This is a genomic window from Candidatus Alistipes pullistercoris (genome assembly GCF_027665465.1).
Taxonomy (GTDB): Bacteria; Bacteroidota; Bacteroidia; order Bacteroidales; family Rikenellaceae; genus Alistipes_A; species Alistipes_A hominis.
The window spans coordinates 34,181-91,851 of sequence record NZ_JAQDED010000010.1 but is presented as its reverse complement, the minus strand read 5'-3'; the positions used below and the strand labels follow the sequence as shown (position 1 = coordinate 91,851).

At 55.0% G+C, this 57,671-nt stretch carries 50 protein-coding genes (1 of these 50 cut by a window edge); 34 read left to right on the top strand and 16 right to left on the bottom strand.

Annotated features, from left to right (window positions below):
* The 4 genes from PGR91_RS12030 to PGR91_RS12015 all read left to right on the top strand — a co-directional run.
* On the top strand, positions 1-544 hold the 3' portion of the coding sequence (locus PGR91_RS12030; RefSeq protein ID WP_118657072.1) for a 3-methyl-2-oxobutanoate dehydrogenase subunit VorB. 542 nt of this gene lie to the left of the window's left edge; the window shows 544 of its 1,086 coding nt (coding positions 543-1,086); the start codon falls outside the window, past its left edge; it ends in the stop codon at positions 542-544.
* A 6-nt stretch (positions 545-550) separates the two neighbouring features.
* The gene (locus PGR91_RS12025) at positions 551-1,312 is read left to right on the top strand and encodes a thiamine pyrophosphate-dependent enzyme (RefSeq protein WP_055206208.1); all 762 of its coding nucleotides are present in this window, start codon (positions 551-553) and stop codon (positions 1,310-1,312) included.
* Between the two features lie 35 nt (positions 1,313-1,347).
* Positions 1,348-1,905 (top strand): 2-oxoacid:acceptor oxidoreductase family protein, encoded by a 558-nt coding sequence (locus PGR91_RS12020; RefSeq protein ID WP_055206205.1) that lies wholly within the window; start codon positions 1,348-1,350, stop codon positions 1,903-1,905.
* Positions 1,906-2,048: 143 nt separating this feature from the next.
* Positions 2,049-3,119 carry a M23 family metallopeptidase gene (locus PGR91_RS12015; protein ID WP_101573410.1) on the top strand — a complete coding sequence of 357 codons (1,071 nt, stop codon included), beginning with the start codon at positions 2,049-2,051 and terminating at the stop codon, positions 3,117-3,119.
* 34 nt (positions 3,120-3,153) lie between these two features.
* Here the strand turns inward: PGR91_RS12015 and PGR91_RS12010 are convergent, their stop codons facing one another.
* From PGR91_RS12010 to panC, 3 genes are all read right to left on the bottom strand, one after another.
* A complete protein-coding gene (locus PGR91_RS12010) occupies positions 3,154-3,819 on the bottom strand; it encodes a YggS family pyridoxal phosphate-dependent enzyme (RefSeq protein ID WP_101573408.1) in 666 nt (221 codons plus the stop codon).
* Positions 3,820-3,964: 145 nt separating this feature from the next.
* The gene (gene panD, locus PGR91_RS12005) at positions 3,965-4,318 is read right to left on the bottom strand and encodes an aspartate 1-decarboxylase (RefSeq protein ID WP_055206200.1); all 354 of its coding nucleotides are present in this window, start codon (positions 4,316-4,318) and stop codon (positions 3,965-3,967) included.
* Between the two features lie 176 nt (positions 4,319-4,494).
* Positions 4,495-5,328 carry a pantoate--beta-alanine ligase gene (gene panC / locus PGR91_RS12000; protein ID WP_101573406.1) on the bottom strand — a complete coding sequence of 278 codons (834 nt, stop codon included), beginning with the start codon at positions 5,326-5,328 and terminating at the stop codon, positions 4,495-4,497.
* Positions 5,329-5,455: 127 nt separating this feature from the next.
* Here panC and PGR91_RS11995 point away from each other — a divergent pair, with 127 nt between their 5' ends.
* From PGR91_RS11995 to PGR91_RS11985, 3 genes are all read left to right on the top strand, one after another.
* Positions 5,456-7,489: a dipeptidyl-peptidase 3 family protein gene (locus PGR91_RS11995; RefSeq protein ID WP_409049103.1), complete on the top strand. Its 2,034-nt coding sequence runs from the start codon at positions 5,456-5,458 to the stop codon at positions 7,487-7,489.
* Between the two features lie 6 nt (positions 7,490-7,495).
* On the top strand, positions 7,496-9,172 hold the full coding sequence (locus PGR91_RS11990; protein ID WP_118657052.1) for a hypothetical protein: 1,677 nt from the start codon (positions 7,496-7,498) through the stop codon (positions 9,170-9,172).
* A gap of 156 nt (positions 9,173-9,328) precedes the next feature.
* Positions 9,329-9,976: an NAD(P)-dependent oxidoreductase gene (locus tag PGR91_RS11985; protein ID WP_118657070.1), complete on the top strand. Its 648-nt coding sequence runs from the start codon at positions 9,329-9,331 to the stop codon at positions 9,974-9,976.
* 70 nt (positions 9,977-10,046) lie between these two features.
* Here PGR91_RS11985 and PGR91_RS11980 read toward each other — a convergent pair whose 3' ends face one another.
* Entirely contained in the window at positions 10,047-12,878 is a 2,832-nt protein-coding gene (locus PGR91_RS11980) for a M16 family metallopeptidase (protein WP_118657050.1), read from the bottom strand.
* A 167-nt stretch (positions 12,879-13,045) separates the two neighbouring features.
* On the opposite strand from PGR91_RS11980, the gene prmC reads away from it, so the two are divergent.
* The 6 genes from prmC to PGR91_RS11950 all read left to right on the top strand — a co-directional run bounded on the left by prmC (position 13,046) and on the right by PGR91_RS11950 (position 18,258).
* A complete protein-coding gene (gene prmC / locus PGR91_RS11975; RefSeq protein ID WP_118657048.1) occupies positions 13,046-13,885 on the top strand; it encodes a peptide chain release factor N(5)-glutamine methyltransferase in 840 nt (279 codons plus the stop codon).
* Positions 13,876-14,358 (top strand): regulatory protein RecX, encoded by a 483-nt coding sequence (locus PGR91_RS11970; protein ID WP_118657046.1) that lies wholly within the window; start codon positions 13,876-13,878, stop codon positions 14,356-14,358. Before prmC ends, PGR91_RS11970 begins: the two co-directional genes overlap by 10 nt.
* A gap of 336 nt (positions 14,359-14,694) precedes the next feature.
* Entirely contained in the window at positions 14,695-15,792 is a 1,098-nt protein-coding gene (locus PGR91_RS11965; RefSeq protein WP_147387412.1) for a tight junction protein ZO-3, read from the top strand.
* A gap of 40 nt (positions 15,793-15,832) precedes the next feature.
* On the top strand, positions 15,833-17,560 hold the full coding sequence (locus PGR91_RS11960) for a M23 family metallopeptidase (RefSeq protein ID WP_182424263.1): 1,728 nt from the start codon (positions 15,833-15,835) through the stop codon (positions 17,558-17,560).
* Positions 17,561-17,564: 4 nt separating this feature from the next.
* Entirely contained in the window at positions 17,565-17,951 is a 387-nt protein-coding gene (locus PGR91_RS11955) for an HAD family hydrolase (protein WP_259336742.1), read from the top strand.
* 7 nt (positions 17,952-17,958) lie between these two features.
* Positions 17,959-18,258 carry an HAD family hydrolase gene (locus PGR91_RS11950; protein ID WP_259336741.1) on the top strand — a complete coding sequence of 100 codons (300 nt, stop codon included), beginning with the start codon at positions 17,959-17,961 and terminating at the stop codon, positions 18,256-18,258.
* A gap of 48 nt (positions 18,259-18,306) precedes the next feature.
* Here PGR91_RS11950 and PGR91_RS11945 read toward each other — a convergent pair whose 3' ends face one another.
* Genes PGR91_RS11945 through PGR91_RS11920 form a run of 6 tightly spaced genes read right to left on the bottom strand, consistent with a single transcriptional unit; the run spans position 18,307 to position 24,028 of the window.
* Positions 18,307-19,317, bottom strand: coding sequence for a glycosyltransferase family 2 protein (locus PGR91_RS11945; protein ID WP_118457158.1), 1,011 nt, complete (start codon positions 19,315-19,317; stop codon positions 18,307-18,309).
* A 7-nt stretch (positions 19,318-19,324) separates the two neighbouring features.
* On the bottom strand, positions 19,325-20,254 hold the full coding sequence (locus PGR91_RS11940; RefSeq protein ID WP_055206178.1) for a lysophospholipid acyltransferase family protein: 930 nt from the start codon (positions 20,252-20,254) through the stop codon (positions 19,325-19,327).
* Positions 20,251-21,039, bottom strand: coding sequence for an inositol monophosphatase family protein (locus PGR91_RS11935; RefSeq protein WP_228385779.1), 789 nt, complete (start codon positions 21,037-21,039; stop codon positions 20,251-20,253). The genes PGR91_RS11940 and PGR91_RS11935 overlap by 4 nt, the downstream gene beginning before the upstream one ends.
* Position 21,040: 1 nt before the next feature.
* Complete coding sequence (locus PGR91_RS11930) at positions 21,041-22,399, bottom strand: TIGR00341 family protein (RefSeq protein ID WP_101573389.1); 1,359 nt, start codon at positions 22,397-22,399, stop codon at positions 21,041-21,043.
* Positions 22,400-22,418: 19 nt separating this feature from the next.
* On the bottom strand, positions 22,419-23,132 hold the full coding sequence (gene rsmI, locus PGR91_RS11925) for a 16S rRNA (cytidine(1402)-2'-O)-methyltransferase (protein WP_118657068.1): 714 nt from the start codon (positions 23,130-23,132) through the stop codon (positions 22,419-22,421).
* Positions 23,133-23,137: 5 nt separating this feature from the next.
* Positions 23,138-24,028, bottom strand: coding sequence for a hypothetical protein (locus PGR91_RS11920; protein WP_118657040.1), 891 nt, complete (start codon positions 24,026-24,028; stop codon positions 23,138-23,140).
* A 326-nt stretch (positions 24,029-24,354) separates the two neighbouring features.
* Between PGR91_RS11920 and PGR91_RS11915 the strand changes: the two genes are divergently transcribed.
* Both PGR91_RS11915 and PGR91_RS11910 read left to right on the top strand, forming a co-directional pair.
* Positions 24,355-25,284 (top strand): NYN domain-containing protein, encoded by a 930-nt coding sequence (locus PGR91_RS11915; RefSeq protein ID WP_055206171.1) that lies wholly within the window; start codon positions 24,355-24,357, stop codon positions 25,282-25,284.
* A gap of 30 nt (positions 25,285-25,314) precedes the next feature.
* A complete protein-coding gene (locus PGR91_RS11910; RefSeq protein ID WP_118657038.1) occupies positions 25,315-27,648 on the top strand; it encodes an alpha-L-rhamnosidase C-terminal domain-containing protein in 2,334 nt (777 codons plus the stop codon).
* Positions 27,649-27,834: 186 nt separating this feature from the next.
* Here the strand turns inward: PGR91_RS11910 and PGR91_RS11905 are convergent, their stop codons facing one another.
* Entirely contained in the window at positions 27,835-28,974 is a 1,140-nt protein-coding gene (locus PGR91_RS11905; RefSeq protein WP_118657036.1) for a hybrid sensor histidine kinase/response regulator, read from the bottom strand.
* A gap of 33 nt (positions 28,975-29,007) precedes the next feature.
* Positions 29,008-29,955, bottom strand: a complete 948-nt coding sequence (locus tag PGR91_RS11900; protein ID WP_055206167.1) for a UDP-glucuronic acid decarboxylase family protein — start codon at positions 29,953-29,955, stop codon at positions 29,008-29,010.
* Between the two features lie 356 nt (positions 29,956-30,311).
* Here PGR91_RS11900 and PGR91_RS11895 point away from each other — a divergent pair, with 356 nt between their 5' ends.
* From PGR91_RS11895 to PGR91_RS11825, 15 genes are all read left to right on the top strand, one after another.
* Positions 30,312-32,921 carry an ATP-binding protein gene (locus tag PGR91_RS11895; protein ID WP_182424262.1) on the top strand — a complete coding sequence of 870 codons (2,610 nt, stop codon included), beginning with the start codon at positions 30,312-30,314 and terminating at the stop codon, positions 32,919-32,921.
* 26 nt (positions 32,922-32,947) lie between these two features.
* Complete coding sequence (locus tag PGR91_RS11890; RefSeq protein ID WP_118657032.1) at positions 32,948-35,743, top strand: ATP-binding protein; 2,796 nt, start codon at positions 32,948-32,950, stop codon at positions 35,741-35,743.
* Positions 35,744-35,818: 75 nt separating this feature from the next.
* A complete protein-coding gene (locus PGR91_RS11885) occupies positions 35,819-36,190 on the top strand; it encodes a response regulator (protein ID WP_055206159.1) in 372 nt (123 codons plus the stop codon).
* The gene (locus tag PGR91_RS11880; protein WP_118657030.1) at positions 36,183-37,391 is read left to right on the top strand and encodes a sugar transferase; all 1,209 of its coding nucleotides are present in this window, start codon (positions 36,183-36,185) and stop codon (positions 37,389-37,391) included. Before PGR91_RS11885 ends, PGR91_RS11880 begins: the two co-directional genes overlap by 8 nt.
* A gap of 1 nt (position 37,392) precedes the next feature.
* Positions 37,393-38,199, top strand: coding sequence for a TolC family protein (locus PGR91_RS11875; RefSeq protein WP_172970812.1), 807 nt, complete (start codon positions 37,393-37,395; stop codon positions 38,197-38,199).
* A gap of 3 nt (positions 38,200-38,202) precedes the next feature.
* The gene (locus tag PGR91_RS11870) at positions 38,203-40,374 is read left to right on the top strand and encodes a GumC family protein (protein ID WP_118657028.1); all 2,172 of its coding nucleotides are present in this window, start codon (positions 38,203-38,205) and stop codon (positions 40,372-40,374) included.
* Positions 40,375-40,389: 15 nt separating this feature from the next.
* The gene (locus PGR91_RS11865; RefSeq protein ID WP_118657026.1) at positions 40,390-41,853 is read left to right on the top strand and encodes an O-antigen ligase family protein; all 1,464 of its coding nucleotides are present in this window, start codon (positions 40,390-40,392) and stop codon (positions 41,851-41,853) included.
* Entirely contained in the window at positions 41,837-42,733 is an 897-nt protein-coding gene (locus tag PGR91_RS11860; protein ID WP_118657024.1) for a glycosyltransferase family 2 protein, read from the top strand. The genes PGR91_RS11865 and PGR91_RS11860 overlap by 17 nt, the downstream gene beginning before the upstream one ends.
* Positions 42,734-42,742: 9 nt before the next feature.
* On the top strand, positions 42,743-43,933 hold the full coding sequence (locus PGR91_RS11855) for a glycosyltransferase (RefSeq protein WP_118657022.1): 1,191 nt from the start codon (positions 42,743-42,745) through the stop codon (positions 43,931-43,933).
* A 5-nt stretch (positions 43,934-43,938) separates the two neighbouring features.
* A complete protein-coding gene (locus PGR91_RS11850) occupies positions 43,939-44,550 on the top strand; it encodes an acyltransferase (protein WP_118457180.1) in 612 nt (203 codons plus the stop codon).
* A 26-nt stretch (positions 44,551-44,576) separates the two neighbouring features.
* The gene (locus tag PGR91_RS11845; protein ID WP_147387411.1) at positions 44,577-45,509 is read left to right on the top strand and encodes a glycosyltransferase family 2 protein; all 933 of its coding nucleotides are present in this window, start codon (positions 44,577-44,579) and stop codon (positions 45,507-45,509) included.
* A gap of 12 nt (positions 45,510-45,521) precedes the next feature.
* Positions 45,522-46,970, top strand: coding sequence for a lipopolysaccharide biosynthesis protein (locus PGR91_RS11840; protein WP_118657020.1), 1,449 nt, complete (start codon positions 45,522-45,524; stop codon positions 46,968-46,970).
* The gene (locus PGR91_RS11835) at positions 46,967-48,097 is read left to right on the top strand and encodes a glycosyltransferase family 4 protein (RefSeq protein WP_118657018.1); all 1,131 of its coding nucleotides are present in this window, start codon (positions 46,967-46,969) and stop codon (positions 48,095-48,097) included. Before PGR91_RS11840 ends, PGR91_RS11835 begins: the two co-directional genes overlap by 4 nt.
* The gene (locus PGR91_RS11830; RefSeq protein ID WP_118657016.1) at positions 48,098-49,249 is read left to right on the top strand and encodes a glycosyltransferase family 4 protein; all 1,152 of its coding nucleotides are present in this window, start codon (positions 48,098-48,100) and stop codon (positions 49,247-49,249) included.
* A gap of 17 nt (positions 49,250-49,266) precedes the next feature.
* The gene (locus PGR91_RS11825) at positions 49,267-50,115 is read left to right on the top strand and encodes a glycosyltransferase family 2 protein (protein WP_118657014.1); all 849 of its coding nucleotides are present in this window, start codon (positions 49,267-49,269) and stop codon (positions 50,113-50,115) included.
* Between the two features lie 175 nt (positions 50,116-50,290).
* On the opposite strand, the gene PGR91_RS11820 is transcribed toward PGR91_RS11825, so the two are convergent.
* Positions 50,291-51,358, bottom strand: a complete 1,068-nt coding sequence (locus tag PGR91_RS11820; protein WP_118457186.1) for an endonuclease/exonuclease/phosphatase family protein — start codon at positions 51,356-51,358, stop codon at positions 50,291-50,293.
* A 275-nt stretch (positions 51,359-51,633) separates the two neighbouring features.
* Here PGR91_RS11820 and PGR91_RS11815 point away from each other — a divergent pair, with 275 nt between their 5' ends.
* The 3 genes from PGR91_RS11815 to PGR91_RS11805 are packed head-to-tail and all read left to right on the top strand — an operon-like array spanning position 51,634 to position 55,116.
* On the top strand, positions 51,634-52,809 hold the full coding sequence (locus PGR91_RS11815) for an acyltransferase family protein (protein ID WP_118657012.1): 1,176 nt from the start codon (positions 51,634-51,636) through the stop codon (positions 52,807-52,809).
* Between the two features lie 13 nt (positions 52,810-52,822).
* Positions 52,823-53,941: a glycosyltransferase family 4 protein gene (locus PGR91_RS11810; protein ID WP_055206132.1), complete on the top strand. Its 1,119-nt coding sequence runs from the start codon at positions 52,823-52,825 to the stop codon at positions 53,939-53,941.
* Entirely contained in the window at positions 53,938-55,116 is a 1,179-nt protein-coding gene (locus PGR91_RS11805) for a glycosyltransferase family 2 protein (RefSeq protein WP_101573349.1), read from the top strand. The genes PGR91_RS11810 and PGR91_RS11805 overlap by 4 nt, the downstream gene beginning before the upstream one ends.
* Before the next feature lie 35 nt (positions 55,117-55,151).
* Here PGR91_RS11805 and PGR91_RS11800 read toward each other — a convergent pair whose 3' ends face one another.
* The 3 genes from PGR91_RS11800 to PGR91_RS11790 all read right to left on the bottom strand — a co-directional run bounded on the left by PGR91_RS11800 (position 55,152) and on the right by PGR91_RS11790 (position 57,445).
* Positions 55,152-55,517, bottom strand: coding sequence for a response regulator (locus PGR91_RS11800; RefSeq protein ID WP_118657010.1), 366 nt, complete (start codon positions 55,515-55,517; stop codon positions 55,152-55,154).
* Positions 55,518-55,645: 128 nt separating this feature from the next.
* The gene (locus tag PGR91_RS11795; protein ID WP_101573346.1) at positions 55,646-56,554 is read right to left on the bottom strand and encodes a GNAT family N-acetyltransferase; all 909 of its coding nucleotides are present in this window, start codon (positions 56,552-56,554) and stop codon (positions 55,646-55,648) included.
* A gap of 54 nt (positions 56,555-56,608) precedes the next feature.
* Positions 56,609-57,445 (bottom strand): 1-acyl-sn-glycerol-3-phosphate acyltransferase, encoded by an 837-nt coding sequence (locus PGR91_RS11790; protein WP_118657066.1) that lies wholly within the window; start codon positions 57,443-57,445, stop codon positions 56,609-56,611.
* 102 nt (positions 57,446-57,547) lie between these two features.
* On the opposite strand from PGR91_RS11790, the gene mraW reads away from it, so the two are divergent.
* On the top strand, positions 57,548-57,671 hold a 124-nt coding region (mraW, locus tag PGR91_RS11785; protein ID WP_270399357.1), incomplete at its 3' end, for a 16S rRNA (cytosine(1402)-N(4))-methyltransferase.

The following is a 57,671-nucleotide window of genomic DNA, read 5'->3' as shown; positions in this document are numbered from 1 at the left end:
AGTGATGCTGACCGAACCCCAGCCGCGCTGGAGCGACGCCTATATTGCCGAACACTGGGGCGGCTGGGCTACGACCGGCAAGCCGGCCGACCGCAAACGGAACATCGTTACGTCCGTCGAACTCGATCCGCTGCGCCAGGAGCGGTTCAACCTGAAACTGTCCGAAAAGTACCGGACGATCCGCGAAAACGAGGTGCGCTACGAGGCCGTGCAGTGCGACGATGCCGATTACGTATTGGTCGCTTACGGGTCTTCCGCGCGTATTTCCCAGAAAGCGGTCGAGCTGGCTCGCGAGGAGGGACTGAAAGTCGGACTGCTACGGCCGGTTACGCTCTATCCGTTCCCGACCGGAGCGATCGACGAACTGTCGCAGCGCGTCAAAGGTTTCCTGTCGGTCGAAATGAGCACCGGGCAGATGATCGAGGACGTGCAGTTGGCCGCCCGGTGTCGCGTTCCGGTATTCCATTTCGGGCGCACGGGCGGCGTGGTGCATTCGCCGAGCGAGGTGCTGGAGGCGCTGAAAAAGAATTTTTCGTTAAAGTAGAAGTTTATGGCTGAATCTGAAATAAAATTGATCCCGGAAAACCGGGTCTATGCGAAGCCCCGGCTGCTGACCGATGCCGTGATGCACTTCTGTCCGGGGTGCAGCCACGGAACGATCCACAAACTGGTCGCCGAAGTGATCGACGAAATGCAGGTCGAGCACGACGCGATCGGCATTACGCCGGTAGGCTGCGCGGTGCTGGCGTACGACTACGTCGATATCGATTGGGTGCAAGCGGCGCACGGGCGCGCGGCGGCGGTAGCTACGGCGATCAAACGGCTGAATCCGTCGAAGCTGGTCTTTACGTACCAGGGCGACGGCGACCTGGCCGCGATCGGAACCGGCGAGACGATCCACGCGTGCAACCGCGGCGAGAACATCACGATCATCTATGTCAACAATGCGATCTACGGCATGACCGGCGGGCAGATGGCTCCGACGACGCTGCTTGGCATGAAGACCGTGACGACTCCCGAAGGACGCGATCCACAGTTGCACGGTTACCCGTTCAAGGTGGCCGATATGTTGGCGCATCTCGACGGGGTGTGCTACTTGACGCGGCAGAGCGTCCACACCCCCGGTGCCGTCCGTAAAGCGAAAAAGGCGTTGCGTAAGGCCTTCGAGAATTCGATGCAGCGGAAAGGGCTGTCGTTCGTCGAATTCGTAGCGACCTGCAATTCGGGCTGGAAAATGTCGCCGACCGAGGCGAACCGGTGGATGGAGCAGAACATGCTGCCGCTGTATCCGCTGGGGGATATCAAAGGATAATAATTTGTTTACCGAACGCGTTTAATCGTAGAGATATGTTTAAAGAAGAGATTATCATAGCCGGTTTCGGCGGACAGGGCGTGCTGTCGATGGGCAAAATTCTCGCCTACTCGGGCGTGATGCAGGGACTCGAAGTGAGCTGGATGCCGTCTTACGGCCCGGAAATGCGCGGCGGAACTGCCAATGTGACGGTGATCCTGAGCGACCGGCAGATCAGTTCGCCGATCGTACACGATTACGATACGGCGATCATCCTGAACCAGCAGAGCATGGATAAGTTCGAACCGCGCGTCAAGCCGGGCGGCGTGCTGATTTACGATCCGAACGGGGTGGTGCGCCCACCGCAGCGCAAGGATATCCGGGTGTATGCGATTCCGGCGACCGAAGAGGCTGCCCGGCTGGGCAACATACGCGTTTTCAATACGATGATCCTGGGCGGCTACCTGAAAGTGAAGCCGGTCGTATCGCTCGACAACGTTTTCCGGGGACTGGCCAAATCGCTGCCGGAACGGATGGCGTCGCTGATCCCCGCTAACGAAGCGGCCATACAGAAGGGCATGGAGATTATCCGGGTGCCCGAAATGGTGGCCTGAACTGCCGGGAGCTGACCTTTTGTTCCGGAGTCCGCTGAGGGAGAGGAACGGCTTTCTCGTGCACGGAGGGTATCAGCCTTTCGAAAAATGCCGAATTGTCGGAAATTATTGTTAGTTTTGTAACGATATAATTCCGAACGAGCATGAATTTCAGATATCTGATAACGGTATCCCTGTTATTTGTTTTGACCGCAACCACGCTCCACGGCCAATCGCGCAGGCGCCGTCCGGTCGTTCCGGCGACGTTGCACATCGAAGATCTGCCGCAGCAGCCGTTGGATACGCTGGCGACCGACGATCCCGAAACCCGGATCATTATTTTCAGCAATAATACCTGGCGTTACTACCGTCCCGCGCTGAAAGTGCGGGATTCGCTGCCGGTCTATATGCAGCATTGGGATACCTCGCAGGTTTTCGCTTATAAAAGCATCGCTTACGAGGATCTACCGTCGGTGGTGGATCTGAATCTGGTAAAGGATCTGTCCGGATTCAAAGCTCCGGTAGTCGGCTCGGTGCTGTCGAAATACGGCCCGCGCGGCCGCCGCAACCACAACGGCGTGGATATTCCGCTGAAGATCGGCGAACCGATTTACGCCGCGTTCGACGGCAAAATTCGTTATGCGAAGTACAATACGGGCGGTTTCGGGAATCTGGTGATCGTCCGGCATGAAAATGGCCTGGAAACCTGGCATGCTCATCTTTCGAAGCTCAATGTCAAGGTGAACGATTACGTTAAATGCGGGCAGGTAATCGGATTCTGCGGTTCGACCGGGCGCAGCCGGGGACCGCATCTGCATTTCGAAATGCGTTACTGCGATCAGACCTTCGATCCCGAATTTATCGTCGATTTCCAGACGGGGCAGTTGAAATACCAGACTTTCGCCCTCGAAAAACAGTTCTTCAACATTCATTCCCGCGCTTCGGAAATTCTGGAAGAGGACGACGACGACTTTCCGTTGCTGGCTTCTGCGGAAGGGGATACTGCCTCCGGCGACATTCTGGAACGGATCGCCGCCGCCCAGAAAAAGGAGGAGCAACAGACTAAAACGGCGACCGTCAGTTCCAGCAACGCCGTTTACCATACGATCAAACAGGGCGATATTCTCGGTCGGCTGGCGCTTAAATACGGCGTTTCGGTCAGTCAGATATGCCGCCTGAATAACATCACTCCGAAAACCGTGCTGAAGCTCGGCCGGCGTCTGCGGATCAAGTAGCTTTGAATCCGGATGTTTTTATGACATTTTTGTCTTATAGGTAGTTGCGCGCTCCGAAGATGTAGCTTCCGATACGCACCATCGTGCTGCCGCATGAGACGGCGATCGGATAATCGGAGGTCATGCCCATCGAAAGCGTATCGAAATCGCGGTCGAAATACTCGTTTCCCAACCTGACGAACAATTCGTGCAGACGGGTGAATTCGGCGCGGATCGTCTCTTGATCCTCGGTATGGGTCGCGACGCCCATAAGTCCCCGGAAACGAACGGAGTTCAGGTTCCGGTAGGCGCCCGTTTGCAGGTAGTCGACCAGGTCTTTCTCGCTCCATCCGTGTTTCGACGCTTCCCGTGCGATGCGTATTTCGAGCAGGACGTCGATCGTTCGGTCGTTTTTGACCGCTTCTTTCTGGATCACGTCCAGCAGTTTCGCCGATTCCACCGAATGGATCATCGCGACGAATGGGGCGATGTATTTGACTTTATTGGATTGCAGGCCGCCGATCTGATGCCATCGGATGTCCTTCGGCAGGGCATGGTACTTCTCGACGAGTTCCTGCGGGCGGTTTTCTCCGAAAGCGCGTTGCCCGGCCCGGTAGGCTTCCAGAACGGCTGACGGCGGATAGGTTTTCGATACGGCGATCAGTTCCACGTGTTGCGGCAGCGCCGCGCGGAGCCCGGTGATTTTTTCGGCAATCGACATGATATTTCCTGTAACGTTTCAGTATCCAAAGTTAACGAAAAAACGGCAAACAAAAACCGACGATACTCCTTTTCTGCACACGAAATTCATGCAGACGGCGTATGTCGGAATCGGTCTGTGCCGAACAGGCGTTTTCGCCGGAAACCTATTTGATCAGCCTGTTGGTCTCCGTGTCGGGAAAAACGACCCACGGCTTGAACGTTTTGGCTTCTTCGAAGTCCATCAGCGCGTACGAGATGATGATCACTACGTCGCCGACTACGCAACGGCGCGCCGCCGGCCCGTTCAGGCACACGGCTCCGCTGCCGCGCTCCCCTTTGATGATATAAGTTTCGAGACGTTCCCCGTTGTTGACGTTCACGATCTGAACTTTCTCCCCGGCGATCATATTGGCAGCATCCAGCAAATCCTCGTCGATGGTGATACTCCCCACATAACTGAGGTTGGCCTCGGTTATGGTCACCCGGTGTATCTTGGACTTGAATACCTCTATCTGCATTGCTTTGTTCCCCAATTAGTTAGTGCGGCGTAGGCCGCAGTTCTCCTGATAAAAACATGTTACCGATCGGCAAATTTAACAAATATATTTAAATCCCCAATCTTTTATCGGCCTCGTGCGATTTTCTTAGGCCACAGTCGTTTGCGTGTTGTTATAAGCGTTTATATACCATCCTGTTACAAGATCGCGATATTGTCGATCAGCCGCACGTTGCCGGCCTGGACGGCGATGCAGCCGCGCATCGGGAACGTGTCGCTCCACCGGTCGATCCCTTCCAGCGTATCGGCGTTGACCACTTCGAAATATTCGACTTGCAGCAGCGGGTCGGCGTCGATCCGTTCGACGACCCGGCGTTTCATTTCGTCCACCGACATGCTGCGCGCGCTTTCGACCCCTTCCTTCAGAGCTTTGTAGATCAGCGGCGCGGCGGCCCGGTGTGCGGGTGTCAGCAGCGCGTTGCGCGAACTGAGCGCCAGTCCGTCGGTGTCGCGGACAATCGGACATGCGACGATTTGCAGCGGGTAGTCGCACTGACGTACCAATTCCCGAATCACGGCGATCTGCTGGAAATCCTTTTCACCGAAATAGGCCTTGTCGCAGCGGACGATGTCGAACAGGCGGCTCACCACTTGGGCTACGCCGTTGAAATGCCCCGGCCGGTGCGCGCCTTCCATCACCTTGTCCAGCAGCCCGAAATCGAATACTCGCGTATCTTTTTCCGGATAAATGTCTTCTACCGAAGGGGTCAGCGCGAAGTCGGCGCCTGCTTTTTCGAGCAGTGCCAGATCGGCTTCCACGGTTCGCGGGTAGTTTTTCAAATCGTTCGGGTCGTTGAACTGGGTCGGATTGACGAAAATGCTGACGACGACCGTGTCGCATTCCCGCCGGCACTGTTCGACCAGCGACAAGTGCCCGTTGTGCAACGCTCCCATCGTCGGGACGAAACCGCACGTGCCCGGGTGCCGTTTCAGTTCGTCGGAAAGCGCTGCGTTCCTTGTGAAAACTTTCATCGAAATCGTTTTTTCAGGCGATATTACCGCCTTTATTTTAACGGCACAAAGGTAGAAAATTGCTTATAATAATCTAATTTTTTCGGGAAAAAGGTTGTAACTTTGCGAAGAACCTAAGTTTTCTTTTATGAAAAGAATCTTTACTGTTTTACTTATGACGATACTTGCTGCGGGCGTCGGGGGATGCCGGAAAAAGATAACCGAAGAAAAATTCAATTGGGTGGCGGACCGCTTCGACGACATCCGGGTGCTGAAATACCGGGTTCCTGGGTTCGATACGCTTGCCCTGAACGAGAAGTTGCTGATCTATTACCTGAGTCAGGCCGCTCTGAGCGGGCGCGACATTTTGTTCGACCAGAACGGGCGTTACAACCTGCGGATCCGCCGTACGCTGGAAGCCATCTATCAGGGATATGCCGGCGATCGGAAAGATCCGCGTTTCAAGCAGTTCGAGAAATACCTCAAGAAAGTGTGGTTCGCCAACGGCATCCACCATCATTATTCGACCGACAAGTTTCGGCCGGAATTTACCGAGGCCTATTTCGACGAGTTGGTAGCCGGTACGCCGAAAACGGATTTTCCGATGGATTTCGGTTCCGTGGAACGGGTGATAGCCGAGATCAAACCGGTCGTTTTCGACCCGGAGGTGATGCCCAAACGGGTGAACCTCGCTGCCGGAGAAGATATTATCCGGGCGTCGGCCAACAATTATTACGAAGGGGTCTCCCAGCAAGAGGTCGAGGAGTTTTATGCCGCCCGGATGGACCCGAACGACCGGACGCCGGTTTCCTACGGATTGAACAGCAAGTTGGTCAAAGGCGGCGACGGACGGTTAGTGGAGCAGGTTTGGAAAGTGGGAGGCATGTATTCTCCGGCGATCGAAAAGATCGTTTACTGGTTGCAGAAGGCTTCGGAGGTGGCTGTGGGCCGTCAGAAGGAAACGATCGATGCGCTGATCGCTTTTTATAAGAGCGGCGATCTGAAGCAATTCGATAAGTACAGCATCTTGTGGGTCGGGGATACGGCCTCTAAAGTCGATTTCGTGAACGGTTTTATCGAGAGTTACGGCGATCCGCTGGGGTATCGCGGTTCGTGGGAGAGCATGGTGAACTTCCGGGACGAGGATGCGACCGAACGGACGAAGATCATCTGCGAAGCCGCCCAGTGGTTCGAGGATCATTCCCCGGTCGACGAACAGTTCCGGAAAAAAGAGGTGAAAGGCGTTTCGGCAAAGGTAATTACCGCCGCCATACTTGGCGGCGACTGTTATCCGGCCACGCCGATCGGCGTCAACCTGCCGAATGCAGACTGGATCCGCCGCGATCACGGTTCCAAATCGGTGACCGTCGGCAACATCACGTCCGCTTATGCGGAGGCTGCCAAGGGTAACGGTTTCGACGAAGAGTTCATATTCGATTCGGAGACGATCGAACTGCATAAAAAGTACGGCTCGCTGGCCGACGACTTGCATACCGATCTGCACGAGTGCCTCGGACACGGTTCGGGACAACTGGTGCCGGGCGTGAAGGGCGACGAACTGAAAAATTACTCTTCGACGCTGGAAGAGGCGCGCGCCGACCTGTTCGCGCTGTACTATCTGGGCGATCCGAAAATGGTCGAACTGGGACTCGTTCCGTCGTTCGACGTGGCCAAGACGGAGTATGCCGTTTACATGATGAACGGGATGATGACCCAGTTCGCGCGGATCGAGCCGGGCAAGACGGTCGAGGAGGCGCACATGCGCAATCGGAAGCTGATCGCCGAGTGGTGCTATGAGAGAGGCAAAGACGAGCGGGTCGTCGAAAAAGTGGTGAAAGACGGGAAAACCTATATCGTGGTGAACGATTATCAGAAATTGCGGGGGCTTTTCGGCGAACTGCTGAAGGAGATTCAGCGGATCAAGAGCACCGGCGATTTCGAGAGCGGCCGGGAGTTGGTCGAAACCTACGCTGTGCAGATCGATCCCGAGTTGCACAAAGAAGTGCTCGACCGTTATCAAAAGCTCGGTCTGGCGCCTTACAGCGGCTTTGTCAATCCGGTTTACCAACCGGTCATGGAAAACGGGGAGATCGTCGACGTCAATGTCGAATATACCGACGACTATGCCGGTCAGATGATGGAGTATTCGCGCGAATATTCGTTCCTGCCTTCGGTAAACTGACCGGAAATGCGAACCGTCTCCGCTACGAAAAATCGTATCTTGCTTTACGGCCTGGACTGGTTTACCGAGCAGCATGACGCCGGTATGGTTTGCGTGAAGGGAAATGTCCGTTACCGGGATGCCGTTTACGAAGGGGCCGCTTTCTGTAGACTGGTCGCTTCCGCGGCTGCGGATGCCGGCGCCTTCGGGGAGTTCGTTCGGGAGTTGAACGGCTGTTTTGCCATCGTCCTACAGCGGGACGGCGCATTGTGTGCGGCGACCGACCGACTTCGTTCTTTTCCGTTGTGCCGGACCCGGTTCCGGGACGCATGGCTGGTGACGGACGACCTGCTGCGGGCGATGGAAGATACCGGAATGCAACCGGAAATCGATTCCGGGGCAATGGAGCAGTTTCTTCTGTCGGGTTTCGTCATTGGACAGCGGACGGTGTTCCGGGACATTTTTGCCGTGCAGGCTGCCGAGATAGTCCGCCTGCGGGATGCGGAGACGGAATCCGAACGCTATTTCCTTTACGATCCGAAAATGAACGTGACGCCCGACCCGGCGGAAGGGGTACGGACAGCGGATACGCTTTTCGCGCAGGCGATCCGGCGGATGACCGAGAGCGCCCCCGACGTGCGAAACTGGATCGTCCCGTTGAGCGGGGGACATGACTCCCGATTGATTGTCAATTATTTGTATAAGGCCGGTATCCGTAACGTCGTTTGCTATTCGTACGGCGTTCCGGAAAACCCGCAGTCTCGCCTGAGTCGCGAAGTGGCCGAAGCGTTCGGGTACGAATGGCATTTCGTAGAGTATACGCGCGGACTGTTCGATGCGATCCGGGAGCAGGGATTGCTCGATCGGTATTTCCGTTTCGCGTCCTGTTGCGCGTCGAGTATGCCTCATACGCAGGATTTCGCGGCTGTTTACGAACTCGGCCGGCGCGGCATTCTACAGCGCGGCGATCTGTTCGTTCCGGGACATACGCTCGATTTTCTGGCGGGCAGCCACCTGACCCCGCAGGTTTGCGCTATCCAGACGTCGACACAGGCGGCGGAAGCCGTGCAGAGGCATTTCTCTAATTGGGGTTCCCGGCGGCCGGATCGTGCGCTGCAACGCGAAATCGGGCGGATACTGAACGATACGGGCGTTTCGTCGAACGGTTTTCCGGAATGTTTCGACTGGCAAGAGCGGCAGGCCAAGTTTATCATGCACAGCCTGAGGGTATACGAATTTTTCGGTTACGGATGGCGCACTCCGTGGTGGGATAACGACCTGACCGCTTTTTGGCAGGATATGGACGTGCCGGCCAAACTGAACCGGAGCTTCTTTTTTTACGGCGAGAAACACGGTTGGTTGGATGCGAAGCTGAAGGGTATCCCGTTCGAAAACGAACTTTGTCCGCCGCGTGCGTCCAAACCGTTGAGCCGCCGGATCATCGAAGCCGTCCCGCCGTCCGTCCTGTCGCGATTGCTGCGTGCGACCGGTTATACGCGCAAATTCCGGATCAACGAGGGATTGCACGACCTGTACGGCGATATTCCGATCGAGCGGTTGCTGGCTCCGTTTTCCGTGCTTCCGGGATACCTGCGCCGGCACATCGCCCCTTACCGGAAACGACTGGCCTCGCAATACGACTATCACCAGGTGACGTTGGCCTATGCGATCCGGTGGTTGTTTTTCGGATCGGTCGGCCGGTAATTCTCGTTCCGGGCCGGACGAAATTCCGGAATTTTCCCTGTTTTTTTCATTTTGGCAAACATTTGGTATTCCGTAGCGAAAGGGGAACCGCCTGCGGCCGGGAAAGTCGCGTTCGAAGCGGTTTATCTCGTTATACTTCGAAAAAACGGAATGATTATGAAAAAAGTTGTGATTATCGGTGCGAGTGGATTCGTCGGTTCGGCCATTTTGAGCGAAGCGCTGGAAAGGGGATTCCGGGTGACGGCGATCGTGCGCCATCCCGAGAAAATGACCGTCCGCCGACCCGAACTCGAAGTCGTCTCCGGCGACGCTTCCGACCGGCAGTTCCTTGCAGGAGCGGTTTCCGGCAGCGATGCCGTGATCAGCGCGTACAATCCGGGTTGGCGGAACCCGGATATCTATCGGGAAACGTTGCGGGTTTACCCGCTTATTATCCGGAGCGTGAAGGAAGCCGGCGTCCGTCGGTTGCTGATCGTCGGCGGGGCCGGAAGCCTGTACGTTGCGCCGGGGGTGCGCGTGATGGACCGGGGTGTTCCGGAAGCGTTCGCTCCGGGCGTCAAGGGACTGGCCGAGGTCTACTATTCGTACCTGATCCCGGAAAAGGAGCTGGATTGGGTCTTTTTCAGTCCGGCCGCCAACCTCGTTCCGGGCGAACGCACCCGAAAATTCAGGCTGGGCAAGGACGACCTGATCCGTAGCGTTTCCGGAGAGAGCCGGATATCGGTAGAGGACTATGCCGTGGCGATGATCGATGAACTGGAGAAAGAGATGCACCACCGCGAACGTTTTACGATCGGGTATTGATCCGGGGTTACGAAAACGACGAAGCCGTTTCCGCAATGGGAACGGCTTCGTCGTTTGGTAAAGGGAGCGTTTACCGGATCGGCCGTCCGCTGAAATCGACCAGCACCGGATCGCCCAGTCCGAGGGATTTCACCCCTTCCAACTGCGTTTTGGCGTCGCCCACGACGACGACGGTCATGTCGTCGAAGTTCAGGTACTTTCCGATCACGGTTTTCGCCTGGTCGAGCGTAAACGTTTTCAGCGTGTTTTCGTGCTGTTTGACGTAATCGTCCGGCAGGCCGAACAGCACGATCGTGCGCAGCATGTTTAGCTGTGCGTTAGGCGTTTCGAGGGCGCCGTTCATCGTGCGCAGCATGGCTTCTTTCGAATGGTCGAGCCACTGCTGCGAGTAATCCGTCCCGTAGTTTTTCAGAATGTCGCGCAGCAAGGTCAGCGATTCCCGCGTGACGGTCGCCTGTACGCTCGACCACGCCTGGAACGTGTTGATCAGGTTGCCTTGTGAAAACCCTGAATAGGCCCCGTAAGTATATCCGTGCTGCAGGCGCAGGATTTCGAACAGCAGACTGCCCGCCGATTCGCCGAGTTTGTCGTTGACGATCACGGCCGGGTAGGCGTCCGGATCGGCGATGGGCATGGCTTTCGATCCGACGATAACGTAGGACTGGCGGGCGCCGGGGTAGTCCGCAAAAAAGACCTTGGCGGCCGGTCGCGCCGCATTATCGTCGATCAGCGGTATGCTGACCGCTGTCGCTTCCCATTTTTCGGTCAGCGGAGCCAGCGCCCGTTCGACTTCCGGGCGGGTCAGTCCCCCGACGAAGCTCATTCGGGCCGCTTTTGGCGTGAAGTGGGCCGCATAGAACGCTTTCAGGTCGTCCAGCGTGATCGTCTGTACGGACGCCTCGGTTCCGGTCACGTTGTTCGAAAGAATGTTGTTCGCTCCGAAAATGACTTTGTTGAATACGTCCGATGCGATCGCTTTGGGTTCGGCACTGCGCTGGCGGATGTTGTCGAGCGCCCGCTCTTTGACCACGGCGAACGATTTTTCGTCCCAACGCGGCGACAGCAGCATTTCTCCGACCAGCGCCATGACCTGCGGAAAGTTCCGTTTCAGGCAATTTCCGGAGACGGTCATCGATTCGCGCGCGGCGGCGACCCGGATCTGGGCGCCGAGTTGCCCGATCGCGTCTTCGAGTTCTTCGGGCGTCCGCGAAGCGGTGCCTTCGTTGAGCATCTGTGCGGTCAGGTAGGCGACTCCCACCTTGTCCGGATCGTCGAGCAGCATACCGTCGTTCAGTTCGATCGTGAAATTCACGAGCGGCAGTTCGCAATATTCGATCCCTTTGACCGTCATTCCGTTGCCGAGCACTGCGCTCCATATTTCCGGGATTTTCAGTTCGGGCGTGTTAGGCAGCAGGTCCGGTTCGACGCTGCGGTCGAACCGCGACGGCGTTTTTTCGTACGGATCGTCTGCGACGGCTCCCGATTCGGCGTTCATCTGCTGCTCGCCGATCGTCTCCTGCTCGGGTGCTATCTGTGTCGATCCGGTCAGCGCCAGAGAGGCTTCTCCTTCCGGGTAGATACTGACGGCGAGTAGGTTGCGGCCTTTGACGTATTTTTCGTAGACGCGCATTACGTCGTCCGCCGTTACGGAGCGGTAAGCGTCGAGTTCTTTTAGCATCCGGTCGGGCGTTCCGCCGAATACGTTGTCGTGCGCCATGGCGAGCGCCTTGCCGTTGGTCGAAGTCAGCCGGTTGTAGGTGCGCGTCTCTTCGGTGATCTTATACCGTTCGAGGTCTTTCGGGTCGATGCCGTCCCGCTCGAAACGCGCCAGCGCTTCGTCGTAAGCGGCCTTCACGTCGTCCAGTTTTACGCCGGGGAATGTCTTGGCGTCGAATACGATCATGCCTGATATTTCGAGCTGGTAGTTGAACATCTCCACTTCGGGCGCCAGTTTGCGCTCCTCGACGAGTACTTTGTACAGCGGGGATTTTTTATCTCCGGCGAGCAAGTTCGTCAAAAAGTCGAGCGCATAACCGTCCCGGTGGTAGGCTTCGACGCCCGGGTAGGCGAGAATCAGCATCGGCGCATTGCAGAACGTGTCCTCGTAAGAAATTTTGCGCGTCGCGTCGAGTTCGACGTTCCATGTTTTCGGGGCCTCCGGAACGGGCCGGGCGGGAATCTCCCCGAAATATTTTTCGATCAGCGCTTTGGTCTGAGCCGGGTCGAAATCGCCGGCGACGACCAACGTGGCGTTGCCCGGAAGGTAATACCGTTCGTAGAACTCCTTGACGTCTTCGACGGTCGCGCTTCTCAAATCGGGAATTTCGCCGATCACCGTCCAACTGTACGGATGTCCTTCGGGGAACAGGTTTTTGAACACCAGGTCGAAAGCCAGTCCGTACGGAGCGTTTTCGCCCTGTCGTTTTTCGTTCGATACGACGTCGATTTCGCGTTTCAGTCCGCCTTCGGTCACCGTGTTGATGAAATAGCCCATCCGGTCGGACTCCATCCACAGCACTTTTTCCAACGCATCGCGCGGGACGGTTTCGTAGTAGACGGTGCCGTCGTTGCTCGTGCCGCCGTTGAACGTTCCGCCCATCGCGTCGATTTTTTGGAAAAAGGCGTTGCGCGGCAGGTTTTCGGAGCGCTGGAACAGCATGTGTTCGAAGAAGTGCGCGAAACCGGTTTTGCCCGGCTTTTCGCGGTTGCTGCCTACGTGATACTGGATGGCCACCGACACTACCGGGTCGGAGTCATCGTGGTGAAGAACGACCTCGAGGCCGTTCGCGAGGACGTATTTCTCGTAATCGAGCGATACGCTGTCGTCGTTGTTTTTATTTCCGCAACTATTCATACTCAAAAGGGTACATGCCAGCAACGGAAGCATCAGTTTGTTTCTCATGGATCCGATCTGTGTTTAACGTCATTTGGTTTCACTTTTAAAGGAACGTACAAATTTAGCATATTATGGTTCCGAATGAAGAAAAAGAGTGAAAAACCTGGCCGCCGACCGGATTTTTTGTTTTCCGGCGCAGCCGGTTTTTGTATCTTTGCGTCAAAAGAGCGACTATGACCCGACGCGAATTGTGGGACTGCATATACGATGCCGCCGCCGGCGTTTACGACCGGCGGGAGGCGAGGGCGTTCGCAGCGTTCGTTTGCGAAGGACGGCTGGGTATGCGGTTTACCGATGTGATCGTCGAGCCGGACGCTCCTTGTCCCGACCGGGAAGACCTGCCCGACATCCTGGCCGAGATACGCGACTGTCGCCCGGCCCAGTATATTGCCGGGTTCGCCTATTTTCTCGGCAGGAAGTTCGCCGTCCGCGAAGGGGTGCTGATTCCGCGTCCGGAGACTGAGGAGATGGTGCGTCGCATCGTCGACCGATACAAAGGACGCAGCGGAATGCGGATTCTCGACGTCGGGACGGGAAGCGGTTGCATCGCCGTGACGCTTGCGGCGGAACTGCCCGACGCCGAAGTGACGGGGATCGACGTTTCCGAGACGGTGCTGGCCGTCGCCGGGCGAAACGGAAGCCTTTGCGGCGGCCGCGTCCGTTTCGAATGCTGCGACATCCTGACGCGGCAACCCGGGGGACGATTCGATCTGGTAGTCAGCAATCCGCCTTATGTGACCCTCGGCGAGAAAGCCGAGATGCGTCCGAACGTACTGAAGCACGAGCCGCACCGCGCGCTGTTCGTCGGCGATGACGATCCGTTGCTGTTTTACCGCGTAATCGCTGAACGGGGGAGGAGCTTGCTGGCGCCCGGCGGAGCGCTTTGGTTCGAGATCAACGAGCGTTTCGGGGACGAAGTGACCGCGCTGCTCGGCTCGCTCGGTTATGCGGATGTGAAACTGACGGCCGACCTGTTCGGAAAGCCGAGAATAACGGAGGCCGTATGGAAGTAAAAAGAACGAAAACGCCGGAACAGGCTTTGAGGATGCTGATGTACCGTTGCGCCAAAAGCGAAGTAGCCGTGTCGGACGCCCGTCGGTCGCTTGTTCGGTGGGGCGTTGCGGAGGCTGACCGGCAGCGGATCGTCGATACGCTGCTGCGCGAAAGGTTTATTGACGAACGGCGCTACGCCGAGGCCTATGTCCGGGAAAAGACCGGTCTGAGCCGTTGGGGCGTTTACAAGATCCGCGCGGCGTTGCGGGCGAAACAGATTCCCGAAATGTTGATCGAAGAGGCCCTTCGTCAGATCGATCCGCAGTTTATGCGCGGTAAGCTCGAAGAGCAATTGCGCCGGAAGATGCAAGCGATCCGGGCCCGCAACGGTTACGAATTGCGCGGCAAATTGTTGCGCTACGGTGTCGGACTCGGTTTCGATTTCGAAACGGTGGGCGGTCTGGTCGACCGGCTGGTTGACAATGGGGAATAAATTGTCTGTTTGACAAAGTAAACGGGTTGAAAAAGGTTTTCGTCGGTGCCCGGGCTGACGAATCGAACGTAAACGATACATAATAGCTGCTGAATGAAAAAAATACGGAAAATCAAACAGAAAGTTTCCTGTGGCATCAAGCCGGACGGACGAGGAATATGTCGTGTTTTTCGTCGCCTGACCGTTTGTTTCATGATGGATCGGCCTTTTGTAATTTTCGGGATAATATGTTGTTGCGTTTCGATGCTGTCGATCGCATGCCATACGGAAACCGAATCCCGCAGGGCGTATTTCAAAGTTGATCCGGCTGACCGTAAAATAATGATTCCGGTCGGTTTGAACGACAGCCTGTCGGTCGATCTGGTCTTCGATACGGGTGCTGCTTTGGGATATCTTTCGATCGATTCTTCTTTTTGTGCAGAATATCCTTTGGATGCATGGAAAGGGGCTCCGGACGTGATGGCTGAAATGGTGGACGTCGGGTGGACATATGATAAGTCGTCGTGTTCATTATATTGGCATCCGTTGGAACTGGCCGTTTGCGGCGACCGCATGAAATATGGATATTGCTTTGTTAAAAATTGGAAGAGGATCATGAACAATGCCGCCAACAACGGGGCGTTCAATATTCCGGCTAATGATACTACGCGCGTTTGGGAGTTAAATTTCGAGCACGATTACCTGGAAATTCATCCGGCTGCCGGCTTCGTATTGCCGGAAGAGTGTTTTCTGCTTCCTTTCGTGGAAGGACAGAGAGATAGCACTCTTTATGTCCGGATTCCCCTGAAAGTCACGTGTGCCGACGGTGATACGCTGACGATCGACCGGACATTTATGATCGACACAGGAATGCCGTGGGACGTCGTGCTGATGCATCCTGCCGAAGAATTGGGCCTTTTCGAAGAGAAAGAGGCCGTATATACCGGTTATGGAAATGGTAGTTCTCGTCGTTATACGGTCGATGCTAGGATGTTTGGGAATTTCGCGATGGATTCCTTGCGGATTTATACTTTCGACGATCCGCTTATGGTAGGTACGCAATATCTGATCGGCCAGAATTTCCTTAGGCGTTTCAATGTGTTTTTCGATATGAGGAACGGTCGGCTGGGGTTGCAACCCATCCGGAATTTCCGGCGGGTGGTGAATCCGAATCACCGTCGGTTTCATCTTTTGGTGCGACCCGATACCGATGGGAGATTTATCGTGGTTAAGATAGCGGACTATGCAGAAAATCGTTACAAGCAGGCGGGACTGAGAGAGGGCGACGAGGTGGTGGCCGTGAACGGTTATCGGTACGAACGGGGAAAGGGGTTGTCCGATGAAAATGCTGCGGTAATTTTTAAACAGGATACGAAGGTGTTTGATATTGTTCGCGACGGAAAGCCTTTACGAATAACGGTAACGGAAAACCCGAACGAGGATCAGGGCGATTAATAATATGAAAATGGTGAAAATGGTTTTTGCAGGAAGTAAAATGAAAAAATGGATTGTATTGTCGGCGGCGGTTTGTTGCGCCGGAGCGTCGCCGGCCCAGTATACGCCGCATCCGGCGATGGCCACTGAGTTCGGATTCGTTTCGCCGGTCGCTTTCTCGATGCTGTTGTCGGCCAATTACGGGGAGTTGCGCGGCAACCATTTCCATTCGGGCATCGACATCAAGACTCAGGGCGTGATCAACAAGCCGATCCGTGCGATCGCCGACGGCACGGTCGTCCGCATCGCCGTCAGTCCGTCCGGATTCGGCAAGGCCCTGTACATAAACCATCCGAACGGTACGACGAGCGTTTACGGTCACCTGGAACGTTTTTCGGACTCGATCGAGCGGTATATCCATGAGATCCAGTATGCCCGCAAATCGTTCGCTGTGGATGTTACGCCGCCTGCCGGCAAATTCGTCTTCAAGCAGGGCGAACAGATCGCCCTGTCGGGCAACCGGGGTTCTTCGGGCGGCCCGCACCTGCATCTGGAAGTGCGCGAAACCGATTCGCAGCGTCCGCTGAACCTGCTTGCGCGCGGCATGTTGCAGGTCAGGGATACGATTCCGCCGAAACCGGTCGTGCTTTATTACATCGGGGTCGACACGGTTCAGGGTGTTCCGGTACATACGGTGCGCTGGAAACTTTCGGTGCGCCGCGATGCGCGGGGAAATTATACGCTGCTCGATACGGCCGCGTTGCGTGTCGCCCGCAACGGGTATTTTGCCGTCGAAGCCGAGGAGAAGAAGAACGGCACCGACAACCCGATGGGCGTTTACGCTTTCGACGTGACTTACGACGGTAAGCCGGCTTTTTCGATGGTTGTCGATCGGATCGGGTTCGACGTGGGGCGCTATTGTTACGCGGCGGCGCTCTATCCGCAGTCCCGCGCTACGCGCAACGGGGTTTACCGGCTTTACAAATTGCCGAACAACCGCCTGCCGGTGTACCGTAAGACGGTGCGAAACGGCTTGCTGACGCTCGACGACGACGGTCGTCACGAGGTCGGGATCGAACTGACGGACGATTGCGGCAATGCGTCGCGGCTCGCTTTCCGGGTCGTTCGGGGGTTGTCGGCGCCTCAGGTCGTTCCGGACGGGATTCCGGTCGACTGGACGAAAGATTTTCGCCATCAGCAAGGCGGCCTGTCGCTGTCGGTTCCCCGGGGCGCGCTTTACGAATCGATTCTGTTGGATCTTTCGGAAAAGCCGAAGCAGAGATACGCCTACTCGCCGCTGTATGCGATCCATACACCGGACGTGCCGTTGCAGGGCGCGGTGACGGTCAGCATCGACGCGTCGGAACTGCCCGCGGAACTGCGTAGCAAAGCGTTGCTTGCGACGGTCGGACGCGACGGCGGTCGCAGCGCCGCCGGCGGAGCCTGGAAAGAGGGGCGCGTGACGACCGAGACGCGCAGTTTCGGAACGTATTACATTGCGGTGGACACGGTCGCTCCGCGGATTACGCCGCAGTTCAAGAGCGGCGACGACTTCGCGTCTCGCAAAACGCTGTCGTTTAAGATATCGGACGACTTTTCGGGGATCGGTTCTTACAGTGCGACCATCGACGGCAAATGGGCTTTGTTCGAATACGACCCGAAGACCGCTACGCTGACGCACTATTTCGACGACGGCCGTTGGAGTCGGGAAACGACGCATGTCCTGGTGCTGACCGTGGCCGACGGCAAGGGGAACAAAACCGTATTTAAAGGCAATTACAGAAGGTGAAAAAATGAAAACGGGCTATTCGGGGATCATTTTCGATTTCAACGGCACGCTTTTTTTCGATTCGGACAAGCAGGAAGAGTCGTGGGAGATTATTTCGATGCGTTTGCGCGGGCGGGCGTTCGGGAAACAGGAGATGCAGCGGCGTATGCACGGCCGCAGTGGCAAGTCGATTTTCGAATACTTGCTCGAACGCGACGTGCCCGACGACGAAGTGCTGCGGCTGATGGCCGAGAAAGAGGAGATTTACCGGGAACTGTGTTTGAAAGACCGGGAGCGTTTTCACCTGGCTCCGGGAGCGGTCGAATTGCTGGATTGGATCAAAGAGCGTCGAATCCCCCGTACGATCGCGACGGCTTCGGAGATCGTCAACGTGACCTTTCTTCATCCGTAGTTTCGGTTTGGAGCGTTGGTTCGATCCGGAAAAGATCGTCTATGACGACGGAACACTGCCCGGTAAGCCGAATCCGGACATTTACCTGAAAGCGGCTCGCACGATCGGGCTTGCTCCGTCTCGTTGCGTGGTCGTCGAAGATGCCGTTTCGGGGATCGAAGCCGCCCGGCGGGCCGGCGCCGGATACATCGTGGCAATGGATTCCGGGGCGACGGACCCTGCGGTGCTGGCGCGACTGGACGGCGTCGCCCGGGTGATTCGCAGTTTCGACGATTTCGACCGAAATCTCTTAACGGTTGGCGCATAGGAAGCAGGCGGATTTCCGGCAGGAAATTTACCTGGGAATAAGCATGGTCTACCGCATGACTTTGTCGAAAGTGCGGTAGCCGAAGGCGTGCAGTAGGATGATGCTGTTGCGCAGGATACCGTGCGGGCGCGCGACGCGGTGCCGTTGGATCGCACGTCTTTTTTCGTGCAGCGATTTCCGCTGCCTGTGAAAATCGATGTGGGCCCGGAATACCTTTTTAAAGAAGTCGGGGTGGCCCTGAACGAGGAACACGAGCGCCGCCATACCGTCCAGTACCATCCGGGAGAACAGTACCGGCCAGAAAGTGCCGGGCGACAGATTCTTGAACAACATGCAGAGATTGTTACGGAAATTCAGGTAAATTTTCTGCGGACTGTTGTTCGGCAACGTTCCGCCGCCGACATGGAACACCGTGCTGCGCGGTTCGACCCGGATCCGGTATCCGGCCAGTTGCGCCCGCCAGCAGAAGTCGATCTCCTCCATGTGGGCGAAAAAATCGCCGTCGAAGCCGCCGAGTCGTCGGAATACTTCGCTGCGCACCAGCATACACGCTCCCGACGCCCAAAACACTTCGCGCGGGGCGTCGTATTGCCCCCGGTCGGACTCGATCGTGTCGAGGATTCGCCCGCGGCAGAACGGATAGCCCAAAAAATCGATGAAGCCGCCGGCGGCCCCGGCGTATTCGAATTTGCCGGGATTGGCGTAGGAACGGATCTTGGGAGCGACGGCCGCCGCCGCCGAGTCCCGTTCGAGCAGTTCCACCAGCGGAGCGAGCCATCCTTCGGTCACCTCGACGTCCGAATTGAGCAGGACGCAGTAGTCGGCTTCGATCCGGGCCAGGGCCCGGTTGTATCCTTCGGCAAAGCCGTAATTCCGATCCAGCAACAGCAGTTCAACCTGCGGAAACCGCGCCCGGATGAAATCCGCCGAATCGTCCGTCGATCCGTTGTCGGCGACGACGATGTCTGCGCCGGGGGTACGGGCGACCAGCACCGGCAGGAACCGTTCGAGGTGCGAACGGCCGTTCCAGTTTAGGATAACGACTTTGACCGGTTTCATAGGCGGGTTATCGGGCTTCGGTTTCTTTTTCGGAATGGGTGATGTCGTAATCCGCGGGTTTTTTATGCTTCCACCGTCGGTGCGACCACATCCACAATTCGGGCGTTTCCCGAATCATCGCCTCGAGCCGGCTGATGTAGCGTTCGGTGATTTCGTGCGGAGCGACCGCTTCTTCGCCGTCGTAGATTCGTTGCAGTTCCGCTTCGTAATGCTGCGGCGAGGTTTTGCGGACATACATGAAGTAGACCGGCATTTTCAACCGCAACGCCATTTTTTCCACGCCCGAAAAAAATGGCGTGTCCTGTCCCAGGAACCGGTACCAGTGCTTGATTTCGTGCCAAGGCGGCGTCTGGTCGGCGATCAGCGCGACACTGACCGGCCGGGCCCCTTTGCGTTTGGATTTCAGCGTTTCCTGCAGGATGTTGTTCATCGGAACCGGCTGCGTGCCGAAACGGGATCGGGCTTTGTGGTAGAAGAGGTCGAACGCCTCGCTGTGCAGCGGGCGGTAGACGGCCAGTACCCGGTGGTCGCTGTGGCAGGCGTAGTTGATCGTCAGTTCCCACGATCCGTAGTGGGACATCGCCGAGATCCAGTTGCGTCCGCGCATGGCCTCTTCCTGCGCTTCCACGTCGCGGTAAACCATCCGTTCGAGGATCTCCTTGCGCGAGATCGTCGCGAGTTTGATCGTGTCCACGAAGACTTCGGACAGGTGGCGGTAGAATTTCGTTTCGATCTCACGGAGTTCCGCTGCGCTTTTTTCCGGGAATGAGTTCGACAGGTTCGTGCGCACGACGGTCAGCCGGTAGCGGACGATCCGGTGCAGGACGAAACAGATGAAAGGGGCTAGCGCATGATACAACAGCCGGTTCGGGAACATGCCCGTTATCCGGCATGCGCCCATCAGCAACGCATATTGTATCCTGCCGCCCGTAGTCATCGTACTTTTTGCTTGAAGTCTTCGTAAATGTTCGGCGTGCAAGCGATAATCTGCCGTCCGAACAGATAGTCGTCTCCGCCTGCATAGTCGGTGATCCGCGCTCCGGCCTGCCGGGCAATCAGAACGCCTGCGGCTACGTCCCACGGGGAGAGTCCCGTATGGTAAAAAGCGTCGCAGCGTCCGCAGGCCACATAAGCGAGGTCTGCGGCGGCCGATCCTACGCGTCGGATTCCATTAGTGGTGTTCTGAAAATGGACGAGGCTGTCCACGAACCCGTCGGTCTTGTTCAGCGCCGCGTAGGAGAATCCGATGGCGATCAGCGCGTTTTCGAGTTTGTCGGTCGCCGAAACCCGGATGCGCTGCCCGTTCAGATAGGCGTACGATCCGCGCCAGGCGTAAAACAGTTCGTCCCGGGTCACTTCGTAAATCACGCCCGCCGTCAGCTCGTCTTCGTCCATCAGCGCGATGCTGACGCAATACGGCGAGAAATCGTGCACGAAATTGGTCGTGCCGTCCAGCGGATCGACGATCCATTTGAGCGGCTGTCCTTCGACGGCGGCGGTCACGGTCCCTTCTTCGGTGATGAATCCTGCGTCGGGAGTCAGTTCGCGAAGCCGTTCGACGATCATCTTTTCGGTCTGCTTGTCGACATATGAGACCAGGTTCTGCGCGCCTTTGAACTCCACGTCCGCGAACGTGAAACTTTTGCGCTGTTCGGCGATGTAGGCGCCCGCTTCGCGCGCCAGGTCGCATGCGCTGAGGCATATTGCTCGGTAATCCAGCATTTTATTCCGTATATAGTTTTAAACTGTCCGTTTTGGTTCGTACCCGCAGCCATTGCTCGATCCGTTCCCGTTCTCCGGCTGCGAGTTTTTTTCCTTTGTTCAGATGCATGACGCAGAGCACCAGCGTGTCGGCCGGCGTTTTGTCCGTATTGTAACGCACCGCTTTCGAAAGCGTTACGTCGTGCAGATCGGGCACCAGCGTGCGCATTTCGACCGTGATGTCCCGGACGGCCAGCGTGTCGGTCGCAAAGGCCGACAGTTTCGTTTCCAGTTCCCTGATCCGAATGTTTTTTTCGGATAGCAGTTCCTGATAACCGGTTTGCAGCGTCGAAAAATTCAGGTTGTCCGTTTCGCCGCTTTGGCGGACGACCAGACGGACGTCCCGCAGGTTGTACTGCGGCATTTGCAGTCGTGCGTTTTCGATCATTTCGTCCGAGATCGGTTCGCCGATCAGGTAAATCTCCACGTAACTCTCCCCGTTGTCGGGCCGGTAAATGCCGGTATGTTCGATGACCTTCGTTTTCGGGAACTGGAATACCGTATTCACGTATCGTTTTACGTCGTTTTCGAAAAGGCTGCGTTTGACGATCCGGTAGCCGATCACTACGCTCGGGATGATCGTGACCAACACGATCAGCAGGATCGAGCGTCTGACCCGCATTTCGCGGTTTTTGTCGACGAACTCCTTTTTCGAGTAGTGCAGAAAGCGCACGACGATGAACGTGGCGATCGCGATGAAGACCGTATTGATAAAGAACAGATAGAACGCTCCGATGAAGTATTTGAATTGCAGGGTGGCTAATCCGAATCCGGCCGTACACAGCGGCGGCATCAGCGCCGTAGCGATGGCTACGCCGGGGATGACCGTAGACGTACGGTCCTTGCGCGATTGGGCGACGATTCCGGCCAGGCCGCCGAAAAAGGCGATCAGCACGTCGTAGGTCGTCGGTGTCGTGCGTGCCAACAGTTCGCTCTGGGCCCCGCTGAGCGGCGAAATGAAAAAGTAGAGCGTCGAGGTGAAAATGCTGGCCAGCACCATGAAACCGAAGTTGCGCAGCGAGCGTTTCAGCAACTCGAAATCGTTGATCCCGACGGACAGTCCCATGCCCATGATCGGCCCCATCAGCGGCGAGATCAGCATGGCTCCGATGATAACGGCCGTCGAGTTGACGTTGAGTCCCAGCGAAGCGACGAACGTGGCGAAAATCAGCACCCATAGGTTCGTGCCCTTGAACTCCACGCCCTTGCGGATGTTGTCGACCACCTCTTCCTCGGAAGCCTTGTCGGCGCTGAGATCGAACCGGCTGCGGAGAAAGCTGCGGAGGGCTTCGGACAAGTGGTGCGGGGAACGGTTGCTCATGGTTCTTTCCTAAGATATTTTATTCTGTCTCGTGATTGCTCCTGTCGTCCGTGCGTTCCCGGCGCGGCTTGCCGGCGACGATCAGGACGATTTCGCCTTTGGGCTCGCGTTCCGAAAAACGGCGGGTCAGTTCGGCGAGGGAGCCGCGTACGGTTTCTTCGAATTTTTTGGTTAGTTCGCGCGATACGGATGCGGGACGGTCGCCGCCGAACAGTTCCGCGAACTGCTCCAGCGTTTTTACCAGCCGGTAAGGCGATTCGTAGAAAATCATCGTGCGTTCTTCGGTCGCCAATTGTTGCAACCGTTTGGAGCGGCCCTTCTTAGGGGGCAGGAAGCCTTCGAAACAGAACCGGTCGCACGGGAATCCGCTGTCGATCAGCGCCGGAACGAATGCCGTAGCGCCGGGCAATGTTTCTACGTCGATGCCGTGTTCGATGCAGGTGCGTACCAGTAGGAAACCGGGATCGGAGATGCCGGGCGTGCCTGCGTCGGAGATCAGCGCTATGTTTTGTCCGTCGACGATCGTCTGCGCGACCGCTTCGACGGCGGCGTGTTCGTTGAACTTATGGTGGCTCCACATCTTTTTCTCGATTCCCAGATGTTTTAGTAATACCTGGGAAGTTCGGGTGTCCTCGGCCAGGATCACATCGACCGACGAGAGGACTTTGACCGCCCGCAGCGTGATATCATCCATGTTTCCGATCGGGGTCGGGACGAGATACAGCCTGGCCATCGGCATCAACCCAGTTTACGTTCCAGCAGATCCACGAGCAGCCGCACTCCTTCGCTGTCCGGATCCCACTGATAGTTTTCCTGAATGTACAGCAGCGCGTCGTTCAGGTCGGTAAAGGCGTTCAGTTGCGCGATGGCCGCCGCATACTGGTCGGCATTCCCGTTGAACAGGCTGCGGATCAGCATGAAGCGGTCGTTGATCCCGATACATTGGCGCAGGTCGCCGCTGATGCTCTGCGATTGTAGTTTGGAAGCCACGTCGGCGTGTGCCGTTTGTTTTCCGAGCACTTCGTTCATCGCGACTCCGTTTCCGTTGGCGAAAGTTTCGCCGAGCACTTTTTTGTGGGCGGCCGTGTCGGAAGCCGGGCCGTTTTGTCCGGCCGGTTCCGGCGCAGCAACGGGCGGGGCCGGATGCGGAGCCTCGTAGGAGCGTGCCTGCGGCGTCGGGTTATGCGGGTGGGTCGGCTGCGTCGGAGCGTCCCCGTACAACGACAGGATCACCTGTTTGTCCATGCGCGGACGGACGGTCTGCTCGTCTCCGAAAAGCTGCTGTTCGACGGAGACCGTCGTTTCGATTTCCGCGACCGGCGGCGCGGTCGGTTCTACGATCGGCGGGACGTTTACCGTTTCCGGAACGATTTCGTTCCCGATGACGGGTTCCTCCGTCGGGATCGGCACTGCGGCGGGCGCTGCCGTGTCTTCCGCCGCGCGAATAGCACATTCCGTTTCCGCAACGGTCGGCGTCGGCTGCGGCGGCAGCAGTAGCATTTCGTAAAGTTTTTTCAGTTTATCGAGTACGATCCCTTTTTCGATCTCGGGCGTTTTGTCCGTTTCCTTCCACGTTTCGGCAATTTGCCGGATGCTGTCAATCTCTTCAATCAATTTCCGAATATCCATCTTTACAGTACTTTAGGCGATTCATTCCGTTGCCGACGGACTTGTCCGGGCCGGACGGGCCGCCGGATGTGCGTCCGTAGCGGACGGCGAAATTTTTTTCAAAGTTAAACTTTATACCGATTATTACAAACACCTGTATGCTTCATTTTGCAAAAAAGGAATTCGGTATGCGGACTGTGAAATGATAAAAAATGAATCGGAGATTGTATTTTCAATAAATTATTATAATTTTGAAAATCTTAATTCATACGCAATCCCGGTAATTTGCGTGTAAATAAATGGTTTTTACTGATTTATAGAACAAATATTGAGAAAAGATAAATGGTATGATATCACCTTTTGAATCCCGTAGGATCGGCATTTTTTACGACGGGAATTTTTTGTTGCACGCATCGAATTATTACAATTATATTCATCACATGAAACGGCGCCTTTCGTTGGGAGGATTGCACCGTTTTATCCAGCATCGCGTCGCCGAGGAGGAAGGGGTCGAACCGTTGCAGTGTCAGATTGCCGAAGCGCACTATTTCAGGGGGCGCCTGAACGCTGCGGATGCGGCTCAGCGCGGCAACCAATTGTACAATGACCGCGTTTTCGACGATATCCTGATGGCCGAGGGCATACATCCGCATTACCTGCCCCTGCGCAACCTGCTCGGAAAACGCGAGGAGCGAGGGATAGACGTATGGCTGTCGCTGGAGGCTTTCGAACTGGTGATGATGCGGCGGCTGGATATCGTCGTGTTGATCGTCGCCGATACGGATTATACGCCTCTGCTGCGCAAATTGATGTCCTTCGGCGTGCGGGTCATGCTGCTGAGCTGGGATTTCGAGTATACTACCGACGAAGGGGTGCGGATGATTACCAAAACTTCGCACGAACTGTTGTCGATGGCGACTTATCCGGTCGCGATGCACGACGTGATCGATTACGGGATCGAGCAGAACAATCCGCTGATTAACGACCTGTTTGTTCCGGTGGATCCTTCCCGACAGCAGACCGAGCGAACCAAATCGTACGAGGTCAGCGAAGTGCTGAGCCTGAAAAACGGGTTCGGGTTTATCAAGTATCCCAACAACAACCTGTTTTTCCATTATCAGGACGTGGTCGGCGAGTTCAGCGATCTCTCCGTCGGAGACAAGGTGGAATTTACCGTCGAGCAAAATCCCCAGAAGCAGGACGTTGCCAAGAACGTGCGAAAACTTACGCCCGAGGAGGTGGAGAATTTGGAGTCCGACGAGCAGCCCGATTTGTAGCAGAGATTTAACTCATACCTATAAATAGCCATGAATCTGAAAGTGTTGTCCATCGTGATGGGCCTGCTGTTGTCGTTGTGCGGATACCGTGCGACGGCGAAGAGTTCCGAACAGAATGTCGAATGGAAAGCCAAATGGATCAGTTCGGGGACTACCCGGGAGCAGCCGAACACCTGGCTTAATTTCCGCAAAGAGGTGAACCTGCCGAACGTACCGACTTCCGTGATCGCACGGATCGGGGCGGACAGCAAATACTGGCTATGGATCAACGGGAAGCCGGTGGTCTTCGAAGGCGGACTGAAACGGGGCCCCAATCCGCTCGATACCTATTACGATGAGGTGGAGATTGCTCCTTACCTAAAACGCGGCGAGAATACGATCGCCGTGTTGCTGTGGTACTTCGGCCGGCCGTCGTTTTCGCATAACGACAGCGGGAAAGCCGGGTTGTTGTTCGATTGCCAGACCCCTTCGTTCGATATCCTGAGCGACGATTCGTGGAAATGCGAGGCGAATCCGGCTTACGGAACCTGTCCGCCTCCCGATCCGAACATGCGGCTCGCCGAGTCCAATATCCGGTACGACGCCCGCAAGGCGGGACGGGCATGGCACCAGCCGGACTTCAATGCCGACGAGATGCCGCAGGCCGTCGAAAACGGAACCGCAGGCAGCCGGCCATGGAACAAGCTGGTGTTGCGGCCGATTCCGCTGTGGAAGGTGGGCGAGTTGCAGGACTACCCGTCTCAGGTTCGCAACGGCGATACGATCGTTTGTACGCTGCCTTACAATGCACAGATCACGCCTTATATCAAACTGAAGGCCTCGTCCGGGGATAAAGTGCAGATATTTACCGATAACTATTTGAAATACAACGGCGGGGATAATTACCTGCGCTGCGAATACATCGCCCGCGACGGCGTGCAGGACTACGAGAACAAAGGGTGGACGAACGGACACCGGGTTTACTACGTAGTGCCTGCCGATGCGGAGGTGATGGAGCTGAAGTTCCGCGAGAGCGGTTACGATACCGAATTCGTCGGTACGTTCGAATGCTCCGATCCGGAGTTCAACCGTTTCCTGACCAAAGCCGTGCGCACGCTGTATATTACGATGCGCGATACCTACATGGATTGTCCCGACCGCGAGCGTTCGCAGTGGACGGGAGATGTGGTCAATGAATCCGGAGAGGCGTTTTACGCCCTGTCCGAGTCGGCCAACCGACTGACCCGCAAATGGCTCCATAATCTTGCCGGATGGCAGAAGCCCGACGGCGTGATTTATGCCCCCGTTCCGTCGTCGAATTGGGACAAGGAACTGCCGGGCCAGGTGATGGCTTCGCTGGGTTACTACGGGTTGTGGAACTACTATTGGTATACGGGCGATAAGGAGACGCTCGCCGAAGTGTATCCGGCCGTACAGCGTTACATCGCCCTATGGAAAAAGGGCCCCAAAGGAACCGTATTGCTGCGCGACGGCGGATGGAATTGGGGCGATTGGGGCGACAATATCGACATTCTGCCGTTGCAAAATGCGTGGTATTACTTGATGATCAAAGGGATGCGCAATGCGGCCGAAGTGCTCGGCCATGCGGCCGACGCCCGGTCGTATACCGAAGAGATGGCGGCGCTGAAGCAGGCGTTCAACAGTCATTTCTGGAACGGTAAGGAGTACCGCGATCCGGAGTACAAAAAAGCGACCGATGACCGCGTTCATGCGTTGGCGGTCGTATCCGGGCTGGCCGATCCGGACAAATATCCGGCTATCCTGAACGTATTTCGTTCGCAGGAGAACGCGAGCCCCTATATGGAAAAATACGTTTTCGAAGCCCTGATGCAGATGGGGAACGGCGACGAAGGTTTTGCACGACATAACCGCCGTTTTTCGAATATGGTGCGGAACGACTATTTCACCACGCTTTTCGAGGGGTGGGGGATCGGTAGCGAAGGATTCGGCGGCGGCAGCGTCAACCACGCGTGGAGCGGGGGAGGCCTGACGGTGGCTTACCGGTATATTTGCGGTATCCGTCCGATGGACGTGGCTTACAACAAGGTCGGGGTGTTGCCGTTGCCGTCCGGCCTGTCGTGGGCGAAAGCTTCGGTGGTCACTCCGATCGGCCGGGTAACGTCGGCTTTCGAATCCAGTCCGAACGTATTTGTGTTGGATACGGAGTTTCCGAAAGAGTACGAAGGGGTGATCGGCGCTCCGAAACAGGGCGTGCGCGAAGTGAAGATCAACGGGACGACCGTCTGGAAGAACGGCAGTCCGGTACGCAATAAAGTGGCTCGTTTCATCAAAAAACAGCCCAGCGACCTGCACCTGAGTTTCGAAGTGAAGGGTGGCGCTTACAAGCTGATAGCCGTCCGTTGACCTTGGCTGTGCCGGAATATCGGTGGATGCTATCGGAAGATTTCTTTCGAGGCGAACGGGACGGAGTCGGGAAGGGCTTCCGGAAAGCCGGAGAACGTTTCGGTTCGGAAATGAAATAAATCCGGTTAGAATATCGAAAAAGGAGGGAAAATTTCCCTCCTTTTTCGATACGGTACAGTTTGTCGTTTATTCCGTTTTCTGCAACGGGATCGAGAAACTGAACGTCGAGCCTTTGCCTTCTTCCGATTCGAACCAGAGGCGTCCTCCGTTCTTCGTCGCAAAATCCTGGCACAACAGCAGGCCGAGTCCCGATCCTTCTTCGTTTTTGGTGCCGAACGTGCTGAAATGAGTGCTCGGTTTCATCAGTTTGGCCTGATTCTCCTTGCTGATGCCGCATCCGCTGTCGGACGCTTCGACGATCGCCGCCTGTGCATCCTGCCGGACGCGAATCGTGATGTCGCCCCCTTCTGGCGTGAATTTCATCGCGTTGCTGATCAGGTTCCGGATGACGGTTTTCATCATGTCGCAGTCGGCGTACACTTCCAGCGTGTCGGGAATTTCGACCCGGAGCCGGATGTTTTTCAGTTCGGCCGCGATCGAGAATATTTCGATGACCCCTTGTATGATCGGGACGAGGTCGAATTGCTGATAGACGACATTCAGCCGTCCGATCTGGCTTTTCGTCCATTTCAGCAGGTTGTCCAGCAACGAGAAGACCTCTTCGGTCATGCGGTTGGCCATGTTCAGCATTTCGTGCATATCCTTTCCGATCGACGAAGCCGGAAGGTTCAGCAGCAGCATGTTCAGAACCATTTTGATCGAACCGATCGGCGAGCGCAGGTCGTGCGCGATGACCGAGTACAGTTTATCCCGTCCCGATATCGTGCGCTGCAGCTCTTCGGTTTGCCGGATGATGATCCGCCTGGCGGCGATCAGCGAGATCTGATGGGATACCCGGATCAGCAGTTCCTCTTTGTGGAAAGGTTTCGATATGAAGTCGTTGGCCCCGGCTTTGAAACCCCGGACGACGTCGGACGTAGCGTTCAGCGCGGTCAGAAAGATGATCGGGATGTCTCTTGTTTCCGGATTCTCTTTCAACTTTTCGGCGACCTCGAATCCGTTCAGACCGGGCATCATGACATCCAGCAGGATCAGATCCGGCTTTTCCGTCTCTACGGCCGATAGCGCTTGCAGGCCGTCGTTCGCGGTGGCGATTTGGTAGTTCAGGTTCTTTAGGAGCACTTTCAGGAGCAACACGTTCGATACGACGTCGTCCACGATCAGAATTTTATATTCCGCAGCGTTGAAATCCAGGCTTGTATCCATTGAAAATCAGTTTAAGTAGGGCTTCCGGTCCGGTTATTTGATTTTCAATTCCTCTTTGAAATATTTCATCATTTTTACCAGTCCCTGTTCGAGGAGTATGGTGGGACTCCATCCGAGGTTTTCCTGCGCGGTCGTAATGTCCGGTTTTCTGCGCTGCGGGTCGTCGGCCGGCAGCGGTTTGAGGATGACGCTCGCCTTCGACCGCGTGATCTCCAGTACGAGCGTCGCCAGTTGGCGGATCGTGAATTCGCGCGGATTTCCCAGGTTGACCGGGCCTGTAAAATCATCGTCCGTCGCCATCGTGCGCACCAGGCCTTCGACGAGATCGTCGATATAGAGAAAACTGCGGGTTTGAGAGCCGTCTCCGTAGACCGTAATGTCCTGGTTCATCAGTGCCTGTATGGTGAAATTCGAGATTACGCGTCCGTCGTTGAGACACATGTTCGGGCCGTAGGTATTGAATATGCGAACGATTTTAATCGGAATCCGGTATTGCCGGTAGTAATCCATGCACAGCGTTTCCGCGCAACGCTTGCCTTCGTCGTAGCATGAACGCGGCCCGATCGGGTTGACATTCCCCCAGTACGTTTCGGGTTGGGGATGCACGGCCGGGTCTCCGTAGACTTCGCTGGTAGATGCTTGTAGCAGCTTCGAGCGTTTCTTAATGGCCAGATCCAGCATGTTGATCGCGCCGAGTACGTTCGTTTTCAGTGTCTTGATCGGATTGTACTGGTAATGTATAGGCGAAGCCGGGCAGGCCAGATTGTAGATCTCGTCGATCGGACCGTCCGGACAATAAGGGGTCGTAATATCCTGTTCCGCCATTTGGAAATTCGGATTGGCGGTCAGGTGTTGGATGTTCTTCGGCGATCCGGTGAGAAAATTATCCAGGCAGACAACCTGACAACCTTCGTTGAGCAGTCGAACGCACAAATGCGATCCGATAAAGCCTGCGCCTCCCGTAACCAATATTCTTTTCATAAAAACAGAGCGAATTTAAATTGCCTAAAATCGTTACACTGCATGGTTGACCCGGATGGCGCCCCGGAGCAAGCAGGCCGGAATGGACGGATGAACGTCCGAATTGACGACAAAGTTATTATTTTTTCTTCTGTCTGAACGATTATATTTTTTAAATGTTAATAAAATTATATGGAAAACGGCGTTTTCCGAAGGTCTGATATGACGATAAAAATTAAGGTGTTGAATGTGCGGGGATCGGTCATTTGGAATATTGAAAAAATGGGAATTGGGTTTTTTCAATTTCGTGTCATTATATTGCGATATTCTTTTATCTTTGCGATGTCGGTATGGTGGCGAGGCTTAAAAGGTTGTCGATGGAAACGTTTAGATTTGAGATACAATGTCCGTCCAGGGATCGTGGATTGTGCTCGGGAAATTTATTGCTGGTCGATCGGGGCGGGATGTGTGTGCATGCCCAGCTCCAGACCGAAGACCGCTATCTGAGCAATCGGATGGTGGGGGAGAATATTTTCGACCTTTTTCCGGCTTCGGCTTCGGGCTCGTTGCGCGCCGGATTTTCAACCTTGTGGAGCGGACGGAAAGGATTTTGCGAAGATCTTTACGAATGTGCGGGGGAAACGGGGGAATTGTCCGTTTATTATGTGATTTCGATGAGCCGATACGACGACTTCCACGCTATGATCCGGCTGAGGAATATTTCCTATTATATCAATAAGCACGAGCGACTGCTGCGGCAGGAGGAACAAAAGGTGGAAGATCTGAAAAGGCTCGCCGGGATCGGCGTGTGGAAGTACGATTCGAAAAAGCAGCGGCTCGAATCGAAGGGGTATGCCGATCCTATGTTCCAACCGGGCGAATACCGGGAGATGGATATGGCCGAATATTTTTCTCGGATGTCTGTGACGGACGTGGAAAAGGTCAAGGAATATATCCGGGGGTTGGACGCCGGCCGTCGGCAAGAGAGTATCCAGTATATGATGCATTACCAGTACGGGGATGTGGTGCTGCGGGTCGAGCCGATCAGTTGCCGGCCTTCCGACGGAGGCTATCTGTGGGAAGGTTATGTGCAGAATGTTACGGATCTGATTACCGGACAGACGCGCATCGAGATGTTGCGGCAGGCTATCGATTCCGTTTCTGAGGATGTTTTCGCCGTCGAACCCGACGGTTCGTTGGCATTCGCCAATAAAACGTTTCTGGAACATAACGTGAGCGATCGCCCACGGGATGTCATCGGCGAGAAGGTGTTCGACCTGAATAAAACGCTGGTAGACAAGACGCAATGGGGCGATTGGCTCAGGAGCCTCCGAGAAAACGGCGGCAGTTGGAATTTTACGCAGGACAGGGTGTCGGACGGTCAGGGAGAGGCGATGACTTTCGAGAATTACTCTTACTTGATTGAGAATCAGTTGCACCAGGAATTGATCTGGGTGTTCGCCCGGGATATTTCCGAACGTCTGAAGCGGGAAGACGAGATCAACAGTCTGCAATACCTGACCAATTCGATTATCAATAATATTCCGGTCGGCCTGTATGTCAAGGACGTCGCCGATGATTTCAAGTACCTGTTCTGCAACCGGTCGGCATTCGATTTCCTGCGGTCCGGCCGCGAGGACGTGATCGGAAAGAACGATTTTGAGATATTCGGCCGCAGCAAAGCCGAAGCCATCCGAAATGAAGACCTGCAGCTTGTTTCCGACCGGACGAAGATCGAACGTACCGGGCAGGTCGGCGGAGCCTCCGGTTCTCCTGTCACGTACGAGGAGGTGCGTATCTATTCAGAGAAGAAAGACGGCACGCCTTTGATTATCGGTGTGTTTTGGGATATTACTTCCCGCGTCGCTTTGGAGAAAGAACTCGTAGAGGCCAAAGAGAAAGCCGAAGAGTCGGGACGCCTGAAGTCGGCGTTCCTGGCCAATATGAGCCACGAGATCCGGACTCCGCTGAATGCGATCGTCGGATTTTCGAATATCATTGCGGAGACTCAGGATATGGAAGAACGCCGCGGAATGTATAAGATCGTAGAGACCAACAACGAACGGTTGTTGTCGCTGATCAATGAGATCCTGGACATGTCGAAGATCGAGGCGGGGATGCTGGAACTGTCGTCCAAGCCGGTCAATATGCGGGTGCTGTGCGGGGAGTTGCTCAATGCCAACCTGTTCCGTTGTCCGGGCAATGTGATTTTCTCGTTCGACGGATCGAGTCCGAATCTGGTGACCCGTACCGATCCGAACCGCCTGTTCCAGGTTTTTGCGAACCTGATTACCAATGCGTTCAAATTTACAGATTCCGGGCGTGTGACGTTCGGGTACCGGCTCGACGGACCGAATATCGTCTGTTATGTGGAAGATACGGGATCGGGGATTGAGACCGACAAGCAGGATAAGATTTTCGACCGGTTCGTCAAAGGAAACGATTTCGCTCAGGGAACGGGACTCGGCCTGCCTATCTGTAAAGTATTGATCGAAAAGATGGGCGGACGGATCGGCGTGGAGTCGGCGATAGGAAGAGGCACGAAGTTCGTATTTACGATTCCATATGTTCCGCCGGTGAACGAGCGTGTCGGTTCGGGAAATCCGGGCAGGCTGAAAACGTCTGTCCGGAAAGCCGGGGCACGGAAGGCTGTTTCCGGTACCGTGACGGTGCTGGTCGTGGAGAGCGAGCCGTCGGATTTCGATCTGCTGTGCGATACTTTCGGAGACGGGATCTTTTTCGTACGGGCCGACAGCGGCGTAGAGGCGGTTACGTTGTTCGAGCAGTACCGCCCCCAGTTGGTTTTGTTGAATGTCGCCGTGACGGATATAAACTGCGCCGAGGTCGCCGGAATCATTAAAGAGGTATCTCCCGGGGTTCCGGTCGTCGCATTCGGCAATTCTGCGCCGACGGACTGTTACGATGATTTCATGGCTGTTCCCTGGAGCCGGGAACAAGTCGAACGGTTGTTTAACAAGTATCTTTAAATTCGGATTGTAGGTTATTTCGCGCTATGGAATTGTCGGAAGATAATTTGGATATTCGGAAAATGCGGTGTCTGCTGGACGCGGCGCAGGTGGGATGGATCGAAAAAGAGTCCGGAGGAGGGCGTTGCCATTTTTCTTCATTGCTGGGGGATGCTCTTGATCTATCGAATGATACGTTGAGCCAGAATGATTTTTTGCAGTTGGTCCGGACGGATTTCAGAAGCCGAGTGGACGCCAGTGTGTTGCTGTCCGATCACGGCGATTCGAAAACGGCGATTGAATTTCCGATCGCCGTTTCGGCCGGGGAACAGTGGGTGAGGTGCGCGTATGCCGGGGAACACGGCGGAAAGGCGCTTTTCTCGGTGTTGTTGTTGCCGAAGGGAGGTGAAGCAAGCAGACGGCAGGTCAACGATATATTGCAGCAGCAAAAGCATATATCCCGTTTGTTGTTCTCTTTCCTCAAGACAAAGGATCTGAAACATGTATGCGAAAATATCCTGAAAGAGCTTTTGAAGCGTTTCCATGCCGACCGGGCCTATATTTTCGAACTGAACGAGTCGGAAAAATATCATAGTTGCGTTTACGAAGCAGTCGCCGAAGGCACTTCGCCGCAGATCGACATGTTGCAGAAGATGCCTTTGGAAGAGAGTCCGTGGTGGAGCGGGCAGGTTCTGAACAAACGGCCGATTATTCTCAATACGCTGGACGATCTTCCGCCGCAGATCGTTCAGGAAAGAAATATTCTTGACGCACAGAACATTCGGTCGTTGATGGTGGTGCCTATGATGTCTACGGAATCCGTTTACGGATACATGGGAATCGATATGGTGCGGGAGTCCCGTAACTGGAGCCGGGAGGATTACCAGTGGTTCTCCTTTCTGGCCAACATCATTTCCATTTGCATAGGGCTTTATTACAGTCGAAAAAAGGCGGAACGGGAAAGTTTGTATTATAAGGAGCTGTACAGTCACATGCCGATCGGATTCTTGCGCAGCCGTTTGGTGCGCGACGGTTCCGGCAAAGTTACGGACTGCCGGTTCGAATACGCCAACCAGATGGCTGAAAAACTGATCGGTCTTGCCTGCGAGGAACTGGCCGGTCTCCGGGCTTCGGATATACTTTCTCAGGAGGAGGTGAACACCAGCCTGTCGATCATCCGGTCGACTTCTCCGGAGCAAAAATTACAGTACAAGCGCGATCGTTATATCGAACGGACGGGAGTGCACTGCAAGGAGATCGATTATTTATCCGGTCCCGACGAGGTGATTACCCTGCTGAAAGACGAGACGGAAACCGTAAAAGCCAATGAAGAATCCAAGCAGCACGAACGAATGCTCGATAACTTGTTCCGGAACATTCCGGTCGGGATTGAACTGTACGATCCGGAAGGCAGTCTGAGAAGTATCAATCCGAAAGATTGCGAGATTTTCGGCGTCCGGCCGGACGAGGTATTGGGAATCAATATTATGGACAACCCGCTGGTGCCGGAGCAGGTGAAAGAGAAGATTCGGAACAGGCAACCGGTCGATTTCCGGCTGGACTACCGGTTCGGTCTGCTCAGCGATTATTACAATACGTCTTTCGAAGACCGGGATACCCGTAAGGATATCGTCGCCAAGTATGTTCCGCTTTATGACGGCGGCAACCGCCTGCTTTACCATCTGTGCATCGTGATCGATAACACCGATACGGTCAATATCCAGAACCGGATCCACGATTTCGAGCATATCTTCTCGCTGGTCGCCGATTTTGCGAAAGTAGGATATGGGAAATACAATTTCGATACGCAGACTGGAACGGCCATTCCGCAGTGGTTCCGAAATCTGGGCGAGCCGGTCCATTCGAGCGTGCGGGAGGTGGCCGGCCGGGGATTCCGCTATGTGCACCGGGAGGATCGCAAACACATGTATGCGTTCTTCGCTGCGGCCCGGAACCGTAGAGTCGATTCTTACCAGCGGGAAGTCCGGGTCAAAGGGCCCGCCGACAGGAAATGGCGGTGGCTGCGCATCGACATGATCGTAAACTCCCTTGCCGACGGGTCGACCGAGGTGATCGGGGTGAATATCGACATTACCCAGATCAAGGAGACCCAGCAAAGCCTGATCGTGGCCAAAGAGAAAGCGGAAAAAATGGATCGGTTGAAATCCGCGTTCCTGGCGAACATGAGCCATGAGATCCGCACTCCGTTGAATGCGATCGTCGGTTTCTCCCAGATGTTACTGAGTCAGGAAGCTTTCGAGAAGGAAGACCGGGAGCATTATATGCAGATCGTGCAGGATAACAGCGATTTGTTGTTGCAGTTGGTCTCGGATATTCTCGATCTGTCGAAGATCGAAGCGGGCGTTTTCGAATTCAATTATGCGGACGTGCCGTGCAACAGGCTATGCCGTGAAATCGTTATGTCGCTACGGATGAAAACGCAGCCCGGCGTAGAGTTGATTTTCGACGAACCGGCGGCGGAATGCGTCGTACACAGCGACAAGAATCGGATTGCCCAGGTGCTGGTGAATTTTATCAACAATGCCGCCAAGTTTACCTCGAAGGGCAGTATTCATGCGGGACTCGTGCCGCATAAGAACGATGTGGAGTTTTATGTCCGCGATACCGGCGTCGGGATTTCCAAAGAGCAGCTCGGTCATGTTTTCGACCGGTTCGTGAAGTTGAACAGTTTTATTCAGGGAACCGGATTGGGACTGCCTATCTGTAAAAGTTTGATCGAGCAACTGGGCGGTCGCATCGGAGCCGAGTCGAAAACGGGCAAAGGTTCTTATTTTTGGTTTAAATTACCTTATAGGATTAAAAAAAGAACGATTATTAAATAATTTATTTACATTTGTCTGACGGATTCGGGTATGTTGCGCTCCGCCGGGAATATTGCGATTTTAAAATCGGAAGTTATGAAGAAAACGATTTTGCTTTTGGACGATAAGGAGTCCATAGCGAAAGTGGTGGCGGTTTATTTATCCGGCGAATACGATGTCGTTTATTTCGACAATGCATTGAAGGGGATTCAGTGGCTACAGGAGGGGAATAAGCCCGATCTGATAATTTCGGACATTCGGATGCCGGTTATGCGCGGCGATGAGTTTCTGGAATATGTCAAGAACAACGAGCTGTTCAAATCTTTCCCTGTGATTATTCTGTCGAGCGAGGAAAGCACCTCCGAACGGATACGCCTGCTGGAAGTGGGCGCTTCCGATTATATCGTCAAACCGTTTAATCCCATGGAGTTGAAAATCAGAATCCGGAAGATCATCGAAAATGAGTAAAGAGTTCGATCTGCTTTTTGTCGGACCGGATTCCGTATTGAAAGAGTATTTTCGCGATATTGCCGACGGGTATTCGTTTCGTGAAGCGGCCGACGGCAGTAATTCCCTGCAACAGGTCGGATCAGGCGATTCGAAAAGCGAAATCGTCGTTCTTTGGGAAAAAACGACGATAGACAGGGATTTGTCCGCGATCAGGGCTTTTCGGAAAACCCGCGGGAATGTTTACCTGATTCTGATAGGAAATGAACTGACGCCGGACGAGAGGAGCGGATACCTGAAAGCGGGCGTGAACGATACCATGCTCCGGCATATTCCGAAAGAACAGTTCGTAAGCCGGCTTTCGTTTATACAGCAGACCCGGGAGATGATTCTCGGAAAAAGGGAGAAAGCGTCGCAGGAAGCGATCTGCCATTTTCGCCTGCCTTTATGGAAAAGGCTTTTCGACATCTGTTTCTCGTCGGTCGCTTTGCTGTCGCTGTCGCCGTTGCTGCTGCTGACGATGCTGGCAATCCGACTGGAAAGCAAAGGCGCGGCGGTTTATCGTTCCAAGAGGGTGGGAAGCAACTACCGGGTGTTCGATTTCCTGAAATTCCGGTCGATGTATGCGGGGGCTGAAAAGCAATTGAAGCATTACGAGCAGTTGAACCAGTATAAATTCGAGAAGACGACCGATGAGGACGGCGGAAAATTGAATATTTCCGGAGATTTTTTGGCAGACGGCGTTTTGCCCGACGGGAATTTTTTGGTCGGCGACGACGACGTGGTGTTGGTTTCCGATGACGAGGTGATTTTAGAAAAGGAATACATCGACCAGAAAAGCTATGAACAGGAAAATGCATTCGTGAAACTGGAAAACGATCCGCGGATTACGCGGGTCGGGCGGTTCATTCGCAAATACAGCATCGACGAACTTCCGCAATTGATCAATATCCTGAAAGGAGATATGTCCGTTGTGGGGAACCGTCCGCTGCCGTTGTACGAAGCCGAACGGCTGACCAGCGACGAATATATCGACCGTTTTATGGCTCCGGCCGGGCTGACCGGGTTATGGCAGGTAGAGAAGCGGGGCGATTCGGGCAGTATGTCCGCCGAAGAGCGGAAGAAACTGGACATCGAATATGCCCGGGATTTTTCGTTCGGGATGGATTTCCGGATAATCTTAAAAACGATATCAGCGTTCGTACAAAAAGAAAATGTATAGTATGTCGAAAAGAGTTTCGGGTTTGATCGCGCTGACCGCGATTTTGTGTTGCGGGGCGGTTACGGCCCAGCAACCTGATAGTTTGGATGGAGCGGTTCCGGCGAGCGCCGCCGCCACGGATACGATCGACGACCTGGCCGGTTTCGGGCCTTCGGGCTATGAGTTGGGCAAGGTCGTTCTGCCGTCGCTGGAGCAGCTCTATGCCAATGCGGAGCAGAACCCCGGCGTGCTGGCGCTGGAAAAACAGAAAGAATTCGAGGAGTTGCAGTTGAAACGCGAGAAACGGAATTTCCTCTCTTTTCTGAACGTCAATGCCAATTATTATTACGGCAACGGGACGATGAGCAGTCATCTTTACGATGAGAGCGGTATGCCGATTCCGCAAAACTATTCCCGGCAGTCGCAGTCCAATTACAACCTGGGCGCATCGGTTTCGATTCCGCTGGAAAAGTTGTTCGATTTGCGGGGAAGCGTGAAACGTCAGCGCAAACAGGTGGAAAAGGTCGAATACGAACGGCAGAGCGCGATCGAGGAGCGGCGGGTAACCATCGCAACGATCTACTCGAAAGTGCTCAGTTACATGCCTATTCTGAAGGCGACGACCGAGAAACGGGTATTTGCCGATGCTCAGTATGCCATCAGCCAGAACGATTTTATCAACAGTAAAATCGGAGCGTCGGAAATCAATGTCGAAAAGGAACGTCAGATCAAGGCCATCACCGAATACGAGAATGTGCGTTCGGAACTGTACGGTTTGCTGTTGCAACTGGAGATTCTGTCGAATACCGAAATCATTTCGAAAAAATAAATTATGAAATACGTGCTGTATATTCTCCGGTTCTTTTACCGGATTCGTTTCTGGCTGATCCTGCTGCCCGTGCTGGCGGCTTGCTATATGATCTGGAAGACCCGCGATATCGCCCGTTACTACGAGGTGCGTACGACCGTTTATACGGGCGTCGTGTCGGGGTACGATATCGAGCAGGCGTCAGTCCGCGAGGCCGACTGGAATACGAAAAACAGCACGATCGTTAATATGATGGATATCCTCAAGAGCGAGGCCACGTTGCGCCGGGTATCGATGCGGTTGTACGCCCGCTGCCTGATGAACGGCGATTCGATGAAAAACAATACGTACATCAATGCGGACACTTACCGCTGGTTGATGGACCGTACGCCCAAATATGTGTTGGATTTGATCGTAAAAGGCGACGAAGACAAGACGGTGGAGAATTTCTTCGACAACATGAAACCCGACAACCGGGATCATTTGTACGGCCTGTTCATGTGGGAAGCCAGCCGATATTTCGGATATAAGGATTTGGAACAGATCCGCGTCGACCGGATCGCTTCCAGCGACATGCTGAAACTTTCGTATCAGAACAGCGATCCGGGGATCACTTACAATACGGTACTGATCCTGGTCAAGGAGTTTTTCGATCAGTACCAGACGTTGCGTTTCGGCGAAACGAACGATGCGATCGCTTATTTCCGCAGGGAGCTGGCCGAAGCCGGTACGAAGTTGAAAGCCGCCGAAGACGAGCTGACCAGTTACAATGTCGAAAAACGGGTAATCAATTATACCGACGAAACCAAAGAGGTCGCTTCGATCAACAAAGAGTTCGAGATCCAGTATCAGGACGTGCTGATGAACTATGCGAAGGCGGATGCGGCCGTTTCGCAGTTGGAAGGTCGGATTGATATGAATATCAATAATATGCGTAGTAATTCGGCGTTTATGGAGAAGTTGAAGCTCATCTCCGAGTTGCAGACGCAGATTACCAATATAGATGCTTTCGGGCAGAAAAACGAGGCTAATCTGGAGAAACTCGCTACACTGAAAAAAGCCCTGAAAGCCGAAGAGCGGAGCGTCTCCGAATTGACCAAAACCATCAATGAAAACAAGTATTCGAAAGAAGGCATCGTGAGCGATCGGTTCGTTCAGGATTGGCTGGCGCAGACGTTGGAATTATCCAAGGCGAAAGCGCAGAAGGAGGTGATGGAAAAATGGCGGCGGGAGTTGAACGAAAAATATACGTATTACGCTCCGATCGGTTCCACGATCAAATCGAAGGAGCGTGAAATCGACTTTACCGAAAGGACTTACCTTTCGTTGTTGGAAGGTTTGAATTCGGCCATCCTGCGGTTGAGGCAGTTGCAGATGACGACCAATACGCTGAAAGTGACCGATGAACCGTCTTATCCGATATCTCCGCTGCCGCACAAGCGGAAGATGATGGTGCTGCTGGCCTTTGTTTGCACGGCGATTTTCGTAGTGGCTTATTTTCTGTTTCTGGAGTTGGTCGACCGCACGCTGCGCGACCGCATCCGGGCGGAGCGTATTACCGGCCGTAAGGTGCTCGGCGTCATGCCGCGGAATTCACGGCGTTACCGTCCGTTCAATCAGCAGGCCAAAGAGATTGCCATGCATTGCTTGGCTAAAGCCCTCGTACCCTATTTCGGACGGGAAAAACCGGTTGTTATCAATATACTGAGTACCGAAGAAGGCGACGGCAAGCATTTCGTAGCGCAATACCTGCGCGACTATTGGCAAAAGTCGGGTTTGAAGGTAGGCCTGCTGTCCTACCGCGAAGAATTCAATTGCCGGAGCGAATCTTACTTGTTGGCGAACAATTTGACGGATTACTGTCAGGCGGGCGACGCGATGATCGTGCTGGTCGTTCACCAGCCGCTGACCGAGGAGAGCGTGCCGTCCCCGTTGTTGGAAAGTGCGAACCTGAACCTGATGATCGCCCGTTCGGACAGGACGTGGACAACCATCGATCAGGAAGTCTTCGAGAAAGTGGGCGAGCAGAGCGGGGAAACTCCGTTGTTCCTGGTGTTGAATCAGACGGCCTGGGACGTTACGGAAGATTTCACGGGGCTGTTGCCGCCTTATTCCCGTTTCCGTCGCTGGCTTTACCGGCTTTCCCAGCTCGGGCTTACCGCTCGGGATACGAAAAAGAACGAATCGGGAGTTTAAACAGAAAATGCCGCAATGAAATCGTCCGGTGCGATAAAAGAGCGTCCTCGCTTTTTCGTGATCGTCGTCCTGCTGCTTGGCGTACTGGTCGTAAACGAATTGCTGGTGCGTGCGGGAACGGTACAAGGCGTTGCATTCATGCTGTTGCCGGTTTTCGCGCTGCTGGGTTTCGCTTTCGCACTGAGACCGCATGCCACGCTGTGGCTTTATATCGCCGTCAATTATTACATCCTCGGTCTGACCCGTTACGTCGACCTGAAAGGCGGTATGCTGATGATGGGATTCTCCGTATTGTTGCTGGTGGTATTGTTCGTCAGCCAATGGCTCGGAAAGGTGGAGTGGCGCAGGGGATTCAATCAGCTTACCCTTTACTGGACGATTTGGTTCGTGTACTGTACGGTGCTCGCTTTCCTGCCGAGCGCTCATTTCGACGCTTGGATGATTGCGATCAACCTGTACGCTTTTATCCCTTTGCTGCTGGTATTCGCGGTGCCGATTATTTTCCGCAGGTACCGCGACCTGAAGATTTTCCTGTTCGTCTTTTCGTTGCTTACTCTGACGGCCGTATGCAAGGCGCTGTGGCAGAAAACGGTCGGATTCGATACCGCCGAGAAGATTTTTTTGTATCAGGAAGGCGGAGCCAGTACGCACATCATCTGGTCGGGAACCCGTTATTTTTCCTTTTTCACCGATGCGGCGAATTTCGGTTCGGGAATGGTGTTTTCGATGGTCGTATTTTCGATCGCCTCGGTTTACGTCCGGGGGTGGCTGCGGTTTTACTATCTGGCTGTCGCTGTCGCCGCCGCTTACGGTTTCGGACTGTCGGGTACCCGCAGCGCGGTGATCGTGCCGTTCGTAGGTTACGCGCTGTATATTCTGACCACGAAGAACAAACGGATCTTGTTGGCCGGTGTCGTGACGTTGGCCATCCTGTTCGGCTTCTTTAAATTTACGCATATCGGGGACGGCAATGTCATGATTTATCGGATACGTTCCGCATTCAATCCGACCGAAGACGCTTCTTTCCAGGTGCGGCTCGAAAATCAGGAAAGGCTGAGGAGGGTTATGGCCGATAAGCCTTTCGGGGTCGGGCTCGGGTTGGGCGGAGGCAAGGCGAGCCGTTTCGACGACACGGCCGTTACGTCGTGGATTGCGACCGACTCGTGGTATGTGATGGTATGGGTCGAAACCGGAGCCGTAGGCGCTGTGCTGTACTTGGTTCTGCATGCTTTGATTCTCGGGGTCGGGGCGTGGCGGATCATGTTCCGGATACGGGATCCGCAGTTGAAGGGGTTGCTGGGAGCCCTGCTGGCCGGGGCCGGGGGAATGATGGCGGGGTGTTATGCCAACGAGATCATGAATTTTCCGAACGGACCGATGGTCTATATCTGCGAAGCGTTCGTATTCGCCGGTTGCTGGTACGACCGGGAATTGGCCGCAAGGAAACAAAAGGAACTGTCGCATGGGGACGAAGCCTGAGCTGTCGGTCATTACCGTCAATTATAACGGATACGGGGATACGGTAGCGCTGATCGACTCCCTGAGAAAATATCTGGCGGATATTCCGTTCGAGGCGATCGTCGTCGACAACGCTTCGCGTACGGACGAAGCGGAAGCTATCCGCCGGCATTTTCCGGACGAGGAGCGGCTGGTGTTGATTCGTAGCGAGCGGAATCTCGGATTCGCCGGAGGAAATAACCTCGGGATCGGAGCGGCGAGGGGCGATTATCTGCTGTTGCTGAACAACGACGCCTTCGTCGAGGACGGTTCGCTGCGGGAGTTGATCGCCGTGTTGGAAAACGATTCCCGGATCGGATGCGTCTCCCCGAAGATCCGTTTTGCCGATTCTCCGCGCGATATTCAGTTCGCCGGGTATACTCCGCTCAGCCGCATTACGTTGCGAAATTCGCTGATCGGTTTTGGAGAACCCGATCGGGGACAATATCAGGCTCCGCATGTCACTCCGTATTGTCACGGCGCCGCCATGATGTTCCGCCGGGAGACGGTAGAACGGGTCGGACCGATGCCGGAGGCGTATTTCCTCTACTATGAAGAGCTGGACTGGTGCGTTCGGATCGCGCAGGCCGGATACCTGTTGTGGTACGAGCCGAAAGCCACCGTATTTCATCGCGAAAGCCGCTCCGCCGGACAGAACAGTCCGCTGCGGACTTATTACCTGACCCGCAACCGGCTGCTATTCGCGCGGCGAAACCTGAAGGGAGCGTACAGGTGGCTTTCGATCCTCTATCAGACGGCGGTGGCGGTTCCGAAAGCGTGCCTTGCGGCGACGTTGAAAGGCGACCGGCGGAACGTCTCGGCGGTGCTGAGGGGGTGGCGGGATTTTTGGAAAATCTTATAATTTTATGTCATGGCGGTTTTGTACGAAATAGCCGGTTGGGCCGATATCCTGTTGTGGATCGTTTTTGCAGTGCAGGTCGCGTATCTGCTGTTTTTCGCCTGGAAGGGCGGGATGCTGCGACCGTGGAGCGCCGTGCGGCGGCCAGTCCGCAGCAAGCGGCGTTTCGCCGTGTTTTTTCCGGCCTACAAGGAAGACCGTGTGATCGTAGAGACGGTGGAGTCTTTTTTGCGGCAGGATTATCCGGCCGATTCTTACGAAGTGGTCGTGATCTCGGATCGGATGCAGGATCGGACGAACGAACGATTGTCCGGATTGCCGGTAACGCTGCTCAGGGTAGATTTCGAAAACAGTTCGAAGGCCCGGGCGCTTACGTTCGCCGTCGATAAGCTGGATCGGAAACGGTACGACGTCGCGGTAGTGATGGATGCCGACAATACGGTGCAGCCCGATTTCCTGCGACGGCTGAACGAAACGTTCGAGACGGGTACGCGGGCCGTCCAAGCGCATCGTCAGGCCAAAAACCGCAATACGCCGACGGCCGTTCTCGACGCCGTCAGCGAGGAGATCAACAATGCGGTATTCCGGGCCGGGCATATCCGCAGCGGGCTTTCGTCGGCGCTGATCGGTTCGGGGATGGCTTTCGATTACGGATGGTTTCGCGATAATATCCGCAAAACGTGTACGGCCGGCGAGGACAAAGAGTTGGAAGCCCTGTTGTTGAAGCTGGGAATATATATTCATTACCTGCCGGACGTTCCGGTCTACGACGAGAAAACCCAGCGCGGAGAGGCGTTCGGCAACCAGCGTAGGCGTTGGCTGGCGGCGCAGTTCGGCGCGTTGGCGAAAGGCCTTCGCGACCTGCCCGGGGCGATTGCCGGCGGTAATTTCGATTACGCCGACAAGTTATTCCAGTGGATGCTGCTGCCGCGGGCGGTGCTGATTGCCGGCATTCTCTTTTTCGGGGTACTGTTTACGGCGGCCGATCCCGTTTGGGGCGTCAAATGGGGAATCCTGCTGTGGCTGCTCGGGTTGGCGGTGGCGATGGCGATCCCGGATTCCCATGCGGACAGGCAACTGAGCGGGGCGCTGCGGAAGGTGCCTGGCTTGGCCGCCGGGATGGTGCTGAACCTCTTCCGGTTGCGGGGCGTAAACAAGCGTTTTATTCATACCGAACACGGTGACGAATCTGTCGTAAACTGATTATTATGAGTTTGAAAGAGAAAATAAAGCAGAATCCGGAGCTTAAGCGCCGCCTGCTGAATGCGATGGTGCATCCGGTCAAAACTCGGCCGCGGGGATGGTTGCGCCTGTTCCGGCGGTTTTATACCGAACGCGGGAAAGGCTCGGTCGTCTGCCGCAACGCGCGGTTGGATATCGTTCCGTTCAATCCGTTTTCGCTCGGCGCGCGTTCGGTGATCGAGGATTTCAGTACGGTCAACAATGCGGTCGGCGCGGTGCGTATCGGCGACCGGAGCCGCATCGGACTGGGCAATACGATCATCGGGCCGGTGCGTATCGGCGACGACGTCAATCTGGCCCAAGGAATTACCGTGTCGGGGCTGAATCATAATTTCGAAAATATTTGCGCTCCGATTGCGGCGCAGGGCGTTTCGACGTCGGAAGTCGTGATCGCCGACGACGTATGGATCGGAGCCAACGCCGTGATTCTGGCCGGGGTCAGTATCGGTTCTCACAGCGTCGTTGCAGCCGGTGCCGTTGTGACGAAAAACGTCCCGGAGTGTTGTGTGGCGGCCGGAAATCCGGCGCGGATCGTAAAGTATTACGACCGGGAGGCCGGTTTGTGGAAAAAAAATTGACCGAAGGGCCTGTGGATCCGTTCGGAATGGAAAACGAAATGGAGAAAGGTAAGCCGAAAGTGAGCGTCGTGATTCCGGTTTATAATACGGAAAAGTATCTGGAGGCTACGTTGCAGAGCATCCGGAATCAAACTTGTTGCGAAATCGAGATCATCGTGATCGACGACGGTTCGACGGATTGCAGTGCGGAGATCGTCCGCCGGGCCGCGGACGAGGACGGCCGGATCGTTCTCGTTTCGCAACCGAACCGGGGATTGTCCCTGGCGCGGAATGCCGGGATCGCACGGGCCTCCGGCGAGTTCGTTTATTTTATGGACAGCGACGACCTGCTGGAGAAAGACGCTTTGGAGACATGTTATCGGAAATGTACGGAACAGCGTCTCGATTTCGTGATTTTCGACGCAGAGGCGTTTTCCGACGAAGGGGCGGATATTCCGGGGATCCGGTACGAACGAACGCAGGGAATGCGGGATCGTGTCTACGATGGCCGGGAGCTGCTGGCTCTGTTGCTGCGCGAAGGGCGTTACCTGCCTTCGGCCTGTTTGAGTTTCGTTCGTCTCGGTCTGCTGCGGGAATCCGGACTCCGTTTTTACCCGGACATGCTGCACGAGGACGAACTTTATACGCCGATGCTGTATCTGTATGCCGCGCGAGTCGGCTGTATCGAGCGCGCTTTTTTCAAGCGTCGGGTCCGCGAGGGTTCGATTATGACGAACCGGATTTCCCGGCGCAATATGGAGGGGTATTTCACGGCGTTCCGTGAGATGCGCTTTTGGAAACGCTCGCATCCGGGCGACAAGCGGTTGGTCGGGCTGTGGTTCTCCTATATCGTCGATCCGGTGATCTGGAAAGCCCATGCGCTGCCGCTGCGTGACAAATGGCGGGTCGTCCGGGCCGGGTTTCCCTATTTCGGTTACGTGAAAGTGAGAACCTTATTCGTATTTTTGTTCAAACGCTGAAGGGAACGGGGCATGTCGCTAAAGAAAGATTTGTTTTCGGGGGTATTCTATACGGCGGTCGCCCGGTATTCGGGCCTGATCGTCTCGCTGGTGATCGCCGGCGTACTGGCGCGCCTGATTCCGCCGGAGGATTTCGGTGTCGTAGCGGTGGCGACCGTAATTATCAGTTTTTTCGGCATATTCAGCGATCTGGGAGTCGGGGCTGCCGTGATACAGAACAAGATCCTGACCGACGGAGATCTGTCGAAGATTTACTCGTTCACGGTGTGGACGGGCGTGTTGTTGGCCGTACTGTTTTTCGCCGCATCGTGGCCGATTGCCGCGTATTATGAAAAAAGTATCCTGAAAAGCCTGTGTCAGTGGCTGTCGGTCAACCTGCTGTTCGCTTCGGTCAATATCGTGCCAAACGCTCTGCTGCACAAGGCGAAACGTTTCCGTTTCCTGGCTGTGCGGAATCTGGTCGTTCAGGTCGGAGGCGGAGCGGTTTCGATCGTAGCGGCGCTGTGCGGCGCCGGTTTGTACGCGCTGATCGTCAATCCGATTCTGTCGAGCGTCCTGCTGTTCGTCCTTTCGTACCGGGCCTACCCGCAGCGGCTGCGGCCGACCTTCGGGCTGGATGCGATCCGGAAGATATTCAGTTTTTCGGCTTACCAGTTCCTGTTCAACGCGATCAACTATTTCAGCCGGAACCTGGACAAACTGCTGATCGGTAAGTGTATGGGGATGACTCCGTTGGGGTATTACGAGAAATCGTACCGACTGATGATGCTGCCGCTGCAAAACATCACGCATGTGATCAGTCCGGTCATGCATCCGGTATTTTCAGAGTTCCAGCACGATTTGCAGCGGGTGCGCACGTCGTATGAGAAGATTGTCCGCTTGCTGGCTTTCATCGGTTTCCCGCTGTCGGTTTTTCTGTGGTTCGCCGCTCAGGAAGTCGTGCTGATTATTTTCGGATCGCAGTGGATGCCGTCGGTGCCGGTCTTCCGGATTCTGTCTCTTTCGGTCGGCGTACAGATCGTGCTGGCGTCGTCCGGCGGGATTTTCCAGGCGGCTAACGATACGCGGAGCCTTTTTGTCAGCGGGGCGTTTTCGGCGACGCTCAACGTGGCTGGCATTCTGGTCGGGATTTTCGTTTTTCGATCGTTGGAGGCGGTCGCATGGTGCATTTGCGTGACGTTTACGATCAATTTCGTGCAGTGTTACTGGATGATGTACCGGGTGACGTTCGCGAAAAGCCGCCTGTCGGGGTTCTGCCGACAGCTCGTTTCGCCGCTGGCGGTAAGCGGGATACTCGTGCTGTTGCTGGGAGCGACGACGGCCCTGACGAAAGATTCTCCGGAACTTGTCGGCATCCTGGCGAAAGGGGCCGTTTTTTTACTAACTTTGTTTGTATACCTGCAGGTTAGCGGGGAATATGATATTTTGGCCAAACTCAAACGTAAAGGTAATCCGTCATGAAAATCCTGTTCCTCGTATTCCACGGTTTCGATGCGTTCAACGGAATCAGTAAGAAGATCGGCTATCAGATCGAGGCGTTGCGGATACTCGGTCATCAGGTCGAGCTCGGTTCGCTCGCTGTGGACGAACGGGGACGCTGGAAACGCATGGGCGGCGACCGGGTCGTGGAGGATCTCGGCGCCGGGATCGTCGGGAAATTAAAAAAAAGATGGCGTTACGGTTCGCTCGCCCGTTACATCGTAGAGGACGGTTTCGATTTCGTTTACATGCGTTCCGATCATAACGCCAATCCGTTTACGATTCGGATGGCCCGGCGTGTACGCCGGGCCGGCATCGCGATGGTGATGGAAATTCCGACTTATCCCTACGATCAGGAGTACCGGACGCTGGGGCTGAAAGAAAAAACGGAACTGGCGATCGACCGTATTTACCGGCGCGCGCTGGCCCGCCAATTACGCGCTGTGGTGACATTCAGTGATCTAAGCTCGATTTTCGGACAGCGGACGATCCGCATATCCAACGGGGTCAGTTTCGAACGCATTCCGGTCCGCCGGGAACACGATCCGGTTCGCGGCGAAGTGCATCTGATTGCAGTAGCCGATATCAGTTTCTGGCATGGGTTCGACCGTTTGGTACGGGGGATGGCGGCTTATTATGCCTGCAAACAGCGCCCGGCCGACGTGTACCTGAGCATTGTGGGCCGCGGCCGGGCCGAGACGCTCGACGAACTGCGCCGGACCGTTCGGCAGAACGGATTGGAACGATGGGTGCGTTTTACCGGCCCGCTGTTCGGAGAAGCGCTGGATCGGGAGTTCGACCGGGCCGATATGGCCGTCGGCAGTCTCGGGCGGCATCGTAGCGGAATTTCATATATCAAAACTTTGAAGAACAGGGAGTATGCGGTTCGGGGAATCCCGTTCGTTTATTCCGAGTGCGACAGCGATTTCGAGCGGATGCCTTATGTGTTGAAAGCGCCGGCCGACGAGTCGCCGCTGGACGTCGGCGCATTGGTGGCCTTTTGTTCCGGACGCCGTTTCTCTGCCGCGGAGATCCGGGAGTCCGTGCGGTTTCTTTCGTGGGAGAATCAGATGCGCAAAGTGCTCGACGAATCGTTAAAGACGGCATAAATGGCAAAAAAAATCGTATATCTGATTCCCGGGCTCCATTTTCCGAGCGGCATGGAACGGGTACTGACGCTCAAGGCCAACTACCTGGCCGACGAGTTCGGTTACGACGTGACGGTGATCCTGACCGAAGAGAAGGACAAGCCGTTCTATTATCCACTTTCGCCGAAGGTCAAAACGATCAATTTCGATTTGAACTTCGACCGGATGTACGGTTTGCCGTTGCATCGGCGGCTGGTTTATTACCGGAAGCGACTGCGGAAGTTCAAAAAAATGCTGACCTCGACGTTATGCGAGTTGAAGCCGGATATTACGGTTTCGTTGTTGCGCCGGGACATCAATTTCCTGAATACCGTTCCGGACGGCAGCGTGAAAATCGGGGAGATCCACTTCAACCGTTCCAATTACCGCGACTTCAATAACCGGATGCTTCCCGGTTTCGTCCGGGATGCGGTCAAAAAATACTGGAACGCGCAGTTGATCCGGGAGTTGAAAAAATTGAAAAAATTCGTGGTGCTGACCCGCGAAGACGAGGCGCTGTGGACGGAGTTGGATAATGTCACGACGATCCACAATCCGTTGCCGTTCTATCCGGGACCGGACCGTGTTTCTCCGTGTACGGCCAAACAGGCGATTGCCGTCGGCCGTTATACGTGGCAGAAGGGATTCGACCTTTTGATCGAAGCGTGGAAACGGGTGGCGGTCCGTCATCCGGACTGGACGTTGCGAATTTACGGGGGAGGGGATCCGACGATTTATGCGCGGATGGTCGAAGAGGCCGGATTACGGCGAACCTGCCGTTTGGAAGGCGTTACCGACGATGTGGTCGGTAGGTTTTGCGAAAGTTCCGTTTTTGTGCTTTCTTCGCGTTTCGAAGGGTTCGGGCTGGTCGTGGCCGAAGCGATGGCCTGCGGAGTACCTCCGGTTGCGTTCGCCTGTCCCTGCGGGCCGAAGGATATTATCCGTGACGGCGAGGACGGACTGCTGGCGAAAAACGGGGATGTGGAGGACCTGGCCGAAAAGATATGCCTGTTGATCGAACGGGACGAACTGCGCAAACGGATGGGGAGCCGGGCGAGGGAACATGTGCGGCGGTTCGATATCGACACCATTATGCAGCAATGGAGACAGCTTTTCGATGAGGTGACTTCGTAAAGGATCATGCCGGAAATATGAAATGGTACGAAAAATATCTGTCCGTTTACGGAAAACCGTACGCGGGTGTGCCTGCCGAGGTTATGGACGGAATCCGCAACCGGCTTCGGACATTGCAGAGCGACGAGCCGCTGGTTTCGGTCGTGGTGATCGCCTATAACGAAGAGAAGCACCTGCCGGCATGCCTGTGGTCGCTTTCGGAAAGCGTGTGCGAATATCCGATGGAGATCATCGGCGTGAATAACGATTCGGCCGACCGCACGGCGGATGTTTTCGAAGCGTCCGGAATTCCGTATCATACCGAACTGCAACATAGTTGCGGATATGCCCGCCGGTGCGGACTACAATATGCCCAAGGGAAATATTACATTTGCATCGATTCCGACACGATGTATCCGCCGGGGTATGTGCAGGCGATGGCGGATGCGTTGCAAAGACCGGGGATCGTCGCCGTTTCGTCGCTGTGGAGTTACATGCCGGACGAAGGTCACCCGTGGCTGGGCCTTAAAATTTACGAGTTTATGCGCGATACGCACCTGTGGATGCAGTCGTTCAAACGGCCGGAACTGAGCGTCCGGGGGTTGGTGTTCGCCTACAATGCCGACTACGGCCGGAAAGTGGGATACCGGGTGGATATTATCCGAGGCGAGGATGGGTCGATGGCATTGGGCTTAAAGCAATACGGCAGGATCGGTTTCGTACGCAGCCGGAAAGCCCGTGCGGTGACCGGTTACGGGACGGTCGGCGCCGACGGTTCGTTCCTGAACAGTTTCCGGGTGCGGATTGTCAAGTATCTCAAGGGTATGGGAAGTTATTTTACGAAAAAGGATCGTTACCGGGACGACGAGTCGAACCTTGTCCGCTGAAAGGCTGGATGGGAACCGAATTATAGTGGATTCGATAGGTTATGAGATCAGGTGAACCTTACGTGCGTTTTTCCTGAACAAACGGACGCCGGAAATGGTGCGGAAAGTGTCTCCTCCGCGGAGTGCCGGTTCGGAATTTAAATCCGTTTCGAATGACCGAACCCGTGCGGCGGCGCTATTCGGCGAGCGTAAATCCCATGAAAACGGGATTGTGGTCGCTCCATTCCTGCGGCAGCGAATAGTAGCTGACCGGATGGATTCCCTGAGAGTATAGGATGAAGTCGATGCGCAGCAGGTCGAAAAAGCCGTGGAACGTATATCCGTACCCGTTTCCGCAACTTTTGAAACCGTCTTTCAGCAGGTCTCCCCGGATTGTTTGGTAGGTATAGGATACCGGCGTGTCGTTGAAGTCGCCGCAGAGGATCAGCGGGGAGCGGGTCGATTGTACGATGGCATGTACCTGGCGGGCCTGCTCGGCTCGTTTCACGAAATTGCTTTGTATGGTGTTTTGCAGCTGGTTGACGCCGTGCAGGTCTCCGATGACGTAATTCTCCTTGATGCCCTCGATGAGCGCCCGGCTCTGCGTGATGCTGGTCGTCTGCATGTGCACGTTTACGATTCGGACGGGTCGGCCGTCGATCGAAAGGTCGCACCACAAGCCGTCGTTGCAGCTATTCTCGAACGGGATTATCTGCCAGTCCGTGATCGGATATTTGCTGAATACGGCCAGGAGCAGTTTACCGTCGCCTCTGTCCGGTTCGCTCCGGTACGGGTAAGCGCCGAACAGAGAATCCAGACCGGGCATCCCCCGGATGCCGTTGAATTCCTGAAAACAGATGATATCAACTTCCTCCTCGCGGGCATGCAACAGGATGTCGTCCAGAATCAGACGCACTTCTTGATGGACGGCTCCCGCATTCAGCGTCATAATTTTCATCGTTTTGCCTGCGGCGGACGCCGGGGGCGAGTACTGGAACATACCGTTCAGATACCGGTAGTTCGCTGCGATCGCCAGAATGGGGAACAGCAGCCATATGAATTGTCGTTTGAAGATCAGCCAGATAATGAACAGCGCGCAGAGGATCAGCAGGGCGGGGATCGCCAGACCCAAAAACGGCATCGACGGGTAAACGGCCGGGTCGGCGTACGGTACGAAATATCCGGCCATCGTAATCAGCGATACCAGGCAGATGACCAGATTGAAGGTCAGTTTCATAAATGTTCCGACGGCTTTTTTCCCCATGGCGCGGCGATGAATGAATCGCAAATATAGTGTTTTTAGCGATTTTCGGAGGGGGAGCGCGAAATTTAAGCCGGATTTATTCCGTTTCGGTCGCCGCGGTTTTCCGCACACGCGGTAAATAGGGTATTTCTGTTGCCGGATATTCGTACGCTCCGATAAATAAATGCTGCAAACGGCTTGGAATATCCGGGATAATGTGTTTATTTTGACAATCGGTTATCGGAGGGGTGCGTCGAGCGAAACCGGTGTCGTTAAATGCTGTCTGTCAGATATTTATGCAGAATAAAGGGAAACAGTCCATCCTGGAGAAAATCAAGCGCCCCGTCGATCCGAAATTGTTTATCAAGGAGATCGACGGTCTGCGTTTTCTGGCCATCCTGACGGTATTCATGCTGCATTTGAATAATTATGTCAGCCGGAGCGTCGGCCGGAACTTCAACGCCGGGATTTCGGACTTTTTTTCATGGGACTGGTTTATCAACCGGTTCGGGTTCGGGGTCGAGATCTTTTTTGCCATCAGCGGTTTCGTGATCTCCTTGCCTTTTCTGCGGCATTACATGTATCACGAAAAAAAAACGGAGCTAAAGGTTTATTACCGGCGTCGGTTTTCCCGGATCGGCTGGCCGTTCCTGCTCTCTTGCGTGATATTTTATACGCTTTATGTCGTAGCCAACCGTTTGTCGCTGGCCGGCGAATCCCCGCACCTGTTCAGCGCCGTGGCTTATGTGCATACGCTGATTTACGGGGCATGGGCTCCGTTCAATCCGGTCACCTGGAGCCTGGAGGCGGAAGTGCAGTTCTATCTGATCGCGCCTTTTCTGATCGGTTTTATATTTTCGAACCATTCGCTCATGCTGGTGAAACTGCTGGGACTCGCGGCGGCGGCCATCGTCGTACGGGCTTTGTTCCTGGACGATATCGCGCGGTTGCATCTCGACCGGACGGTGTTCGTATTCCTGCCGCTGTTCCTTTCCGGGTTTCTGCTGGCTTTTATCTATTTGCGTCATAATGATTTCCTGCTTCGGAAGTCATACGTATGGGATGCGGTCGCTGCGGCCGTCTTTTTCGGTATGTTGTGGACGACCTACGCCCCGAACCGCACTGCCTTTACGGTCTGCTGTTTCGTTTTCCTGGTCGCCGTATTCAAAAGCCGTTTGCTGAACCGGATGCTGACCCATAAGGCCGTTTATGTCCTGGGCGGCATGAGCTATTCGTTCTATTTGTTGCACTATCCGATGTTCTACTTGTTCGGCAAAGTATTCGGACAGCATCTGATGTGGTCGGAAAGTTACGTGGCGAACTATTTTACGCATGCTCTGGTTTTCTTCCCGCTGACGATTCTGGTCGCTTCGGTGTTTTACTGGGTCGTGGAACGGCCCTGTATCGCCAGGAAGCGGAACGTCCGGCTGAGAGCTGCAAACGGATTTGCAGGGAAACTGAATGTGAATTAATCGGTACAATACCATGAAAATAGCTATCGAAGCCCAGCGCATTTTCCGCGTGAATAAGCATGGGATGGATTTCGTCGCGCTGGAAGTGATCCGGGAATTGCAGAAGATAGATCGTGAAAACGAATATTTCATCCTCGTCAACGCGGGCGAAGACCGCTGCCTCGAGGAGAGCGAGAATATGCATATCGTGACGGTAAACGCTCCGCTCTATCCGCTTTGGGAACAGGTCTGCCTGCCGGAAGCGGTGCGCCGGATCGGGCCCGACATCCTGCATTGTACCGGCAATACGGCGCCGCTGCGGTGCGACGTTCCGCTGGTGCTTACCCTGCACGATATTATTTTCTTGGAGAAACGTTCCGGTTCCAGTCCTTCGTGGTATCAGAACATGGGGTGGTATTACAGGCGCTTCGTCGTCCCGCGTGTTCTGCCGAAATGCCGCCGGATCATCACCGTGTCGAACTACGAGCGCGAGCGGATCGGGAGTGCACTGCAGATCGGCGGCGACCGGTTGGTTGCCGTTTACAACGGGTACGGAAGTCATTTTCGTCCGGTCGAATCTCCGTACGAGGTGACTCGCAAATACCTACCGGAGAAAGAATACCTGTTTTTTCTCGGCAATACCGATCCGAAGAAAAATACGGCGCGCACGCTCCGCGCCTATGCCCTGTATGCCCGGCAGACAGAGCGTCCGCTGCCGCTGCTGGTAGCGGATATTCCCGAAAACGTGATTGACGGAATATTGAAGGAGCAGCAGATTTCCGACGTCAAACCGCTGCTGCGCCTGCCCGGTTACATTCCCAACGGCGACCTGCCGTCGGTATATTGCGGAGCGAAGATTTTTCTTTATACGTCGTTGCGCGAGAGCTTCGGAATCCCGATGCTGGAGGCGATGGCCTGCGGAACACCGGTCGTTACTTCCGACACTTCGGCGATGCCCGAGGTCGCTGGGAGCGGGGCCGTGCTGGTCGATCCGACGGACGAGACGCAGATCGCCGGAGCAGTGCGGCGGTTGCTGGACGATCCGCAACTGTACGAACGCCAGCGGGCTTACGGGTTGGAGCGGGTAAAACAATTTTCGTGGCGAAAGACGGCGGAACAGACGTTGGACGTTTATAAATCGGTCGGATTATGAAAGCATTGGAGATCGTATTCTGGATTTCGGTATTCGTCGTTTTTTATACTTATATCGGTTATGGCATCGTGTTGTGGGTGCTGGTAAAGGTTAAGGAGACGTTCCGTCCCCGGAAGGAGCCGCGGATGCCGGACGAATTGCCGGAAGTGACTCTGTTCGTTGCCGCTTACAACGAAGAACGGGTCGTGGACGAGAAGATGGCGAATACCCGGTCGTTAGATTACCCGGCCGATCGGTTGAAAGTGGTTTGGGTGACGGACGGAAGCGACGATTCGACGAACCGGAGACTGGAGGCCTACCCGGAGGTCGAGGTATTTTTTCAGCCCGAACGTCAGGGGAAAACGGCGGCGTTGAATCGCGGGATCGAATTCGTCGAAACGTCGCTGGTGGTGTTTACCGATGCCAATACGATGTTGAACCGGGAGGCGATACGTGAGATCGTGCGCTGCTTTTCCGACCCGACGGTGGGATGCGTGGCCGGCGAAAAGCGGATCGCCGTGCGGCGGCTCGACGGCGCGGCTGCCGGAGGCGAAGGCCTTTACTGGAAATACGAGTCGGCGCTGAAGCGGCTCGACTGGCGGCTGTACTCCGCGATGGGGGCGGCCGGCGAGTTGTTTGCCGTGCGGCGCGGCCTCTTCGAGCGGATGGAGAACGATACGCTGCTGGACGATTTCGTCCTCTCGCTGCGGATCGTGCAGAAAGGATACCGCATCGCTTATTGCGATACGGCCTATGCCATCGAAGGCGCTTCGTCCGACATGAAGGAAGAGCAGAAGCGCAAGGTGCGTATTTGCGCCGGCGGCCTGCAGTCGATCGGACGTCTGCGACCGCTGCTGAATGTCTTTCGTTACGGCGTGGTCAGTTTCATGTTCTTATCGCACCGGGTGCTGCGTTGGTCGCTCACTCCGCTGCTGCTTTTTTTGCTGTTGCCGGTCAATGCGGCGCTGGCCTTTAGCGGATCGCCGTTGTACATTACGTTCCTGGCGTTGCAACTGGCGTTTTACGCCGCCGCCCTCGGAGGATATTACCTGGCGACCCGGGCGATCCGCAACAAGTACTTGTTCGTGCCGTATTATTTCCTTTTTATGAACGTGAACGTGATCCGCGGTTTCTGCTATTTGCGGAAAAAACGGGGATCGGGTTCGGGCGCGTGGGAAAAAGCAAAGCGGGCCTGATCGCAGACCCGCCCGATGACGTCCGGAAAATCGGCTTAGATGTATTTTTTGATCATTGCGGTCAACTGTCCCACGACGATGGGCTTGGCCATGTAGTCGTTACAGCCTGCGTCGATCGCTTTTTGCTTGTCGCTGTCGAAAGCGTTGGCAGTAAGTGCGATGATCGGGATTTCCGGATCGATATCCCGGATTGCGCGGGATGCTTCCAGTCCGTCCATCTCCGGCATTTTGATGTCCATCAGGATCAGGTCGGGCTGCTCTTTTTTGTAAACGTCGATGGCTTCGATGCCGTTGTATGCCCGTAAAACGGTATACTCTTTCCTTAAGATGATGGACACCAGCAGAAAGTTACTGTCCGTATCTTCCGCAACCAATATTTCCTTGGGTCGATTGTCTGCCATTACTACCGATAGGATTAATTAAACGTTACAAAATAAGCCAATTTTTTCCATAAAAGCAATGATTTCCACGGAAATTGCTTTTTTTCTGGATTTTGCGCTTTTTGGGGATACAACACGTTCTGGACGAGCTATTTCCTTATTTTGAAATGCCGCTCCGATTTTTTGGGATAAATGTCGCTGATCGTAATCAGTATCCCGGTCTCCTCGACATTCCCGAAATCGGGGTTGACGACCGTTCCGAAAACGCGCATCGATGGCGAAAGGCTCATGTACGAGTTGATCAGCGGCGGGATGTTTTCACGGTAATTGCGGATCTCGCGGATCAACGTTTTGTAGTCTTCCGCATAGCTGCCGCCGCAGAACAGCGCTTCCATCTTTTCGACGTCGAAATCGAGGACGATCGGGTGAATGGCCTCGACCAGGTTTTCGCGATCCGGGAAATGTTTGCGCAGGAAATAGAGCAGGATGTTGCGGGCTTCTTTGTCGTACGAGCCGTACATGGTGACTTTGCCGAAAAAGTAGCGCATGTCCGGATTGTTCACGACCAGCGCTCCCAGTCCGTCCCACAGGTTGTCGAGCGAGTAAAGCCCTTTCGGGTTGCTGCGCGAGCCCTGGTAATGAGGCTGTACGAACGACCGTCCCAGTTCGATCGTGTAGGGCAGGTATTCCTCGCGGAATTTGTCCGTGAAACGAAAATAGTGTTCCGTCGACATGCATTTCGGATGCGACGAATGCGAAATGATGAAGCGGTATCCGCCGACGATCTCCTTTTGTTTCGGATCCCAGACGATCAACTGCCGGTATCCTTCCGGATCGAGGTCGTATTCGTCGATGTCCGTGTCGGCTCCCGTGCCGCCTCCGCCGTCGCGGAACGACACTTCCCTGAGCCGTCCGATTTCCCGCATTACGTTCGGGCTGTCGCCGGCTGTGACGACGTATATTTCATTGTCTCCGTTATTGGTCGGGCGCAGAAAGCGTTCCCGGGTCAATTCTGCTTCTATCAAATCGGTCGGGACGGGGTCGATCAGTGGTTTCATCGGGTGTTTTGATTGGATGAGCAAAAATATAAAAACAAATCGACAAAGTAATATTTAGCCGTTTTTTTGTTCGTTTTTAAGTTTATATACGTATTCCCGGAGCCGTTCCGCCCATACTTTCGCGGGCTTCCCGTCGTCGAGCCGCTGCCACGGCACCGGTTTTCCGAAGCGGATGCGGAAATCTTTTCCTCGCTGGCGGAACATCTCGTCGGGCAGGTAGAGCATTTCGAGATTGGCCCGGATGCCCACGGCGGTGCGGAAGTTGGACAGGTTGTAAAAAAAAGACGACAGTTCCCCTTCGAAATAGACCGGAACGACGTCGCGGCGGCTTTCGATCGCGTTTTTGATGAAACTGGGTCGCCACGGGCAATCCCGCACGACGCCCCGGTGCCGGCGCGAGCAGAGCCCGGCCGGGAACGTGGCGACCTGCACGTCGCTTTGCAGGTTTTCCCGGAGCAGTTCGGCGTACTGCGCCTTCTGCCGGCCGTGCTTGTTGACCGGGATGAAGAGCGGATTGAGCGGCGTGAGGTGCATCAACAGGTCGTTGACGATGATTTTGACCGATCCGAAATGGCGCTCCAGTTCGTCGCACAGCATCATGCCGTCCATGCCGCCGAACGGATGGTTCGAAGCGAACAGGTAGCGTCCTTCGCGCGGCAGCTTTTCGAGCCCGACCGCCCGGTAACGGATACCCATATCCGCCAGCGCCGCGCGGATGAACGGGATCGGTTCGAGGTGCGAATAAGCCTGCAAAATACGGTTGATTTCGTCCTGGTGGATCGTGCGTTTCAGATAGGCCACTACGAAGCGCGGTAACAAACGCGCCAGCGCCGGATTTTTATCCCGGATCACTTTCTCCAGATCGACGGTAAGCGTTTTCTCGTCGGACATCACGTTGGGTTGATTTTGCGCAAAATTAAGATATTCCCGGTTCATTGGAACGGTTTCGGGTAAATTTTGTACTTTTATCCGCGAAATTTTAACCTTGTCGTTATGGAGTCCTACCATGTGCCGGTGCTGTTCGCCGAAAGTATCGATTTGCTGAACATACGTTCAGGCGGGGTTTACGTAGACCTGACTTTCGGCGGCGGCGGGCATTCGCGCGGGATTCTGGAGC

What these genes read in the sequence shown, in the direction of transcription:
- PGR91_RS12025 (WP_055206208.1), top strand. Translation starts at nt 551, where the DNA reads ATGGCTGAATCTGAAATAAAATTGATCCCGGAAAACCGGGTCTATGCG.
- PGR91_RS12020 (WP_055206205.1), top strand. Translation starts at nt 1,348, where the DNA reads ATGTTTAAAGAAGAGATTATCATAGCCGGTTTCGGCGGACAGGGCGTG.
- PGR91_RS12015 (WP_101573410.1), top strand. Translation starts at nt 2,049, where the DNA reads ATGAATTTCAGATATCTGATAACGGTATCCCTGTTATTTGTTTTGACC.
- PGR91_RS12010 (WP_101573408.1), bottom strand. Translation starts at nt 3,819, where the DNA reads ATGTCGATTGCCGAAAAAATCACCGGGCTCCGCGCGGCGCTGCCGCAA.
- panD (WP_055206200.1), bottom strand. Translation starts at nt 4,318, where the DNA reads ATGCAGATAGAGGTATTCAAGTCCAAGATACACCGGGTGACCATAACC.
- panC (WP_101573406.1), bottom strand. Translation starts at nt 5,328, where the DNA reads ATGAAAGTTTTCACAAGGAACGCAGCGCTTTCCGACGAACTGAAACGG.
- PGR91_RS11995 (WP_409049103.1), top strand. Translation starts at nt 5,456, where the DNA reads ATGAAAAGAATCTTTACTGTTTTACTTATGACGATACTTGCTGCGGGC.
- PGR91_RS11990 (WP_118657052.1), top strand. Translation starts at nt 7,496, where the DNA reads ATGCGAACCGTCTCCGCTACGAAAAATCGTATCTTGCTTTACGGCCTG.
- PGR91_RS11985 (WP_118657070.1), top strand. Translation starts at nt 9,329, where the DNA reads ATGAAAAAAGTTGTGATTATCGGTGCGAGTGGATTCGTCGGTTCGGCC.
- PGR91_RS11980 (WP_118657050.1), bottom strand. Translation starts at nt 12,878, where the DNA reads ATGAGAAACAAACTGATGCTTCCGTTGCTGGCATGTACCCTTTTGAGT.
- prmC (WP_118657048.1), top strand. Translation starts at nt 13,046, where the DNA reads ATGACCCGACGCGAATTGTGGGACTGCATATACGATGCCGCCGCCGGC.
- PGR91_RS11970 (WP_118657046.1), top strand. Translation starts at nt 13,876, where the DNA reads ATGGAAGTAAAAAGAACGAAAACGCCGGAACAGGCTTTGAGGATGCTG.
- PGR91_RS11960 (WP_182424263.1), top strand. Translation starts at nt 15,833, where the DNA reads ATGAAAAAATGGATTGTATTGTCGGCGGCGGTTTGTTGCGCCGGAGCG.
- PGR91_RS11955 (WP_259336742.1), top strand. Translation starts at nt 17,565, where the DNA reads ATGAAAACGGGCTATTCGGGGATCATTTTCGATTTCAACGGCACGCTT.
- PGR91_RS11945 (WP_118457158.1), bottom strand. Translation starts at nt 19,317, where the DNA reads ATGAAACCGGTCAAAGTCGTTATCCTAAACTGGAACGGCCGTTCGCAC.
- PGR91_RS11940 (WP_055206178.1), bottom strand. Translation starts at nt 20,254, where the DNA reads ATGACTACGGGCGGCAGGATACAATATGCGTTGCTGATGGGCGCATGC.
- PGR91_RS11935 (WP_228385779.1), bottom strand. Translation starts at nt 21,039, where the DNA reads ATGCTGGATTACCGAGCAATATGCCTCAGCGCATGCGACCTGGCGCGC.
- PGR91_RS11930 (WP_101573389.1), bottom strand. Translation starts at nt 22,399, where the DNA reads ATGAGCAACCGTTCCCCGCACCACTTGTCCGAAGCCCTCCGCAGCTTT.
- rsmI (WP_118657068.1), bottom strand. Translation starts at nt 23,132, where the DNA reads ATGGCCAGGCTGTATCTCGTCCCGACCCCGATCGGAAACATGGATGAT.
- PGR91_RS11920 (WP_118657040.1), bottom strand. Translation starts at nt 24,028, where the DNA reads ATGGATATTCGGAAATTGATTGAAGAGATTGACAGCATCCGGCAAATT.
- PGR91_RS11915 (WP_055206171.1), top strand. Translation starts at nt 24,355, where the DNA reads ATGATATCACCTTTTGAATCCCGTAGGATCGGCATTTTTTACGACGGG.
- PGR91_RS11910 (WP_118657038.1), top strand. Translation starts at nt 25,315, where the DNA reads ATGAATCTGAAAGTGTTGTCCATCGTGATGGGCCTGCTGTTGTCGTTG.
- PGR91_RS11905 (WP_118657036.1), bottom strand. Translation starts at nt 28,974, where the DNA reads ATGGATACAAGCCTGGATTTCAACGCTGCGGAATATAAAATTCTGATC.
- PGR91_RS11900 (WP_055206167.1), bottom strand. Translation starts at nt 29,955, where the DNA reads ATGAAAAGAATATTGGTTACGGGAGGCGCAGGCTTTATCGGATCGCAT.
- PGR91_RS11895 (WP_182424262.1), top strand. Translation starts at nt 30,312, where the DNA reads ATGGAAACGTTTAGATTTGAGATACAATGTCCGTCCAGGGATCGTGGA.
- PGR91_RS11890 (WP_118657032.1), top strand. Translation starts at nt 32,948, where the DNA reads ATGGAATTGTCGGAAGATAATTTGGATATTCGGAAAATGCGGTGTCTG.
- PGR91_RS11885 (WP_055206159.1), top strand. Translation starts at nt 35,819, where the DNA reads ATGAAGAAAACGATTTTGCTTTTGGACGATAAGGAGTCCATAGCGAAA.
- PGR91_RS11880 (WP_118657030.1), top strand. Translation starts at nt 36,183, where the DNA reads ATGAGTAAAGAGTTCGATCTGCTTTTTGTCGGACCGGATTCCGTATTG.
- PGR91_RS11875 (WP_172970812.1), top strand. Translation starts at nt 37,393, where the DNA reads ATGTCGAAAAGAGTTTCGGGTTTGATCGCGCTGACCGCGATTTTGTGT.
- PGR91_RS11870 (WP_118657028.1), top strand. Translation starts at nt 38,203, where the DNA reads ATGAAATACGTGCTGTATATTCTCCGGTTCTTTTACCGGATTCGTTTC.
- PGR91_RS11865 (WP_118657026.1), top strand. Translation starts at nt 40,390, where the DNA reads ATGAAATCGTCCGGTGCGATAAAAGAGCGTCCTCGCTTTTTCGTGATC.
- PGR91_RS11860 (WP_118657024.1), top strand. Translation starts at nt 41,837, where the DNA reads ATGGGGACGAAGCCTGAGCTGTCGGTCATTACCGTCAATTATAACGGA.
- PGR91_RS11855 (WP_118657022.1), top strand. Translation starts at nt 42,743, where the DNA reads ATGGCGGTTTTGTACGAAATAGCCGGTTGGGCCGATATCCTGTTGTGG.
- PGR91_RS11850 (WP_118457180.1), top strand. Translation starts at nt 43,939, where the DNA reads ATGAGTTTGAAAGAGAAAATAAAGCAGAATCCGGAGCTTAAGCGCCGC.
- PGR91_RS11845 (WP_147387411.1), top strand. Translation starts at nt 44,577, where the DNA reads ATGGAAAACGAAATGGAGAAAGGTAAGCCGAAAGTGAGCGTCGTGATT.
- PGR91_RS11840 (WP_118657020.1), top strand. Translation starts at nt 45,522, where the DNA reads ATGTCGCTAAAGAAAGATTTGTTTTCGGGGGTATTCTATACGGCGGTC.
- PGR91_RS11835 (WP_118657018.1), top strand. Translation starts at nt 46,967, where the DNA reads ATGAAAATCCTGTTCCTCGTATTCCACGGTTTCGATGCGTTCAACGGA.
- PGR91_RS11830 (WP_118657016.1), top strand. Translation starts at nt 48,098, where the DNA reads ATGGCAAAAAAAATCGTATATCTGATTCCCGGGCTCCATTTTCCGAGC.
- PGR91_RS11825 (WP_118657014.1), top strand. Translation starts at nt 49,267, where the DNA reads ATGAAATGGTACGAAAAATATCTGTCCGTTTACGGAAAACCGTACGCG.
- PGR91_RS11820 (WP_118457186.1), bottom strand. Translation starts at nt 51,358, where the DNA reads ATGGGGAAAAAAGCCGTCGGAACATTTATGAAACTGACCTTCAATCTG.
- PGR91_RS11815 (WP_118657012.1), top strand. Translation starts at nt 51,634, where the DNA reads ATGCAGAATAAAGGGAAACAGTCCATCCTGGAGAAAATCAAGCGCCCC.
- PGR91_RS11810 (WP_055206132.1), top strand. Translation starts at nt 52,823, where the DNA reads ATGAAAATAGCTATCGAAGCCCAGCGCATTTTCCGCGTGAATAAGCAT.
- PGR91_RS11805 (WP_101573349.1), top strand. Translation starts at nt 53,938, where the DNA reads ATGAAAGCATTGGAGATCGTATTCTGGATTTCGGTATTCGTCGTTTTT.
- PGR91_RS11800 (WP_118657010.1), bottom strand. Translation starts at nt 55,517, where the DNA reads ATGGCAGACAATCGACCCAAGGAAATATTGGTTGCGGAAGATACGGAC.
- PGR91_RS11795 (WP_101573346.1), bottom strand. Translation starts at nt 56,554, where the DNA reads ATGAAACCACTGATCGACCCCGTCCCGACCGATTTGATAGAAGCAGAA.
- PGR91_RS11790 (WP_118657066.1), bottom strand. Translation starts at nt 57,445, where the DNA reads ATGTCCGACGAGAAAACGCTTACCGTCGATCTGGAGAAAGTGATCCGG.